Raw genomic sequence first — 57,671 nt, forward strand, 5'->3', positions numbered from 1 at the left:
GATCCGCGGGATCCGCGGAATCCGATCGCCCCGATGACGTGGCGGACCGTTTCGGCAGTGCGCTGTACGGACTTGCCGAACTCGCCCGCGAGGAGGGCGGACTGGTCGGCGCCCTGCGCTCCGACACCGCCGTACGCGCCCTGGAACGGGCCTGCCGCACTCCCGGCGCGCTGCGCACGGCGCGCGAGGCGCGCGTGCCGGATCTGCTCGCCGTCGCCGCACACCTCGAACGCGCCCTGCGCCCCCTGTCCCTCGACTGGTACGGCGACGAGGGCCTCGGCGCCGCCGACCTCTGCCACGCCGCGGCCGGCGGCCCCGCCGCCCTGCCCGGGCTGCTCGCCCGCCACTTCTCCGGCGTGCCGCTGCTGGTCACCGAATACGGCGTACAGCTCCGCTCGCACTACCTGAGACCGGGTTCCGGCGCCGCCGCCCCCGCCGTGCGCGCGCTGCTCGCGGCCTTCACCGGCCGGCTCGCCGCCGAGGTCTACCGCCGGGCCGAGATCCTCACCCCGGGCAACGCCCACGCCCGCCGCTGGCAGGAACGGTGCGGCGCCGACCGGAGCAGGATCCGCACGGTCCACCCCGGCATGGAGGCCGCGCGCTTCGCCGAGGCCGGCGAGTCCCCGGACCGCTCCGAACCGGGCACCCTGGTCTGGGTCGGGCGGATCGAGCCCGCCAAGGACCTGGTCTCCCTCCTGCACGCCTTCGCCGAGATCCGGAAGGAGGAGCCCGGGGCGCGCCTGCGGATCGTCGGCGCTCCCTCCGGCCCCGAGGGCGAGGCCTACTCGAGCCACTGCCGGGCGCTCGCCGCGCAGCTCTTCCCGGACGAGGCGGAGGGCGTGCACGCCGTCGGCGACAATCCGGTCACCTTCGCGGAGATCGGCGGTCCCGAGGCCCCGGTGCTGTCCGACGCCTACGCGGCCGGCGCGGTCGTCGTGCTGTCCAGCGTGGTCGAGGGCTTCCCGATCAGTCTCATCGAGGCCATGCTCTGCGGCCGGCCCACGGTGTCCACGGACGTCGGCGCGGTCGTGGAGGTCATCGGCGGCACGGGCCTCGTCGTGCCCCCGCGCAATCCACGGGCGCTCGCCGAGGCGTGCGTGGCGCTGCTGCGCGACCCCGAGCGCCGTGCGCGTCTCGGCGCCGCCGCGCGCGCCCGGGCGCTCGAACTGTTCACCGTCGAGCAGAACGTCGCGGCATTTCACGGCATTTACCTGGAGATCGTGTCGCACTGTCCGGTCCGCCGCGTCGTCCTCGACGAGGCGGGTGAACCCCTGCCGTTCGCCGCGCCCGCCGAGTCCCACGTACCCGGCCGCTGGACCGGACCCACGGCCCGCGTGCTGCCCCGCCGCATGCCCGGCTGGGCCACGGCCGCTCCGGTACGCGCGACGCCGATGGCGGCCGCGGAGGGGGCGTGATGAGCGCGTTCGAGAACGTACCGGGTGGGCCCGTCGCACCGGACCGGCCCGGGATGCCCAGCGGCGGCGATGCGTGGGACGCCCGCTCGGTGGAGTGGCTGCGAGGCGAGTTGCGCGGCGCGACGCCGACGACCGCCGACGCGGGGCCCCACGCCGACGCCGAGCCTCACGCCGCTGCCCGGCCTCACGTCGTCGCCACTGCCGAGCCTCACGCCGGCGCGGGGCCCCAAGCCGACGCGGGGCGCCAAGCCGACATCGGCATCGACGGCTCGCCTCCTTCGGCCCCTCCCACAAGTCCCGCTCCCACAAGTCCCGCTCCCACAAGTTCCGCTTCCGCAAGCGGTGTCAGCCCCTTGACGCCGACCCAGCGAAGGTCACCGGGGTCCGGCACCGTGGCGGCACCGGCATCCGGGTACGGCACCGAGGCGGGTGCGGCACCGGGGTCCGGCACCGTGGCGGCACCGGCATCCGGGTACGGCACCGAGGCGGGTGCGGCACCGGGGTCCGGCACCGAGGCGGGTGCGGCACCGGCATCCGGGTTCGGCAGCGAGGCGGGTGCGGCACCGGCATCCGGCACCGAGAGTGGTGTGGTACCGGTACCCGGGTACGGCGCCGAGGCGCGTACCGCGTCCGTCGTAGCGGATGCGCAGGGCGGTGAGAGACGGGCCTCCGCCCCCCGGCGCGGGGCCGGGGACCCGGTGAAGGCGCTGCTGCATCGGCACCGTGAGCTGTGCGAGCGCGCCGTCGACCCCTTGGAGATCGCGGCCGGGCTGGAGGCGCACGGGGTCACCGACCGGACCGCCGCCCGCTTCCGGCACCGGGACGTGTTCTCTCTCGCAGAGGAGCTGTACGCGCGCGTGCCGCGCAACGGCGATCCGCGCCCGGAACCCGAGCCCCTGCCCGTGCCCCGCGTTCGCGCCGGCTGGGTCCTGCTCACCCTCCTGCCCGGTGTGCTCGGCGCGATCACCGTGGCCGCGCTGCGATTCACTCACGGGCACCCCCGCCTGCTGGTGGCCCTCGGCGGCACGCTCGCCGTCGGTCTCGCCACGCGTGCGGCACTGCGCCGCGGCCCCCTGTCCGCGCCGCCCGGCACGCACGCCCGGCGCACCGCACTCGCCACGCACGCGTGGACGCTCTGGCTGCTGGGCTACGCCCTCTTCGGCGACGGTCTGCTCGACGCCCTCGTGAGGGGCGGCCCCGGCGCCCTCCCCACCGGAACCCCGCAAGGCCCGTGGCCCACCGCCACCGCGCCCGTCCTCGCCCTCGCGCTGGCCTGCGCCCCGGCGGCCTGGAGCGCCCACCTGCTCAGCGCCGGCGCGCGCCGCAGGCTGGCCGGCAGCCGGGGCCTGGCGGACTTCACGTCGGCCGTGAAACCCCTGCTGCTCGGCACCCTCACGCTGTTCTTCGGCACGCTCACGGTCCTGCTTGCGCTGTGCGGAGCCGTCCTGCACGAACCCGCGGCCTGCCCGCAGGCGCTCGCCCTGGGCGGCCTGCTGCTGCTCGCCCGCCTGCTCACCGTCCACCACCACCGGCACGCCCCCGCCCTCGCGCTCGGCGCCGCGGCGGCCACGGAGGCGGTGGTCCTGGCCCTGCCGCCGGCCGCCCGGCTGCCCGGGTGCGCCGTCCTCGCGGCCCCGGCGCAGACCCTCGTGAACGCCTGGGGAGCGGCCGCCGTCCCCACCCTCGCCTGCGGCGCCGCGGCCCTGGCACTGCTGCTGCACGCCGCCCGCACGCTCACCCGGGCCTCGGCCCACGCGCCCGCGGGAACACCCGAGTGAACCGTTTGCCGCCGGTCCGACCGGGGCCACCTCGCCGGCCGTCCGCCTGACTGCACCGGGCGACGGCCGGCGGCGCCCGGCTCACGGCCGGAGGCATCCGCACCACCCCTTTGAAGGAGACGACCAGATGACCACCTCCCGACCCGGAGCGTCCGGGGCCACCGGAACCGCCGGAGCGGCCGCAGAAGCCCTCGCACCGTCCGGTACAGCCGGCGAGCACACCCCGGGAGCCGCACGATGAGGGTCCTGCTGACCGGAGCCAACGGATACATCGGCCGCTTCGTCGCCGACCGTCTGCTGGCCGACCCGGCCGTGCAGCTCACCGCGCTCGGCCGGGGCGACGACGCCGACGTCCGCTTCGACCTGGCCACCGGCAGCCCGGGCGCGCTGACCCGCTTCCTCGACGCGGTGCACCCCGGGGTCGTCGTCAACTGCGCGGGCGCCACCCGGGGCGGCGCCCGGGACCTCACCCGGCACAACACCGTCGCCGTCGCCACCATCTGCGAGGCCCTGCGGCGCAGCGGCTGCGGCGCCCGTCTCGTGCAGATCGGGTGTGGTTCCGAGTACGGCCCCAGCCAGGCGGGCTCCTCTACGGCCGAGGACGCCGTACCGCGCCCCGGCGGCCCCTACGGCGTCAGCAAGCTCGCCGCGACGGAACTGGTCCTCGGATCCGGTCTCGACGCCGTCGTCCTGCGCGTCTTCTCGCCGGCGGGCCCGGGCACCCCGGCCGGCTCCCCGCTGGGCAGGCTCGCCGAGGCCATGCGCCGTGCCATGCAGTCCGGCGACGGCGAACTCAAGCTCGGCGGGCTCGGTGTCCAGCGCGACTTCGTGGACGTACGCGACGTCGCGCGCGCCGTGCACGCCGCCTCACTCTCCGCCGCACAGGGCGTCATCAACATCGGTTCCGGGCGTGCCGTCCGGCTGCGCGACGCCGCCGCGGTCCTCGCGCGCGTCGCCGGGTACGGCGGCGCGCTGCACGAGCTCGACGCCCCGCCCGGCCCCCTGCGCGCCGCCATCGGCCACCCGCGCCCCGAATCCGACCACGCGGGCCCGATGGCGTACCCGTACCCCGACGGCTGCGGCAGCTGGCAGCAGGCCGACGTGCGCACCGCCCGCGACCGGCTCGGCTGGCGGCCCCGGATCAACCTCGAAGAATCCTTGGCGGACATCTGGATGGAGGCGGCATGTCGCATCTGACCAGCACCACCGCGAGCGCTTCGCGCACCGGCGTACGCACCGCCCTCGGCATCCCCGGTTACGCCCACCCGCTCGTCGCCCCCGCCCAGTGGGCCGAGCTCGCCCGCCCGGGCACCCCGCTGGACTGGGTGGTCCTCGATGTGGCCTCAGGCCCCGGCACCCGCCCCGACCCGCACTGCCTGGAGTCCGCGGGCCGGCTGCGTGCCCTGGGCGTCCGCGTCCTCGGCCGGCTGGACCTCACCTACGGCGCCCGCACCATCCCCGACCTGCTCACCGACGCACACCGCTACCTCGACTGGTACCGGGTCGGCGGCTTCCTGCTGGACCGCTGCCCCACGGGGCGCACCGCGCTCCCCGAGGTCCGGCGCGCGATCACCACGCTCCGCGGGATCGGCGACTCCGTCCACATCGTCCTCGGCCACGGCAGCCACCCGCACCCGGGCTACGCGGAGCACGCCGACCAGCTGGTGTCCTTCAGCGGCCCCTGGTCCGACTACCGCTGGTCGCAGGTCGCCGAGTGGACCGCGGACTACCCGCCCGACCGCTTCTGCCACTTCGTGCACGGCGTGCCCCTCGGCCATCTGGACGAGGCCCTGCGCATAGCCCGCTGGCAAGGGGCGGCGACGATCTACTTCACGGACCGCACCGACGGGGGCGGCCGCGCGGACCCCTGGGAGACGATGCCCGGCTACTGGGACGAAATCGTCTCGCGGGTCGGAACGGGTGTCTCGGAATGAAGAAGGCCGTGGCAGTGTTACGGGGAGAACAACTGTAGTGATCGACCGATCAACGGAGTCCCCGTGTCGCTGCCACCCCTGGTCGAGCCAGCTCCTGAGCTCACCGTAGACGAGGTCCGCCGGTACTCCCGCCACCTGATCATCCCGGACGTCGGGATGGACGGGCAGAAGCGGCTGAAGAACGCCAAGGTGCTCTGCGTGGGCGCCGGCGGCCTGGGCTCGCCGGCGCTGATGTACCTGGCCGCCGCGGGCGTAGGCACGCTCGGCATCGTGGAGTTCGACGAGGTCGACGAGTCCAACCTGCAGCGCCAGATCATCCACAGCCAGGCCGACATCGGCCGTTCCAAGGCCGAGTCCGCGCGCGACAGCGTCAAGGGCATCAACCCTTACGTGAACGTGGTCCTTCACGAGGAGCGGCTGGAAGCCGACAACGTGATGGACATCTTCAGCCAGTACGACCTCATCGTCGACGGCACGGACAACTTCGCGACCCGTTACCTCGTCAACGACGCGTGCGTGCTGCTGAACAAGCCGTACGTGTGGGGTTCGATCTACCGCTTCGACGGCCAGGCCTCCGTCTTCTGGTCCGAGCACGGCCCCTGCTACCGCTGCCTGTACCCGGAGCCCCCGCCCCCCGGCATGGTCCCCTCCTGCGCCGAGGGCGGCGTCCTCGGCGTGCTGTGCGCGTCCATCGGCTCCATCCAGGTCAACGAGGCCATCAAGCTCCTCGCGGGCATCGGTGAGCCGCTGGTCGGCCGGCTGATGATCTACGACGCCCTGGAGATGCAGTACCGCCAGGTCAAGGTCCGCAAGGACCCCGACTGCGCGGTGTGCGGCGACAACCCGACCGTCACCGAGCTCATCGACTACGAGGCCTTCTGCGGCGTGGTCTCCGAGGAGGCCCAGGAGGCCGCCGCCGGCTCGACGATCACTCCGAAGCAGCTCAAGGAGTGGATCGACGACGGCGAGAGCATCGAGATCATCGACGTCCGCGAGCCGAACGAGTACGAGATCGTCTCCATCCCGGGCGCCAAGCTGATCCCGAAGAACGAGTTCCTCATGGGCACCGCCCTGGAGGGCCTCCCGCAGGACAAGAAGATCGTCCTGCACTGCAAGACGGGTGTCCGCAGTGCGGAAGTCCTCGCGGTCCTGAAGTCCGCGGGCTTCTCCGACGCCGTCCACGTGGGCGGCGGCGTCATCGGCTGGGTCAACCAGATCGAACCGGACAAGCCGGTCTACTGACCGCCCTCCCGCCGGCCGGCGGGCCAGGAAGCCCGTGGCACCGACCACCTCGGTGCCACGGGCTTCTGCCGTGACCGCCGTCGTGAACGTCTGCTGTGGCTGTGGCTCCTGCCATGTCTGCGGGGTTCGCTCCTGCCGGGCCCATGACGCCATCGCCGGCACGGCAGGCGCCCGGCCCCCGTCCGCTCCGCGTCGGGAGCAGCCGCGTCAGGAGCAGACAGTGCCGTCCTTCGGTACCGTCCCCTTCAGCAGATAGGCGTTCACCGCCGAGTCGACGCAGTCGCTGCCGCTGCCGTACGCCCCGTGTCCCTCGCCCTTCCAGGTCAGTTCGACACCGACCCCCCTGCCCAGTTCGTCGGCCATCCGGCGGGCGCCCTCGTACGGGGTCGCCGGGTCGCCGGTGTTGCCGACGAGCAGGACCGGCGCCGCGCCCTGAGCGCTGACCTCCGGGGTGTCGAACTGGCCGGGCACCGGCCAGCCGTGGCACCAGCCGGCCGTGTCCCAGGCCAGGAAGTCCCCGAACACCGGCGAGATCCGCTCGAACCCGGCCAGCCGTCGCTCGGTCTCGGCACCCGTCGGCCGTTGCCTGTCGTCCAGGCACGATATGGCCCGCTGGGAGTGGGACGTCGTGCCGTAGCGGCCCGCGGAGTCCCGCTCGTTGTAGTCGTCGGCGAGCTTCAGCAGCCGCGAACCGTCGCCCTTCCGAGCCGCCCGGAGCGCGGCGGTAAGCTCCGGCCAGCTGGTCTCCCTGTACAGCGGCAGGACGATCCCGGTGACCGCGAGTGTCTGGGTCAGCTTCCGCCCGGACGACGTCGGCAGGGGTTCGGCGTCGATCCGCTCGAGCAGGTCCGCGATGTCCCGTGACCCCCGCTCGGGGTCCTGGCCCGTGGACTTCAGGTAGTCGTCGAGCGCCCGCTGGAAACCGCGCGCCTGGTTCTCGGCATGGCCCACCGTGTCCGCGGCCGGGTCCACCACCGCGTCGAGGATCAGCCGTCCCACCCGCTTCGGGAACAAGTGGGCGTACACCCCGCCCAGTTCGGTGCCGTAGGAGATGCCGAAGTAGTGCATCCGGGTGTCGCCGAGGACTTGGCGCATCAGGTCCATGTCCCGTGCGGTGTCGGTGGTGGACACGTGGGCCAGCAGCCGGCCGGCGGTCTTCCGGCAGCCCTTGCCGAAGTCGGCGGCGTCCTGGAAGAACGCCTGCTGCTCGGCCGGGGTGTCCGGGGTGGCGTCCACGTCCTCGGCGGCCTCGATCTCCCGGTCGGCCCGGCATCGGATGCCCTCGCTCCCGCCCACCCCGCGCGGATCCCAGCTCACCAGGTCATAGCGCTCCCGGAGAGAGGCGGCCGTCGTCGCGTAGTACGGCATCGTCGAAACGCCCGAGCCGCCCGGGCCACCGAAGTTGAAGAGCAGGGAGCCGATGCGGTCACCACCGGCCGCCTGTGCGCGGATGAGGGCGAGGCCGATCGTCGCACCGTCCGGCTTCGACCAGTCCAGCGGCACCTGGAGCGTCGCGCACCGCCAGTCGCCGCCCGGCGCAGGGGAGTCCCGGGTGGCCTTGCAGCGCTGCCAGTCGAGGTGCTGGGCGGTGAGGGACGCCGGAAGGCCGCCCGAGGGCTTGGGGCCCGATGCCGACGGGGGAGCCGTGTCCGCCTCTTTGCCCTCGCTCCCACCCCCGGTTCCGCCGCCGCCCGACGAGCCACCGCCGCAACCGGCCACCAGCAGCGCCGCGGTCACGGCGGCCGTCCAGCGCAGGAATCGCCACATGAGCACCCCCTCACAGGCCCTTCGCGTCGTGCCGCGCCGGGCGTTCACGCCATCGTAGGCGCAGCGCCCTCATCCCGTTGCGGCCTGTGGATAACCCTCTGACCTGCTACTACTGCGACTTGCGCCGTTTCCGGCCGGCCGCGCCCAGTGTCGGTCACCCTCGTGCCGGTCGTCCCAGCGTCGGTCGTCCCAGCGTCGGTCGTCCTCGTGCCGGCCGCGACCCAGCGTCGGTCACCCTCGTGCCGGTCTTCCCAGCGTCGGTCGTGCCAGCGTCGATCGTCCTCGTGCCGGCCGCGACCCAGCGTCGGTCACCCTCGTGCCGGTCGTCCCAGCGTCGGTCGTGCCAGCGTCGGTCGTCCTCGTGCCGGCCGCCCTCGTGTCAGGAGCAGACCTTGCCGGCCTTCGGCACCTTCCCGTCCAGCAGGTAGCCGTTCACCGCGCCCTGCACGCACTTGTTCTTGCTGTCGTACGCCCCGTGCCCCTGCCCCTTGTACGTCAGCTGTACGGCGACGTCCTTGCCGAGCGCGTCCACCATCTTCTTCGCGCCCTCGTACGGCGTCGCCGGATCACCGGTGTTGCCGACGACGAGGATGGGCGCCGATCCGGAGGCGCTGACGTCGGGATGGTCCGCGGCGCCCGGCACGGCCCAGTCGGTGCAGCTGACCATGCCCCAGGCGAGGTAGTCCCCGAACAGCGGTGAGGCGGTGCGGAAGTCGGGCAGTTTCTTCTGCACGTAGTCCGCCGTGTAGCGGGGCTTCTCGTCGGCGCAGTTGATCGCGATGTTCGCCGCGGTGAGATTGCTGTACTCCCCGTTCTCCGAGCGGCCGTTCATCGAGTCGGACAGCAGCATGAGGACCTTGCCGTCACCGTCGTACGCCTGCTCCAGACCCTCGGTCAGGTACTCCCAGAAGTCCTTCGAGTACAGGGACTGCGCGATGCCGTTGGTGGCGGCGGTCTGGGTGAGCTGGCGCGGGAAGATGCCGGGGATCGGCTTCTTCTCCAGGTCCTTCAGCAGCTTGGCGATACGGTTCTTCACATCCTGCGGGGTGTCCCCGATCGGGCACTCCGTGGTCTTCGACGTGCAGTCCTCGGCGAAGTTGTCGAGGGCGAGCTGGAAGCCCTTGGCCTGTCCGAGCGCGCTCTGCTCCGGGTCCTGCGTGGGATCGACCACACCGTCGAGGACGGCCCGGCCGACGTGCCGGGGGAACAGGTGGGCGTAGACGCCGCCCAGCTCGGTGCCGTAGGAGATGCCGAAGTAGTAGAGCTTGTCGTCGCCGAGGACCTTGCGCATCAGGTCCATGTCGCGTGCCACGTCCGTGGTGCGCACGTGCGGCAGGACCGGCTTGGAGTTCTTCTCGCAGGCCGCGTTGAACTGCTTGGTGCGCTTCAGCAGTTCGGCCCGCTCCGCGCTGTCGTCGGGCGTCGCGTCCTGCTGGAAGTACGCGTCCAGCTGGGAGTCGTTCTCGCACTCCACCGGCGCGCTGCGACCGACCCCGCGCGGATCGAAGCTGACCAGGTCGTAGCGGGTGCGCAGGGTGCCGTAGTCCGCGGCGAACGCCGGGAGTGTGCTGACGCCGCTGCCGCCGGGGCCGCCGAAGTTGAACACGAGCGAGCCGATGCGCTTGTTCGCCGGGCCGCTGGCCTTGGCCCGGATCAGAGCGATGTCGATGGTGTCGCCCTTGGGGTGCGCCCAGTCCAGGGGTGCCTTCATGGTGGCGCACTGCCACTTGGTCCCGTTCGGCAGCGGGGACGGGGCACTGCCGCCGCCCTCCGCCTCGGACGGCGCCGGACAGTCCTTCCAGTCCAGCTTCTGCGTCGTGACGTCCCCGTCCCTCGGGCTGTCTCCGCAGCCGGCCAGCAGGGCGGACAGCAGCACGGCTGTGGTCGTCAGGGCAGCGGCGCGCAGCCGGGAGGGGTTCGCCATGTCTCCATCCTGGGGGCGCGCGGGCCGAGGCGCGCGCGGGGCGCGGGCCGTACGAGGTACGCCCCGCGCAGGCCACGTCGGGCCCGGTGGTGCTCCCACGAGGCCTCGCCGGCCGGACCGCGGCTAGAGGGCGCCCTTGCGGGTCAGGTGGTTGAAGGCCAGCCAGCCCGGCAGCACCGGCAGCCACAGGGTCAGCAGCCGGAACAGCAGGACGGCCGGGGCCGCGACCTCCTTCGGAAGGCCGAAGGCGATCAGACCGAGCGTGAGGCTGGCCTCCACCGCGCCCACGCCGCCCGGGGTGGGGGCCGCGGAGCCGAGCGCGTTGCCGGCGAGGAAGACCACCGCGACGCTGGCGATGCTCAGCGAGGTCGTGCCGTCGCCGAACGCCCGGACGGAGGCGTCCAGGCACATCACGAAGCACGCGGTCAGCAGGAGCATGCCGCCGATGCCGGTGACGAGTTTCTGCGGCCGCTGGAGCACGTCGAGCATGCGCGGTACGACACCGGCGAACAGCGACCGCACGCGCGTGACGACGAACTTGCGCAGGAACGGCACCGAGGTCACCACGAGGACCAGTACCGCCACGGTCAGCAGGCCCGCGATGACGGTGCGGGACGGCGACAGGGACGGCGTCTTCTCGGTACCCGTCAGATAGCCGAAGGACAGCAGCATCAGGATGTGACAGCCGAGCCCGAACAGCTGTGACGCCCCGACGCTGGCCACCGCGAGTCCCGGACGTACGCCGGTGCGCTGCAGGAAGCGGGTGTTGAGCGCCACACCGCCGACGGCGGCCGGTGCCACGATCTTCACGAACGAGCCGGCGACCTGCGCCGCCACCGTCCTCAGGAACGGAACGCGTTCCGGCACGAAGCCCAGGAGGGCCATCGCCGCGGCCACGTAGCTGAGCGCGGAGAACAGCACCGCCGCGGCCACCCAGCCCCATTGGGCCTGCGCGAACAGCGTGCCGAACTCGATGTGCGTGAGCTGCGTCAGCAGGTAGTACGCGCCGATCGCACCGGCGATGAAGCTTATGAGCGTGCGCGGCCGCACCCGCTCCAGCCGGGCCGGCTCCACGGGCGCCTGCGGCCGGATCCGCAGCACCTGGTGCCTGATCTGGGTGAGCAGATCCTCCTCGCGGGCCTCGTCGAGGGCTTCGTCGATGGCCCGCTGCTCCGCGCGCTGCTCGGCGCGGACCGCCTTCTTGTCCGGCTTCTCGATGACGGGCGAGGCCGTCTGTGACGCCTCCTCCAGGCGGGCCTGCTTGGCCTGCCGGGAGGCCTCCAGCACGGCCTCGCGTTCGCGCTGGGCCCGCTCCCGGGCCAGTCGGCGCAGTGTCGCGCGCGTGGAGCGCGTCAGCGCGATCGGCTGGAGCATCGGCAGACAGTCGGCGACCGCGTCCGGCCCGAGCACGTCGACCGCCGAGGCCACCGCCCGTTCGGCGCCGGCCCGCAGGGCGAGCGTGGTGACCAACTGGGCGACGTCCATGCGCAGCAGCAGGTCGCCCGCCGCGATCTCGCCACCGCGCAGCTCGGTGAGGATCACCCTGCCGGAACGATCCACCAGAATCGCGTCTCCGGCCAGCCTGCGGTGCGCGATGCGCCGCGACTGCAGCGCCTGCACCTGCTGCCAGGTATTGCGCAGCAGCTCGTCGGTGATGTCCTCGTCGGCCAGCGAGTCCAGCGTGCGCCCGCCGGTGTGCTCGTAGACGAGCATGACCGCGTCGGGTCCCAGTTCGGAGGTGGCGATCAGTTTGGGCGCGTTGGCGCCGGCCGCGATCGCCGCATACGCCAGCAGGGCCTCCTGCTCCAGGGCCTGCCGCAGCGACTGGAGGCTGGAGCGGGTGGCGAAGCCCCGCAGCGTCAGATTGCGCCAGGCGCGGTAGAAGAAGCCCTGTGCCTGCTGTTCCCGGTCGACGACCGTGACGTCCAGCGGCGGGCCGTCCTCCAGGGTGACGAAGTAGCGCCGGCCGCGGTCCCCGTTCTCCGACTCGGCGGCCTCCTCGCGAGACGTGCTGACGGGGTGGAAGCCGACGTGCCGCAGGCCCGCCATCAGCGTCTGCCCGGTGGGGCGGACGTTGGGGGAACCGACCGCGTACAGGGTGCCGTAGGCGACGGTCCAGCCGATCAGCACCGTCAGGATGATCGAGAAGGGTGTCGTGTAGCCGGTGACGAGCATCGAGAACGCGTCGAGCAGCAGCACGATCCACAGCACCGCACGCCATCTGGGGCGGCGGGACATGCCGACGGCCGTCATGTAGGCGATGACGGGCGCCAGATAGCCGTGCACCGGGTCGGTCAGGGCGTGGATGTCGCCCGGCGAGGGCTGGGTGAGCGCCTCCTGGATCGAGCCGGGCGCCGCCTGCGCGACCCACAGATCGGTGGTGAGCGTCACTCCGTGGGCGAGGACGGCCGCCAGGACGCCGTCGGCGATGCGCAGCCCGTCCCGTTTGATCAGCCGTTCGATCGCGAAGGCGACCGGGACCAGGAGGATCGCGATGCTGGACGCCAGCCCCGCGATCTTGATGAGGAGGTCGGGGGCCTGCCCGGTGCCCTTGTTGATGTCCTGCTCGAGGCCGGAGGTGGTGCCGTGCGCGAACGCGGCGATCGCGAGCAGCACGGCGATGGCGAGCACGCCCACCAGGAGCCGCATGAGGTCGGAGGGGCGGTGCACGCGCGCAGGGAGCAGCGGCTCGTCTCCCTCGACCTCCTCGGCGTGGGGGTCGTCGCCGGCACCGGGGCCGTCGGCGGGACCGGGGCCGTCGCCGGGACTGCGGCCGTCGGCGGGACCGGGGCCGTCGCCGGGGCCGCGGCCGTCGTCGGGAGCGCGGCCGGGGGGCGGGTTCTTCGTCACGTGCGCCCCCTTGCCTGCGTCGTCGCCGCCCGAGTCCGCGCGCGCGGACTCGGAGTGTGCGGTGCCCTCAGGGGTGCCCGCCGCGCTTTCGGGGTGCACGCCCTGCTGCTTCATCTTCTCTTCTTGGTCTCGTATCACCGGTCACCGCCCGCACGATGGTGGCATGCTCCACCGACACACGCGGCCATCAGGGTGTGTGTGCGCGGGCGCACAGTCTGCCGGAATCGCCGCCCGGGGGCGAGAGGAGCGGTGTGCGCGGCCGGCGTCCGGATGTCGGTGCGGTGCGGCAGGATGGGACGGATGAGCGAGCAGAGGCCGGCCGGGGAGACCCGCGAGGAGTACGCGGACGCACTGCCCGAGTACGCCGAGCGGGTCCTCGAGGTCGCCGAGCGGATTCCGCCGGGAAGGGTCATGTCGTACGGCGATGTCGCCGAATGGCTGGCCGAAGGGGGGCCGCGTCAGGTCGGCCGGGTGATGGCCCTCTACGGCGGCGCCGTCCCCTGGTGGCGCGTGGTGCGCGCCGACGGTGTGCTGCTGGCCGGCCACGAGCTGCGCGCGCTCGCGCACTACCGCGCGGAGGGCACACCGCTGAAGGAGGCGGGCAGGAGCACCGCGGGCCACCTGCCGCGGCTCGACATGCGACGGGCCCGGTGGGACGGCGGTGCGGGCGCGGACGGTCACACCTGACAGCTTCCGCCACCGGAGGCCGCCCGGGACGGCCTGTGATCCGTACGGGTGACAGAGGGGACGTCCGTGGCATGACGTACGTTCGTGAGGTGTGGGACACGCGTGGCGTGAGCGCCGCGAGGGAAGAACCGGAAGCCGCGCTTCCGTCCGGAGCGGCGGCGTAGCGTCGACGGCGCGCGTCACCCTCACCCCGCGGCCACCGCCTCGCGCGCCCGACCGCCCGACCGCCCGCCAGCACGACCACCAGGACCGGCCAACCACGTGAGCTCCTCTTCCTCCACCAGGCGCCCGCCGCACTCCCAGGTGCGGCAGGGGAGCCGTGGCGCTTACCGTCTGGTCCGTACCCCTTCGGCCACGGTGGATCCCCCCCGACTGGACGCCGCGCAGCGCGCCGCGGTTGACCACCGCTCCGGACCGCTGCTCGTCCTCGCGGGCCCGGGCACCGGCAAGACCACCACCCTGGTCGAGTCCGTGGCCGCGCGGATCGCCCGGGGCGGCGACCCGGACCGCATCCTGGTGCTGACCTTCAGCCGCAAGGCCGCCGTCGACCTGCGCGATCGCATGGCCCTGCGGATAGGCGCGGCCCGCGCCCCCAGGGCGACCACGTTCCACTCGTACTGCTACGCACTGGTGCGCGCCCACCAGGACAGCGACCTGTTCGCCGAGCCGCTGCGCCTGCTCTCCGGACCCGAACAGGACGTCACCGTCCGCGAGCTGCTCGCCGGCCAGCCGGGACTGGAGCGGCTCGGGCTGAGCCACGTGCGCTGGCCGGACGAGCTGCGCGCCTGCCTGACCACGCGTGGCTTCGCCGACGAGGTCCGCGCGGTGCTGGCCCGCAGCCGCGAGCTGGGCCTCGCCCCCGGCGCCCTGGACGCCTTCGCCCGCCGTATCGGCCGCCCCGACTGGCGGGCTGCCGCCGCGTTCCTCGCCGAGTACCTCGACGTACTCGACATGCAGGGCGTGATCGACTACGCCGAGCTCGTCCACCGCGCGGTCCTGCTCGCCCGCCGCCCCGAGGCGGCCGCCCGGCTCACCGCCCGGTACGACGCCGTGTACGTCGACGAGTACCAGGACACCGACCCGGCCCAGGTAAGGCTGCTGCACGCGCTGGCCGGCGGCGGACGCACCCTGATCGCCTTCGGCGACCCCGACCAGTCGATCTACGCCTTCCGCGGCGCCGACGTCAACGGCATCCTCGACTTCCCCGGAGCGTTCCCGCGCGCGGACGGCCGCCCGGCCCCCGTCGAGGTGCTGCGAACCGCCCGCCGGTCCGGCGCCGGCCTGCTGGCCGCGACCCGCCTGATCACCCAGCGCATGCCGCTGCCCAGGCTGCCCGCCGACAAGGTGCGCGCCCACCGCGAGCCGTCCGCCGTACGCGACGGCGGCCGCGTCGAGGTCTACACGTACCCGACGCCCGGCACGGAAGTGGACAACATCGCGGACATCCTGCGCCGCGCGCACCTGGAGGACGGCGTCCCGTGGAGCGACATGGCCGTACTGGTGCGTGCCGGAGCCCGCGCCCTGCCGACCCTGCGCCGCGCCCTCACCGCGGCCGGCGTCCCGGTGGACATCGACGGCGACGACCTGCCCCTGCGGCACGAGCCTGCGGTGGCACCGCTGCTGGCGGCCCTGCGGGCGGTGGCCACGGCCGAGGCACGGACCACGGCAGAGGCCCGACGCCGTGAGCACGAACCCACGGTGCCCTCCGCGGACGACGAGCCCGTGGTGCCTTCCGCACACGACGAGTCCGTGGCGTCCTCCGCACACGACGAGCCCGGGACGGTTCCCGCACACGACGAGCGCGGGACGGCTCCCGAGGACGAGCCCATGACGGCTCCCGGGGACGAGTCCGTTGCGGTCTCCGGGGAAGGGGAGCCCCCCGTAGGGGAAGCCGCGGCCGACGGCCTCGGGGAACGGGCCCCGGACACCTACTGGCTCGACACCGAGACCGCTCTCGCCCTGCTCGCCTCCCCCCTCGCCGGCATGGACACCGCCGACCTGCGCCGCCTCGGGCGAGCCCTGCGCGAGGAGGAGCGGACCGCGGGGAACCCGCTGCCGCCCCCGTCCGGCGAACTGCTCGCGCGGGCGCTCGCCGAACCCGAGCGCCTGGCCGTGCACGACCCGGCCTACGCACGCGGGGCGCAGCGCCTCGGCGCACTGCTCTGCAAGGCCCGCGAGCGCCTCGCCGGCGGCGGCACGGCCGAGGAGGCGCTGTGGGACCTGTGGGACGGCACCCCGTGGCCCACGCGGCTGGAGCGGACCGCCCGGCGCGGCGGCGCGGCCGGCCGCAACGCCGACCGGGACCTGGACGCCGTGTGCGCCCTGTTCGCCACCGCCGCGCGCGCGGAGGAAAGGACCGGCGGCCGCGGCGCCCTGAACTTCCTGGCGGAGATCGAGGCCGAGGACATCGCCGCCGACACGCTCGCGGGCCGCGCGGTACGCCCGGACGCCGTACGCCTGATGACCGCGCACCGCTCCAAGGGGCTGCAGTGGCGGCTGGTCGTCGTCGCCGGGGTCCAGGAGGGGCTCTGGCCCGACCTGCGCCGCAGGGGCTCACTGCTGGAGGCCGACCGCATCGGCCGCGACGGACTCGCCGAACCGCTCACCCCCGGCGCCCTGCTCGCCGAGGAGCGCCGCCTTTTCTATGTGGCCGCCACGCGCGCGCGGGAGCGCCTCGTCGTCACCGCCGTGAAGGCTCCCGCCGACGACGGCGACCAGCCCTCCCGCTTCCTGAGGGAACTGGGCGTCGAGGCGAGGGACGTCACCGGACGCCCCCGCCGGCCGCTGTCGGTCGCCGCGCTCGTCGCCGAGCTGCGCGCCACCACCGTCGACCCGCGCGCGTCAGCCGCCCTGCGCGAGGCCGCCGCCCGCCGGCTGGCCCGGCTCGCCGCGCTCACCGACGAGGACGGCCGCCCTCTGGTGTCGTCCGCGCACCCCTACCGCTGGTGGGGCATGTTCGAGCCGACCGAGAGCAAGGTGCCGCTGCGCCACCGCGACCAGCCCGTCGTGCTCTCGGGCAGCGCCCTGGACCAACTCGCCAACACCTGCGCCCTGCAGTGGTTCCTGGGCCGCGAGGTGAAGGCGGACGCGCCCGCCACCACGGCGCAGGGCTTCGGCAACGTCGTCCACGTCCTCGCCGACGAGGTCGCCTCCGGCCGCACCCCGGCCGACCTCGACGTCCTGATGGAACGCCTGGACTCGGTGTGGAACGCGCTCGCCTTCGACGCCCCCTGGAAGTCGCGGCAGGAGAAGGACAACGCGCGCGTGGCGCTCGAACGGTTCCTGAACTGGCATGTACTGAACCGCACCGGCCGCACCCCCGTGGCCAGCGAGCAGGACTTCGACGTCACCCTGGAGGCGGGCGACTACGAGATCCGCATCCGCGGCCAGATGGACCGCGTGGAGACGGACGGGGACGGCCGGGCCTACGTGGTCGACTTCAAGACCGGCAAGCAGGCACCGAGCGCCGCCGAGGTGTCCCGCCATCCCCAGCTCGCCGTCTACCAGCTCGCCGTCCGCGAAGGCGCCGTCGACGCGGCCTTCGACGGCCGCCGCCCCGAACCGGGCGGCGCCGAACTGGTGCACCTGCGGCAGGGCGCCGCGGGACGCGACGGCGGCGAGAGCCTGCCCAAGGTGCAGACCCAGGAGCCGCCGGCGGGGGAGTGGGTCGGTGAACTGCTGGCCGGCGCCGCCGGGAAGGTCCTCGACGAACGGTTCACGCCGAGCACCGGCCAGCACTGCACGCACTGCGCGTTCCGTGCCTCGTGCAGCGCCCGTCCGGAGGGCCGTCACGTGGTCGAGTGAGCTGCGGACAGGAGGGGGTGACGTACGGCACCCCACGCGCTGACCTGCGTCTCTTCCGCTCCGGAGGGTCGATCCGTCCTCGGCTGTCAGTCCTCGCCGCTAGCCTCTTTCGACATGCCCGCCCGAATCACCGACCCCGAGCAGCTCAAAGAGCTCCTCGGCATCCCGTTCACCCCGGAGCAGACGGCCTGCATCACCGCGCCGCCCGCCCCGCAGGTGATCGTGGCGGGAGCCGGGTCCGGCAAGACCACCGTGATGGCCGCCCGCGTGCTCTGGCTGGTGGGCACCGGTCAGGTCTCCCCCGAACAGGTCCTCGGGCTGACCTTCACCAACAAGGCCGCCGGCGAGCTGGCCGAACGCGTCCGCAAGGCGCTGGTCAAGGCCGGCGTCACCGACCCCGACGCGCTCCCGTCACCCGACCGCGGTTCCCCGACGGCAGCGCCGCACCCCGACCCCTCCGCGTGGGACCCGGACAACCCGCCCGGCGAGCCGGTCATCTCGACGTACCACTCCTTCGCCGGCCGGCTGCTCACCGACCACGGGCTGCGCCTGGGCCTGGAGCCCACCTCCCGCCTGCTGGCCGACGCCACCCGATACCAGCTCGCCGCGCGCGTGCTGCGCGAGGCCCCCGGCCCCTACCCGGCGCTCACCCGCTCCTTCGCCGACCTCGTCAGCGACCTGCTCACCCTCGACTCCGAGCTCGCCGAGCACCTCGTCGGCCCCGCGGAACTGCGCGCCTGGGACGCCGGCCTGCTGCACACCCTGCAGGGCGCCAAGCTCACCAACGCCGACCTGCGCAAGGTCCCCGAGGCGGCCGCGGCACGCCGGGAGCTCACCGAACTCGTCGAGCGCTACCGGGCCGCCAAACGCGAGCGGGACCTGCTCGACTTCGGCGACCAGATCGCCCTGTCCGCCCGCCTCGCCCGCGTCCCCGAGGTGGGCCGCCTGCTGCGCGAGGAGTTCCGCGTGGTGCTCCTGGACGAGTACCAGGACACCTCCGTCGCCCAGCGCGTCCTGCTCGCGGGACTGTTCGGCGACGGCACCGGCCACCCGGTGACCGCCGTCGGCGACCCCTGTCAGGCCATCTACGGCTGGCGCGGTGCCTCCGTCGCCAACCTGGACGACTTCCCCGCGCACTTCGCCCACGCCGACGGCCGGCCCGCCACCCGGCAGGCGCTCAGCGAGAACCGGCGCAGCGGCGGCCGCCTCCTCGACCTCGCCAACGGCCTCGCCGAGCCCCTGCGCGCCATGCACGCGGGCGTGGAGGCACTCCGCCCGGCCCCCGGCGCCGAACACGACGGCACGGTCCGCTGCGCCCTGCTGCGCACACATGCCGAGGAGATCGACTGGATCGCCGACTCCCTCGCCCACCTCGTGCGCACCGGCACGGCCCCCGGCGAGATCGCCGTCCTGTGCCGTACCGCGGGCGACTTCGCCGAGATCCAGGGCGCCCTCGTGGCCCGCGACATCCCCGTCGAGGTGGTCGGCCTGTCCGGGCTGCTGCACCTGCCCGAGATCGCCGACCTCGTCGCCGTCTGCGAGGTCCTGCAGGACCCCGGGGCCAACGCCTCCCTGGTACGGCTGCTGACCGGACCGCGCTGGCGCATCGGCCCCCGGGACCTCGCGCTCCTCGGCCGCCGCGCCCGTCTGATGGTGGCCCACGCGCGCGTGGACGACACCGACGACCCGGACCGGCGGCTCGCCGCGGCCGTCGAAGGGGTCGACCCGTCCGAGGTGACCTCGCTCGCGGACGCCCTGGACACCTTCCTGGAATCGCCGACGGCGCGGGACTTCGAGGGAGGTGCCGACGACGGGCTGCCGTTCTCCCCGGACGCACGCGTGCGCTTCGCCCGCCTGGCCGCGGAGCTGAGGGACCTGCGCCGCTCCCTGGCCGACCCGCTGATGGACGTCCTGCACCGCGTCCTCGCGGTCACCGGTCTGGAGGTGGAACTGTCGGCGTCGCCGCACGCCCTGGCCGCCCGCCGCCGGGAGACCCTGTCCAACTTCCTCGACGTCGCCGCGTCCTTCGCGGCGAGCGACGGCGAGGCCACCCTGCTCGCCTTCCTCGGCTTCCTGCGCACCGCCGCCCAGTACGAGAAAGGCCTCGACAACGCCCTGCCGGGCGGCGAGAACACCGTCAAGGTGCTCACCGCCCACAAGTCCAAGGGCCTGGAGTGGGACGTCGTGGCCGTCCCGGGACTCGTCCGCGGCACCTTCCCCAGCGCCCAGGGCCGCGAGAAGTGGACCGCGCAGGCCAAGGTGCTGCCGCACGCCCTGCGCGGTGACACCGACACCCTCCCGGACGTCGGCTCCTGGGACGCGCGCGGGATGAAGGCCTTCCACGAGGCCATGAAGGACCACCAGCACACCGAGGAACTACGCCTCGGCTACGTCACCTTCACCCGCCCCCGCTCCCTGCTGCTCGGCTCCGGCCACTGGTGGGGCCCCAGCCAGAAGAAGCCGCGCGGCCCCTCCGACTTCCTCCAGGCCCTGTACGACCACTGCGCCGCCGGGCACGGCGAGATCGAGGCCTGGGCCGACGAACCCGCCGAGGACGAGGAGAACCCGGCCCTGCACACGGCCTCCGCCGACCAGGTGTGGCCGCTTCCGCTGGACGACGACGCCCTCGCCCGCCGCCGCGAGGCCGCCGACACCGTTCTCGCCCACCTGGACGCCCTCGCAGCCATGGACGGCCACCCCCTGGTCGCCCACACCCCCGCCGCCCACGACGACCCGGAGTGGCCCGCCGCACCGGACGACGACCCCCTGGGCGAGGATCCGTACGCGGAGGACTTCCCCGAGGACGAGGACCCCTTCGGCGCCGAGCGCCCGTACGAGGACCCTCTCGGCGCCGAGAGCCTGTACGAGGACCCTCTCGGCGCCGAGAGCCTGTACGAGGAGCCTTTCGGTACGGAGCACCCGTACGAGGAGCCTTTCGGCGCAGAGCACACGTACGAGGAGCCTTTCGTCGGGGAGCGCCCTGTGGAGCCTTCGGGCGAAGAGCGCCCGCCCCGACGGGGGGCGACGCGGGACGGACGGCCGAAGGTCCCCCACCAGGCATCCGCGCCGCAGGGCCGCCCCCGGCCGGCCGGACCGCCGACTCGTCCCGCCCTGCCGCCCGAGGAAGCCCGCGTCGTCGCCTCCTGGGACCGCGACCTCGACGCCCTCACCGGGGAGCTGCTGCGCGCCCGGCGGACCGTCACGGACGTCCCCCTGCCCACCACCCTCACCGCGTCCCAGCTGCTGCGGCTGGCCGAGGACCCGGACGGGCTCGCACAGGAACTCGCGCGCCCCATGCCGCGCCCTCCACAACCGGCCGCGCGCCGGGGCACCCGGTTCCACGCCTGGGTCGAGGCCCGCTTCGAGGAGTTGACGCTGCCCCTGCTCGAACCGGAGGAGCTGCCCGGCGGCGACGCCGAGATCGCCGACGAAGAGGACCTGGCAGCCCTGAAGGAGGCCTTCGAAAGCACCGAGTACGCCCGCCGCACGCCGTACCGGGTCGAGGCACCCTTCCAGATCACGCTCGCCGGCCGTGTCGTACGCGGCCGCATCGACGCCGTCTACAAGGTGGGCGACGGCGACGAGGCGACGTACGAGATCGTCGACTGGAAGACCGGCCGCACCCGCACCGCGGACCCGCTCCAGCTCGCCGTGTACCGGCTGGGCTGGGCCGAGCAGCAGGGCGTGCCGCCCGAATCCGTCACGGTCGCCTTCCTGTACGTGCGCAGCGGCGAGGTCGTGCGCCCCCGGGGACTGCCGGACCGGGAGGCCCTGGAGCGGCTGCTCACGGGCGGGACGGAGGCGGCGCGGGGGACGGCCTCGGAGTGACGGGGGAGACAGCGCCGGTGTGACGAACCGCCCGCCGAGGATGTCGGTGCGGGCGGATAGGCTCGTGAGCATGAGCCAGACCCCGGACAGCGCTGTCCGCATGTACATCGAGCAGCATCGCGCCGCCTTCCTCGACGACCTCACCGCATGGCTGCGCATCCCCTCCGTGTCGGCCCAGCCCGAGCACGCGCCCGATGTACGGCACAGCGCCGACTGGCTCGCCGCCCGGCTCAAGGGGACGGGCTTCCCCACGGCCGAGGTCTGGCAGACCCCGGGCGCACCGGCCGTCTTCGCCGAGTGGCCCTCGGACGACCCCGACGCACCCACCGTGCTCGTCTACGGCCACCACGACGTACAGCCCGCCGCCCCCGAGGACGGCTGGGACAGCGACCCCTTCGAGCCGGTCGTCCGGGAGAACCGCCTCTACGCGCGCGGGGCGGCCGACGACAAGGGCCAGGTGTTCTTCCACACACTCGGCGTCCGTGCCCACCTCGCCGCCACCGGCCGCACCACCCCCGCGGTCAACCTGAAGCTGCTGATCGAGGGCGAGGAGGAGTCCGGCTCCCCGCACTTCCGGGCCCTCGTGGAGGAGCATGCGGGACGGCTCGCCGCGGACGCGGTGATCGTCTCCGACACCGGCATGTGGTCCGAGGACACCCCGACCGTGTGCACCGGCATGCGCGGCCTCGCCGAGTGCGAGGTCCGTCTGTACGGCCCCGGCCAGGACATCCACTCCGGCTCCTTCGGCGGTGCCGTGCCCAACCCGGCCACCGCCGCCGCCCGCCTGGTCGCCGCCCTCCACGACGAGGACGCGCGCGTGGCGATCCCCGGCTTCTACGACGGCATCGTCGAGCTGACCGACCGCGAACGCGAGCTGTTCGCCGAGCTGCCCTTCGACGAGGAGCGCTGGCTGCGCACCGCCAAGTCCCGTGCCACCCACGGCGAGGCCGGCCACACCACCCTGGAGCGCATCTGGGCCCGTCCGACCGCCGAGGTCAACGGCATCGGCGGCGGCTACCAGGGCCCCGGCAGCAAGACGATCATCCCGTCCTCGGCGCTGGTGAAGCTGTCGTTCCGGCTGGTCGCCGGCCAGGACCCGGACCACATCGAGAAGGCCGTCCGCGCCTGGGCCGCCGAGCAGGTGCCCGCCGGGATCCGGCACGAGATCGACTTCGGTTCGGCCACGCGCCCGTGCCTGACCCCGCTCGACCACCCGGCCCTGCAGTCCGTGGCCCGCGCCATGGGCCGCGCCTTCGAGGGACCCGTCCGCTTCACCCGCGAGGGTGGCTCAGGACCCGCGGCGGACCTCCAGGAAGTCCTCGGGGCCCCCGTGCTCTTCCTCGGCATCTCCGTCCCCTCCGACGGCTGGCACGCCCCCAACGAGAAGGTCGAGCTGGACCTGCTGCTCAAGGGCGTCGAGACCAGTGCCTACCTGTGGGGGGACCTGGCCGACACCTGGCGGCCCGCGCCCTGACCGGCCGGCGCCGTACGGAAGGGCACGGTGCGCGGGGCACACTGGAGGAACCGCCCCGCACACCCCGCCCGGCCCGGTGCCCTCCCGTCCCATGCCCTGCCGAACCGTCCGCCGATACGAACCGCTGCACTGGGGGAGTTGGAAGCACCCGTGACCACCTGGACCGACGACACAGCAGACCGACCCATCTCGCTGACCGCCCCGAGCGGCATCGACCGCGCCGCCCACCACCGGCTGGACGAGGCCTGGCTCGCGGCGGCGTGGAGCCACCCCACGACCCGCTGCTTCGTCGTCTCCGGCGGCCAGGTGCTCATCGACGAGGCCCCGGACGGCCGGACCGAACTCGTCATGACGCCGTCCTTCGAGGCCCCGCTCACCGAGGCGCACCGCTACTTCCTGGGCATCGACGAGGAAGGCGTCAGCTACTTCGCGCTCCAGAAGGACGCGCTTCCCGGCCGTATAGACCAGTCCGCCCGCCCGGCGGGCCTGCGCGAGGCCGGGCTGCTGCTGTCACCGCGCGACACCGGGCTCATGGTCCACGCGGTGGGCCTGGAGAACTGGCAGCGCACGCACCGCTTCTGCTCCCGCTGCGGTGAGCGCACGGTCATCGCCGCCGCCGGCCACATCCGCCGCTGCCAGGCCTGCGGCGCGGAGCACTACCCGCGCACCGACCCGGCCGTGATCATGGCTGTGACCGACGAGGACGACCGCATTCTGCTCGGCCGCCAGGTCCACTGGCCGGAGGGCCGCTTCTCCACGCTCGCCGGCTTCGTCGAGCCCGGCGAGTCCATCGAGCAGACGGTGCGCCGGGAGGTGTTCGAGGAGGTCGGTGTCAGCGTCGGTACCGTGGAGTACGTGGCCAGCCAGCCCTGGCCCTTCCCGTCCAGCCTGATGCTCGGCTTCATGGCCCGCGCCACGTCCACCGAGATCGAGGTCGACGGCGACGAGATCCACGAGGCCCGCTGGTTCTCCCGCGAGGATTTGCACGAGGCCTTCGAGTCCGGCGAGGTGCTGCCGCCCTACGGCATCTCCATCGCGGCCCGCCTGATCGAGATGTGGTACGGCAAGCCCCTGCCGACCCGCAGCTTCGTCTGACAGCCCTGCCCCGGCGGCCGGCGCCGGGGTCAGGCGCACGGCCCGGCCGGTGCCCGGGCCGAGAAACGGCAGGGCGGTCCCTGACAAACAGGGACCGCCCTGCCGTGCGGTCACCGCGGCGAACCCGCGGAGTCTCACGCGGCGATCTTCTGCTTCACCTGCGCGAGGGAGGGGTTCGTCAGCGTGCTGCCGTCGGCGAAGAGCACGGTCGGGACCGTCTGGTTTCCGCCGTTCGCCTTCTCCACGAACGCGGCCGAGTCCGGGTCCTGCTCGATGTTGATCTCGGTGTAGGCGATGCCCTCCCGCTCCATCTGGCTCTTCAGCCGACGGCAGTAGCCACACCAAGTCGTGCTGTACATCGTCACGGTGCCCTGCATGTCTTCGCGCTCCTCAGGCAGCTCGGAAAAGTCGTCCGGGGTTAGAACGTAGGGGATCGGCCGGTCATTCCCCGCCGGGGTACCCCCGCGCGGCCGGGGCACGGGCGCCGACTGTGACACCTGCCGCATTAGTACGACTGCGGGTGCGCGCCTGTGGACAACCGGCACAGCAGTCTCCGGCGACCTGGCAGCATGGCGGTGTGACAGCAGCAACGCACTCCACCCTCTTCCCGCAGGCACCGGACACGGCCGACGCGGTGCTCGAAGGGCTCGACCCCGAGCAGCGCGAGGTGGCCACCGCCCTGCACGGGCCGGTGTGCGTCCTGGCCGGCGCGGGCACGGGCAAGACGCGGGCGATCACCCACCGCATCGCCTTCGGGGTGCGCGCCGGGATCCTGCAGCCGTCCAGCGTGCTCGCCGTCACCTTCACCAACCGCGCCGCCGGAGAGATGCGCGGCCGGCTCCGCCAGCTCGGCGCGCACGGCGTCCAGGCGCGCACGTTCCACTCCGCGGCCCTGCGTCAGCTGCAGTACTTCTGGCCGAAAGCGATCGGTGGCGGCATGCCCCGGCTCATCGACCGCAAGATCCAGCTCGTCGCCGACGCGGCCGCCGCCTGCCGCACCAGGCTCGACCGGGGCGAGCTGCGGGACGTCACCGCCGAGATCGAGTGGTCCAAGGTCACCCAGACGGTCCCCGCCGATTATCCGTACGCGGCTGCGAAGGCCGGCCGCGTCAGCCCGCGCGACCCCGCCGAGATCGCCCACCTCTACGCGGCCTACGAGGACCTCAAGCGCGACCGCTCGGTGATCGACTTCGAGGACGTCCTGCTGCTGACCGTCGCCGTCCTCCAGGACCGGACCGACATCGCCGAACAGATCCGCGCGCAGTACCAGCACTTCGTCGTCGACGAGTACCAGGACGTCAGCCCGCTGCAGCAGCGGCTGCTGGAGCTGTGGCTCGGCGACCGCGAGAGCCTGTGCGTCGTCGGCGACGCCAGCCAGACCATCTACTCGTTCACGGGAGCAACGCCCGACCATCTCCTCGACTTCCGCGCCAAGCACCCCGGCGCCACCGTCGTGAAGCTGGTCCGTGACTACCGCTCCACCCCCCAGGTCGTCCGTCTGGCCAACGGGCTGCTCGCCCAGGCCCGCGGCCGGGCCGCCGACCACCGGCTGGAACTGGTCTCCCAGCGCGGCCCGGGCCCCGAGCCCGGCTACACGGAGTACACCGACGAGCCCGCCGAGGCCGAGGGCGCCGCCCGCCGCATCCGGGAGCTGATCGACGCGGGCGTCCCGCCCGCCGAGATCGCCGTCCTGTTCCGTACGAACGCCCAGTCGGAGACCTACGAGCAGGCCTTCGCCGACGCAGGGGTCCCCTACCAGCTGCGCGGCGCCGAGCGGTTCTTCGACCGGCCCGAGGTCCGCAAGGCCTGGGCCGCCCTGCGCGCCGCGGCCCGCTTCGGTGCCAACGACTCCCTGCTGGACGACGTCGTCGACCTGCCCTCGCAGGTCCGTGCGGTGCTGTCCGGCGAGGGCTGGACCACTGAACCCCCGGCCGGCTCCGGTGCGGTCAGGGAGCGCTGGGAATCGCTCGCCGCGCTGGCCGGCCTCGCCCACGCCCTGGCCGCCGCCAAGCCCGGCGCCACCCTCGGCGACTTCGCGGCCGAGCTGGACGAGCGGGCGAACGCCCAGCACGCCCCGACCGTCCAGGGCGTCACCCTCGCCTCCCTGCACGCCGCCAAGGGCCTCGAATGGGACGCCGTCTTCCTGGTCGGGGTCGCCGAGGGCATGCTGCCCATCAGTTATGCCAAGACCGACGAGCAGATCGAGGAGGAACGCCGGCTCCTCTACGTCGGCGTGACCCGAGCCCGGGAGCGACTCCATGTCTCCTGGGCGCTGTCCCGCTCACCCGGTGGCCGCCCCAACCGCCGGCCCAGCCGCTTCCTCGACGGCCTGCGCCCCGGCACCACCGCCACCGTCGGCCGCACGGGCCCCGGCTCCGCCGCCCATGGAGGCGTCGAGCGCGGGATCACCGGGAGCACCGTCGCCGCCCCCCGGCGCGCCCAGCGCGTCCCGGCCCGCTGCAGGGTCTGCGGCCGCACGCTGACCGAGGCGGGCGAGATGAAGCTGATGCGCTGCGAGGACTGCCCGTCGGACATGGACGAAGGACTCTACGAGCGGCTCAGGCAGTGGCGGGCGGTCCAGGCCGAGCGCAGCGGACAGCCGGACTTCTGCGTCTTCACAGACCGGACCTTGATGGCCATCGCCGAGGCACGGCCGGAGAGTCCTGCCGAACTCTCCCGCATCCCAGGTGTCCTCAGCCGCAAGCTGCGCAGCCACGGGGCCGACGTACTGGCCATCTGCGCAGGCCAGGAACCCGGCGGGGACGGCGAGAGCGACTGATGCGAACTCGTCGAAAAAATAGTTTGCGCATGCCCAGGCAATCCCCATAGGTTCTAGGCACGGAAGCAGCGGCCTTCTCGAAGACCGCAGCTTCGTGTTGTACTTGCATACCCGAGTGGGCTGGTTCATCCCAGCCCCTGAGACGCCGAGAGGAGGCGAGTCCAGTGATCAGCATCAACTTCAGCACCATCAGCGCGGCCAAACTGACCGATCGCTCGGCCGTCTCCACGTGCATGCTCGGCGCCTCGAACAAGGGCACCGGTCTGTCCGGCATTCGTGCCGTCCGTCCGGCGTCCTCCGCGTCCCTTGCGGGCCTTCCCGTCCGCGAGCGCAATGAGCGACCGACCAAGGCACTGGAAGCGGTAGCGGCACAGGCTCATGCCTATGCCTTTGCGGCGGCCGGTGCCGGATTCCGGAAGCAGACGACGCAGCACCACCTGATGTGGGCCTTCCGTGGGCCAGAACCCTGGAGTGATCCAGCCTGATCGCCGATCAGGCCGGCGCCTTCAGGGCCGCGGAACCCCACCCGGGATCCGCGGCCCTTCTGTTTGCCCCGAACGGGGCAGCGGAGCGAAGGGGCCTCGGGACAGGAAACGAACCCGGTACTAAGCCGCCACCGGTCAACCGGCCGGACCGACCAGACGAGGAAACCGAACCGTGCAACTCGAAGCGCACGCCCCGTCCGTACCGCCTTCACAAACGCTCCCCCCGCCCGGTCTCACGGAGGACTCCACCTTGACCCCCCTCACCGCGCTCACCGCGCTCGACGACGCCATCGAGAACCTCGGCGTACCCGTCCCGTGCCGCTCCTACGACCCGGAGGTCTTCTTCGCCGAGTCGCCCGCGGACGTGGAGTACGCCAAGTCCCTCTGCCGCACCTGCCCGCTGATGGAGGCCTGCCTCGCCGGCGCCAAGGAGCGACGTGAGCCCTGGGGCGTCTGGGGAGGCGAGCTCTTCGTCCAGGGTGTCGTCGTCGCCCGGAAGCGGCCGCGTGGTCGCCCGCGGAAGAACCCGGTCACCGCATGAACACCGCAGGAACGATCGATCGCCCCGTCACGCACGACCCCCAGAAGCAGGCCCCGATGAAGCCGTCCACCAGCGAGCCCGCAGGCTCCGCGATCCCGGAATTCACCACCACCGGCGCGACCGAAGCGCGCCAGGACAGGAACCGAGAAATGCAACTCATGCAAGAAGCCCTGGCTCGTGCGCATATGCACGAGCAACTCCGTGACGCCGCGGACGAGCGCCGGGCCATGCGCCTGGCGGTCGCCCAGCGGATGCAGCGCCGGGCCGAGCGCGCCTCGATGCGCGCCCGCCGCGCGCTCGCCATGGCCGTCATGCAGTAACCCTCACACCACAGAAGCGGTGGCCTCCCGGTCCAGGGAGGCGAAGACTTCCTCGCGGGGGCCGGTCCGGCCGAACGGACCGGCCCCCGCGGTGCGTTGCGTACGGCGATCCAACGGCCGCGGGGTTATCGTCGCGGCGTGACGAGTCTTCCCGGGGGCAGTGATCAGGGCGGCTCCACCGCGGAGCCCCGTCGTGTTTTCTGCGCCCGCTGCGGCACCCCCGCCGACGACCCCCAGCCGGTCACCTGGACCTGCTCCGTGGAGGACGGCGTCCGGCGCTACTTCTGCGAGAACTGCTCCAGGGAGAACCTGCGGGCGATCGAGGGCCGGCTGGACCCTTCCTGGTGGTGAGCACCCGCCTGCCAAACGACGGCCACGCCGGCGACGGCGAGACGGGACTGCCGCCCGGCCCCGAATCCCGCCGACATCGGGGCGCCCGCCGCTCACGCGCCGCCGACATCGGGGCGCCCGCCTCACGCGCCGCCGCAGCGGGGCGCCGCCGCTCACGTCACGCGCCCGCCGCCTCCTCCTCCGCCGGATCGGCTTCGGAGCGGAAGCCGGGCAGCCACTCCTGGAGTTCGTCGCGCATCCGCACCGTGGCGCCCAGCTGGCACAGCACCCCGATCGTACTGAGCGTGACCCGGTGGATCAGCAGATAGGCCGGCGGCAGGTTGAGCCGCTTGCCCAGCTGATAGGCGGGGGAGCGCGGGTCGGCGATACGGGCGGCCTGGCCGCGCATCCACGATCGGGTGAAGGTGAACGCCTCGACCCGGGCCGGCTCGATGATCGGCAGCAGGTAGTCCAGGACGGCGTCCGGATGCAGCTCTATGGACTCCTTCACGAACCCCTCCTCGCAGAGGAGTTCGTAGACCGACTCGGCGTCGCCGTCCAGCGTCAGCCGCAGCGAGACACCGATCGGCCGGGGCAGACCTCCGGGGAGCCGGTCGACCGTGCCGAAGTCGAGGACGCCCAGACGCCAGTCCTCCTCGCCGGCCGGGCCGCCGGGCAGCAGACGGAAGTTACCCGGATGCGGGTCGGCGTGCAGCAGTCCGGTGCGGGCCGGGCCCGAGAACAGGAACCGGGCGAGCAGCTGGCCGGCCCGGTCGCGCTGCTCCTGGGTGCCGTCGTTGATGATCTCCGACAGCGGGATGCCGTCGATCCACTCGGTGACCAGGACCTGCTCGCACTGGTGCACCACCGCCGGGACGACCACGTCCGGGTCGTCCGCGAACTCCTCCGCGTGCGCGCTCTGGGCCTGGGCCTCCAGCCCGTAGTCCAGCTCCTCGGAGACGCGGTCCCGCAGCTCCGCGATGAGCGGCTTGATGTCCATGCCCGGGATCAGCGGACCGAGCAGCCGCGCGAAGCGGCTCAGCTGACCGAGGTCGGACAGCAGGGCCTCACCGGCACCCGGGTACTGCACCTTGACGGCCACCTCCCGGCCGTCGTGCCACACCGCCCGGTGCACCTGGCCGATGGAGGCCGCGGCCGCCGGCTTGTCCTCGAACTCCTCGAAGAGGTCGCGCCAGTCCGGCCCCAGCCGCTCCGCGAGGACCGCGTGCACCGTCCGGGTCGGCATCGGCGGTGCCGCCTCCTGGAGCTTGGTCAGTGCCGCCCGGTAGGGGCCGGCGACCTCCTCGGGCAGCGCCGACTCGAAGACGGACAGGGCCTGCCCGAACTTCATCGCGCCGCCCTTCAGCTCTCCGAGCACCTTGAACAGTTGCTCCGCCGTGCGCTGTTGCAGCTCCCGGCCGACGATCTCCGCCGACTCACCCACGATCCGCTTGCCCAGCCCCCACGTGGCCCGGCCGGCGAAGCCGAGCGGGAGCGCGGCGAGCTTGGCGGTACGGGTGACCGCCTTCCGGGGAAGATCAGACATGCGCCCTCCAGGTCCCAGTCGGCCGCGCCGCTCCTGCCTCGCGTCGTCGGTGCGCCGACGGCCGTTGCACCGCCATTGTCGCGCGCCGGTGGCCGCCGATTGCGGAGTGCCTCCCCTTACCTCTCTCCGCAGCGCCGCATCCGCATGCCGGATGTGGCCGGACCGGTCGGGAAGCCCAGTTCAGGCCGGGTAGGGACAGCTCCCAGCGGACCCCGGCACCTGTTGGCGACTCGCCGTCGAGGAATGCCAGGGCGTGCGCCGCGGCGAGTCCGGCGACCGCCGTGGCCAGTGTCAGATCGCAGGCCCCGACCGGGCGGGCGCGACCGGACCGCCACTGGGAGAGCAGCCGGGGCCAGGCCGGGTCCCGGTCCGTGCGGTCCTCGTGCAGACAGCGGGCGCAGCCCGTCTCGCCGGGCAGGACGAGCGGGCCGACCACGCCGGTGGCCTCCACGACCCCGGCGAACAGGTGGGGTGTGCCGGACGTCATGAGCGGCTCGGCGGGGAGTGGATCCGGTGCGTGCACGGCCACGTCGTCCCGGGGCGCGAGAATCACCAAGGAGAAGCCGGGGTCCGGGGTGCCGGAGCCGGGGGAGCGCCGGCGGCGCGGCGCGCTGTCCGGGGCCGCGCGGCGGACGGCGGCCCGCGCCGCCGTCTCCCGGCGATCGCCGAGGGACTCGGCGGGCAGCCCGCCCGGCGCCACGTCCCAGGGCTCCACACGGCCCTCGTCCGTCACGTCGACCTCGCCGACACCGGCAGCCGACAGCACCGACGCCAGCACGGCGCCGACCCGCCCGGCGCCGCGCACCTGCACCCGCAGGGCTCGGCGGGCGGCGAGCCGGGCGAGCGCGCCGCCCGGTTCGCCGGTGGTCAGGCTCAGTGACGCGAGGTCGGGGCGCAGCCGCCGAAGGACGTCCTCCTTCTCCCGCAGGACGGTCGCGGCCGGTCCGCCGCCTCGTGCGTCGTCGAGGAGGCCCGCGCGGCCCAGCCGTCCCACCAGCGCGTCGGCATGGCCGTCCGGCAGGGCCATGCGGCGGGCCTCCTCGCGCAGCAGCGGAAGCCCGCGGGTGCCGTTGAGCAGGTCCAGGAAGCCGCCCGTCGCCGCGTCCACCGGTCCGAGTGTCAGCGCGTGCGCCGGCGTCATACCGAACTGCACGGTGTCGAGATCACGCCAGCCGCGCCGCAGCGCCGGCTTCACCATCGGATGCATGACTGGCCCCTGTATCCGTTGAAACATCCCAGAACGTCCGTGAACACCATCGACCGACGGAACCGGTCACGCTCCGCCCACGACCGCCAGCATGCCCGCCCCGGGCGTCGAGTGCGGAAGGTTATCCACAGGCTGGGGGTGTTCGTCGTATAAATCAATCGCCATCATGCGGACAAGTGACCGGATGAAAATCGGCAAAGCGGGCATTGTGATCGGTCGTACGAATCAAACGCATGGTGGGGGATCGGCATCGAAGCGTCCCGCAGCCGGGACTTGCCGGTGCCCAGCGGGTAACGTCGGGGCGTGCCCGCCGACCCACTGCACCGCGCCGGAAAGCCACAGCGCAGCACGACGAGCCAGCCGCCCGGCGGCTCCAGGGCGAGCGCGATCGAGGTCCGCAGGAGTGCCCGGCGCCGCCGGACGGTCTCCGCGTACCGCGAGGGCGATCGCACCGTCGTGCTCATCCCCGCCCGGATGTCGAAGGCGGAGGAGCAGCGCTGGGTGACCGTCATGCTCGACAAACTCGCCGCCCAGGAGAGCAAGCGGCTGCTGGGCGACGCCGAGCTGGCCGAGCGCGCCGAGCGGTTGTCGGCCCAGTACTTCGGCGGCCGGGCCCGGCCCGTCTCGGTGCGTTGGGTCACCAACCAGAACACCCGCTGGGGATCGTGCACGCCGGCCGAGGGCAGCATCCGGCTCTCGCACCGTCTGCAGGGCATGCCGGAGTACGTGGTCGACTACGTGCTCTGCCACGAGCTGGCGCATCTGCTCGTCCCCGGGCACGGTCCCGACTTCTGGCGGCTGCTGGAGTCCTACCCACGCACGGAGCGCGCCCGCGGCTACCTCGAGGGCGTGGTCGCGGCCGAACGGCTGCCGCACGCGCCGGGCGCGCGTGGCGAGTGAGCACCCCGGCCGGCACCCGCGCCTGAACCATGCGCCGACCGCGCCACGGTTGTCGGCCGCCCGTGTCCGAGCCACTGGCCGGCGTCCGCGCGTGAGCAGTCGGCCGCCCGTGCCCGAGCCACTAGCCGGCGTCCGCGCGTGAGCCGTCGGCCCGCGCCCGCGCCCGCGCATAAGCTTCCACGCGGGCGCCCGCGTGTGCGCGGGTGGGTGCGGTTGTGTACCGGGTCTGTACCGACCGGGCCCGATCGGGGCCGATGTCGGCCGTTGCCGTTAGCCTGGCGCGACGCACTCACATTCGGGATGGGGGACGGTCGTAACGCATGGCCAGGGAATTCCAACGCGGCCACAAGGCCAGGATCAGTGACCTCACGGCGGGCACGGATCTGTACGTAGGCGTGCAGATCGCCGGCCCCGGACTGACCTTCGACATCAGCTGCTTCGGTCTGGACGCGGACGAGCGCCTGTCGGACGACCGGTACTTCGTCTTCTTCAACCAGCCGAAGTCCCCGGAGGAGTCCATCCAGCTGCTGGGTGCCCAGGCGGGCGACACGGAGTCCTTCCGGATCACGCTCGACCGGATCCCGCCGCAGATCCGCAAGCTCTCCTTCACGGCGACCATCGACGGCGCCGGCCAGATGTCCCAGGTCGCCCCCGGCCATCTGCGCATCGTGGCGGGTGGCGAGGAGGTCGCCCGGTACTCGTTCAACGGCTCGGAGTTCTCCACCGAGCGGGCCGTGATGCTCGGTGACTTCTACTTCAAGGACGGCTGGCGGTTCGCCGCGGTCGGGCAGGGCTTCGACGGCGGTCTGGACGCGCTGCTGAAGAACTTCGGCGGCGAGGTGCTGGAGGAGGAGGCGCCCGCCGCTCCGCAGCAGCCGCAGTCCGGCGCCGCACCCGGTTTCGCACCGCCCGCCCAGGCCGCCGCTGCGCCCGCGTTCGGCGCCCCCGCCGCTCCGGCCCCGGCGCCGCAGCCCGCTCCGGCACCCGCACCGCAGCCCGCCCCGCAGGGTTTCGCGCCGCCGCCCGGCCACACACCGCCCCCGGCTCCCGCGCCGAACGTGCACGCCGCACCGACGATCATCGCCCCCCTCACCCCGTCCGGCGGCAACGTCCCGCCCCCGCCCCCGGCGCCCTACGGTCAGCCGCCCCAGCAGCCGTCGTACGGCGGCGGGGCGAGCGCGCCGATGCCTCCGGGGTACGGTCAGCAGCCGCCCGGCTACGGCGGGCCGCCCACCGCGCCCATGCCCCCGGGCTACGGCCAGGTACCCGGTCAGCAGGCCGCCCCCTACGGTGTGCCGCAGGGCGCGCCGCAGGGCGGTGCCGGAGTGACGGCCGCGCTCCAGGCGTTCAAGGAGACGCCGACCGGGCAGCGCTGGACCCAGCAGAACAAGAAGCTCGTCCGCGTCGACCTCGGCATCGGCGGGCAGCCCGTGCTGGCCCGGCAGGGCAGCATGGTGCTCTACCAGGGCAAGGTGGACTTCGGCTACAAGGGCGCCGGGTTCGCCGGGCGGATCGTCGGCAACGCCACCGGCCAGGAGATGCAGCTGATGCGCTGCACGGGCCAGGGCCAGGTGTTCCTCGCCGAGAACTCCGCCCACCTGCACCCGGTCGAGCTGCAGGGCGACGCCATCTGCGTCTCCGCCGAGAGCGTCCTCGCCTTCGACGAGAGCCTGCAGTACGAGGTCCGCCGCGTCGAGGGCCACGGCATTCCCGGCGGTGCGCTGTTCACCATGCAGTTCCAGGGCACCGGCACGATCGTCGTCAAGACGCACGGCACGCCCGTGGTCCTGCCGGTCACGCCGACCACCTTCGCCGACTGCAACGCGGTCGTGGCCTGGTCGGCGGCCTCCCAGGTGATCGTCTCCAGCCAGGTCCGCATGCGCCGCAACGCCTATCCGGGCGACACCGGGGAGAGCGTCAACCTCCAGTTCCGGGGCGCACCCGGCAACTTCATCGTCGTCCAGCCGTACGAGGTCTGAGGGAGCCCGTCATGAACCAGCCGCTCGCGGGCTACGCCCCCGCACCCGTCACCGCGCGCATGGAGAACCACGGCAACCACATGCTGAAGGTCGCCATGCAGACCGGGAGCGACCTCCTCGCACGCGTGGGGTCGATGGTCGCCTACGAGGGCTTCGTCCAGTACGAGCCCAACCCGCCGGCCGTCCGCCAGATCGCCCGCGACTGGATCACCGGCGAGGGCGCGCCCCTGATGAAGTGCTCCGGCGACGGCCTGCTCTACCTCGCCGACTACGGCGCCGACGTCGTCGTGATCAACCTCAACGGCGACGGCATCTCCGTCAACGCCACCAACCTGCTCGCCTTCGACGCCCACCTCAGCTGGGGTGTGGAGCGGGTCAAGGGCCTGGCGAAGTTCGCCGGGCAGGGCCTGTGGAACACGAAGATCTCCGGCCAGGGCTGGGTCGCGCTGACCTCCCGGGGCAAGCCGATCGTCGTGGACTGCGGTGGCGGCGAGGACGAGACCTACGTCGACCCGGACGCGCTCGTCGCCTGGTCCCCGAACCTGAAGGTGAAGGGCAAGCGCAGCTTCAAGGCACAGTCGCTGATCGGCCGGGGCAGCGGCGAGGCCTACCAGATGGCCTTCTCCGGCCAGGGCATCGTCGTCGTCCAGCCCAGTGAGGACAGCACCGACCGCCTCCGGGTCCGGGGCTGAGGGGGAGCCAGAACACCATGCAGAGCCCGCTTTTCGCGCACAACGACCTGCAGACCCAGGAGCGCTGGAGCCTGCAGAACAAGCAGATGCTCCGCGTGACCCTCGAGGGTCACGACGACATCCTCGCCCGCAAGGGCACCATGGTCGCCTACCAGGGCCTGGTCGAGTTCGACGCCGAGTACCGCAGCAACAACCAGTCACGCGCGCGTGCGTACACCGGCGAGGGCCTGGACCTGATGCGCTGCCACGGCCAGGGCACGGTCTACCTCGCCAACCTCGCGCAGCACGTGCACGTCATGGACGTCGAGCAGGACGGGCTGACCGTCGACAGCTCCTACGTCCTCGCCATGGACTCCTCGCTGCACCACGAGGTCGTCGCCGTCGACAGCCTCTACGGCATCTCCGGCTCCGGGAAGTACCAGCTGAACATCACCGGACGCGGCAAGGTCGCCCTGATGACCTCGGGCGCGCCGCTGCTGATGCCGGTCACACCCGACAAGTACGTCAACTGCGACGCGGACGCGATCGTCGCCTGGTCCACCGGGCTGCGCGTGCAGATGCAGGCCCAGACGCACTCCTCCGGTGTCTGGCGCAGGCGCGGCAACACGGGTGAGGGCTGGGAGCTGAGCTTCATGGGCTCGGGTTTCGCGCTCGTCCAGCCCAGCGAACTGCTGCCGCCGCAGAACGCGCAGGTCGGGCAGGGCCTCGCCGCCCAGTTCGGCATGGGGCAGCAGGGCGCGCGCGGACAGAACCAGGGCAACGTCTGGAGCTGACCGTCCGCACAGCAGACGTGAGGGGCGACCGCCGAGGCGTTCGCCCCTCACGCGTTCGCCCCTCAGACGGCCGCCCCTCAGCCGGCCGCCCCCTGCGCCCGGTGGCTTCCGTGCCTGCCCCGGGGGCCTGCAGGCCGTTCAGAGCCGGGCGCGGGTCGCTTCCAGCAGACGTACGACCGACTCGTCCGCCACGTCCGCCACCTCGTCGTAGGCGAACCAGCGCAGGTCGAGGGACTCGTCGCTGATCGCCTCGACGGCACCGGCCGGGGCGAGCGCCGCGTACTGGACGTCGAGGTGCCAGGCGCACGGCGTGCGATGGCGGTCCAGGCGCACCGGCCCACCGGGCAGCAGGGTCAGCCCCACGACGCCCGACTCCTCCGTCGCCTCGCGCAGCGCGGCCGCCGCCAGCGTGGCGTCGGCCGGCTCGCAGTGGCCGCCCATCTGCAGCCACATCCGCAGCTTCCTGTGCAGGGTGAGCAGCACTCGGCCCCGCGCCGGATCGATCACCAGGGCACTCGCCGTTACGTGACCGTCCGCGCAGGCCTTCCACATGCCGTCCGGGTGTGCCTCCAGATGGCTCAGGTAGGCCTGGCGCAGCTCCTCCTGGCCCTCGTACTCCTTCAGGACGAGGGCCGCGTCGTCGTGCAGGCTCACTCGGCGTCGTCGCCCTCTGTCTCGCCGTCGTCCCTCTTGCGCAGGTCGGGCCTGCCCTCGGAACCGGCACCGGAATCCGTGCCGGTGCCGGAGCCGGACCCTGATCCGCCCGCGGCCTCGCCGAGCATCCTGTCCAGCTCGGAGAAGTCCAGCTGCTCGCGGTGCACGAAGCCGTCCGGGTCGTCCAGGTCGCTCGCGGTCGGCAGCATGTCCGGGTGGTGCCACAGCGCGTCCCGGCCGTCGACCCCGCGCGCGTCCGTGAGCGAGGCCCACAGGCGGGAGGCGTCGCGCAGCCGGCGGGGACGCAGCTCCAGCCCGATCAGCGTGGCGAACGTCTGCTCCGCCGGGCCGCCGGTCGCGCGGCGACGGCGCAGGGTCTCGCGCAGGGCGTCGGCGGACGACAGACGCGGCTTCGCGGCCGCGTGGACCACCGCGTCCACCCAGCCCTCGACGAGCGCCAGGGCGGTCTCGAGCCGGGCCAGCGCGGCCTTCTGCTCGGGCGTGTCCTCGGGCTGGAACATGCCCTGCTGGAGGGCGTCCTGCAACTGCTCGGGGTTCTGCGGGTCGAACTGGCCGACCACGTCCTCCAGCTTGGCCGTGTCGACCTTGATCCCGCGCGCGTAACCCTCGACCGCGCCGAACAGGTGCGAGCGCAGCCACGGCACGTGCGCGAAGAGGCGCTGGTGCGCGGCCTCGCGCAGGGCCAGATAGAGCCGCACCTCCTCCTGCGGGACACCGAGGTCCTTGCCGAAGGCCTCGGCGTTGGCCGGGAGCAGCGCGGCCTTGCCCGCCGGGCCCAGCGGCAGGCCGACGTCCGTGGAGCCGACGACCTCGCCCGCGAGCACCCCGACGGCCTGCCCGATCTGCGTGCCGAACATGGCACCGCCCATCGAGCGCATCATGCCGATCAGCGGGCCCGCCATGGCCTGCATCTCCTCCGGCAGGACATCGCCCATGGCCGCGCCGACCCGCTCGGCGACCGGGTCGACCAGCTCCTGCCACGCGGGCAGGGTCGCCTCGACCCACTCCGCGCGGGACCAGGCCACCGCGGACGCGGAGCCCGACGGCAGGGACGTGGCGTCGTCCAGCCACAGGTCGGCCAGGCGGACGGCCTCCTCGACCGCCCTGCGTTCGGCCGGGCCGACGCTCGCGTCCTTCGTGCCGTCCGGCGCGCCCTGGGCGACCGTCTGGCGGGCGATCTGCTTGGCCATGTCCCAGTTCACCGGGCCGCCCTCGTAGGAGAGCATCTGGCCCAGCTGCTGGAACGCGGCGCCCAGGTCCGTTGGGTTCAGGGAACCGAACATGGCTGCGAACGGATTGTCGGCGCCGGGGCCGCCAAAGCCTCCGGCTCCGGGCATGCCGCCGAAACCGAAAGGATTGGCCGGTCCCTGCTCACCGCCGCTCTGCTGGTCCTTCTTCTTGCCCTCGTCGCCGTCTTCCGGCTCCTCCGGCGGAAGGCCGAATCCGAATGGGGTGTCACTCACGGGATTCCTCGGCTGGTAAGGCCACCGGTTCTCTCCGGCGGCGCGGCTGCCCGACGTCACCACCCAGCGTAGACACCCGGACCCGATCGGGGCTCGGTGCTTCGCCCACGGAAGGCCTGCGGCAGGATGGATACACCTGGTACGCACGCGTCACACGCGCTCGTACTGAAGACAACCGCTGGAGACGCCCGGTGAGTTCCCCAGATCCACAGGTTCGCGCAGCGCGAAACCCCTCAACCCCTCCCGCCCTGCGCGGGCCCGTCGTCGCGGTCACCGGCGCCGCCGGCGGTATCGGCGCCCTGCTCACCGGGCGGCTCGCCGCTTCCGAGGAGATCAAGCAGGTCATCGCCATCGACGAGCGGCGCGGGGAGTGCGCCGACGCCCAGTGGCACATCCTCGACGTGCGCGACCCGGCGATCGCGGACAAGCTGCGGGGCGCGGACGTGGTCGTGCACCTCGCGCTCGATCTCGATCTCGAGAGCGATGCGGCGGCCCGCACGGCGTACAACGTCCGGGGAACCCAGACCGTGCTGACGGCAGCGGCGGCGGCCGGCGTGCACCGGGTGGTGCTGTGCACCTCGGCGATGGTCTACGGGGCCCTGCCGGACAACGAGCTGCCCCTGTCGGAGGACGCCGAGCTGCGGGCGACGGCCGAGGCCACGGGCGTCGGGGACCTGCTGGAGATCGAGCGGCTGGCCCGGCGGGCGCCGCGGGCCCACCCGGGACTGAACGTCACCGTCGTGCGGCCGGCCGTCCTGGTCGGGGGCACGGACACGGCACTGACCCGGTACTTCGAGTCGCCCCGGCTGCTGGTGGTGGCCGGGTCGCGGCCCGCGTGGCAGTTCTGCCACGTCGAGGATCTCTGCAGCGCTCTGGAGTACGCCGTCCTCGAGAAGGTCGACGGGGAGCTGGCCGTCGGCTGCGACGGGTGGCTGGAGCAGGAGGAGGTCGAGGAGCTGAGCGGGACCCGGCGGATGGAGCTGCCGTCCGCGGTGGCGCTCGGCGCGGCGGCGCGGCTGCACCGGATCGGGCTCACTCCGTCCCCGGCGGGGGATCTCGCCTACACGATGTACCCCTGGGTGGTCAGCGGGAGCCGGCTGCACGACGCCGGGTGGCGTCCGAAGTGGACCAACGAGGAGGTGCTCGCGGAGCTGCTGGAGGAGGTCTCCGGGCGGCACACGGTGGCCGGCCGGCGGCTCGGGCGCAAGGACGCGACCGCCGCGGGGGCGGCGGGGGCGACGGTGGCACTGCTGGGCGCGGCGGCTGTCGTACGGCGGGCCCGGAAGGCTCGCCGGCGCGTGTGACGCAGGGCTTCGCCCCTGGGATCCCGCCGAGCCGCACCCCGAGCCGCACCCCGTGGACCCCTGCCAGGGGCTCCGCCGTGCGGGCCCGGCGGCGGACCGGCCGGCCGGGGGGTGCTGTAGGAGGCTCCAAGCGCGCCCGCGCGCGTGCCTGGTGAATCTCGTATTCCCCGGCGTCGCAGGCGTGCGGCACGATGGGGGTATGGCACACGCGAACGAGCACCCCGGTGAGCAGGCGGCTCAGGATCCCATCAAGCTGATCGGCATCCGGGAGACCGCGCTCTCCGTGGACGAGGTGTTCCAGGCGGTCGGGGACGCGGCGGCCGGGGGCATCGCGCTGTTCGTGGGCACCGTGCGGAACCACGACGGGGGCGCCGACGTGGACGGGCTCGGCTATTCCTGCCATCCCAGCGCCGAGGCCGAGATCCGCCGGATCGCCGAGAAGGTCGTCGCGGATCACCCGGTGCGCGCGCTGGCCGCCGTCCACCGGATCGGGGACCTGCGGGTCGGGGATCTCGCCGTGGTGGTCGCCGTCGCCTGTCCGCACCGGGCCGAGGCCTTCGCGGCCTGCCGGAAGCTGATCGACGACCTCAAGCACGAGGTGCCCATCTGGAAGCACCAGAAGTTCTCCGACGGCACGGAGGAGTGGGTCGGCGCCTGTTGACCCACGGCGGGGAGAGCTGGCCCCGAGCAGAGCTGACCCGAGTAATGCCGGCCCCGAGTAGTGCCGGCCCCGAGCAGACCTGGCCCCCGGCGAGCAGAGCTGAGCCCGGCGAGCGGGGCCGTCGAGCAAATTCGGGCAAAAGGGTCACATAGTGCACACCGGCCCCTCCGGTTGCGTAACCGGACCCCTCGCGTGAGCGTTGTCAGTGCGGCTGGTTAATCTGCTGATCAGTCAGTTGCGGACGCTCATGGGGTTGGGAGGTCGGCATGGCGGCGCTCGCCTGGTTGCTGATTCCGCTGGTGGCCGCGATAGCGGCCGGGCTGTGGGGCGGTTGGGCCAACCGGACCCGCAGGGTGCGCGGTGACGGCCCGGAGCTGGACGGGTACGCCCGCTTCCGTGCGGCCATGGAGAAGACCGACTCCGGTGCGCGCGGCGCGTGATCCCGGCGCCCTGACGGTGCGCTGACAGAGGCGTCCCGTACTGTCTTGGCATGCCACGCCGCACCGCGACGATGCTCGCCTCCACCCTGATGCTGATCGCGCTCCTGTGCGCCGGGGTACTCATCCCCGTGCCGTATTCGGAGATGTCTCCGGGCCCCACCGTGAACACGCTGGCGGAGCACGACGGCGAGCCGGTGCTGCAGATCTCCGGGCACAAGACCTACCCGGCGGACGGCCACCTGAACATGACGACCGTCCGGGTGACCAGCGCGGACTTCCGGATGAACCTGGTGGAGGCGGTCTACGGCTGGCTGGCGCACGACAGCAAGATCGTGCCGCACGACACGCTCTACCCGGACGGCAAGACGGAGCAGCAGTCCACTCAGGAGAACGCCGAGGAGTTCAGCCAGTCCCAGGAGAGCGCCAAGGTCGCCGCCCTGAAGGAGCTGGGCGTCCCGGTGAAGTCGTGGGTGATCGTCTCCACCGTCGTCAAGGATTCCCCGGCGGAGGGCAAGCTGCACGCCGGTGACGTGATCAAGGCCGTGGACGGCACGGCGGTCAAGCAGCCGACCGACGTGGCCAAGCTGGTGACCAAGCACGAGGCGGGGCAGGACGTCGTCTTCACCGTCGTCCCCGCCAAGGAGCAGGCGGCCGCCGAGAAGGCGAACAGGACGGCCACCGGTACCCGGGACGTGAAGATCACGACCGTCACGTCGGCCGACAGCGGCGCCAAGCGGGCCATCGTCGGGATCTCCGCCGGGACCGACCACACCTTTCCGTTCACCATCGACATCAAGCTCGCCGACGTCGGCGGGCCCAGCGCCGGTCTGATGTTCGCCCTCGGCATCTACGACAAGCTCACCCCGGGCGACCTCACCGGCGGCAAGTTCGTCGCGGGCACGGGGACCATCGACGACGAGGGCACCGTCGGGCCGATCGGCGGCATCGAGATGAAGACGGTCGGCGCGCGCGACAAGGGCGCCCAGTACTTCCTCACGCCGGCCGCGAACTGCGCGGCGGCGGCCAAGGACACCCCCAGCGGGCTCACCCTGGTCAAGGTCAAGACGATCCGCGACGCGCTGGACGCCCTGAAGGACATCCGCAGCGGGAACACCGCGGCCCTGCCCGAGTGCGCCGCCAAGGGCTGAGCGGTCCGAGACACGGCTGGGGGCGCCCGTGGATCCCGGGCGCCCCCATCGCCGTACCCGCAGAGGCCTCAGTCCGCGAACGTGGCGGCCAGTGCCTCCGCGAGGCCCGGCACCAGGGCGGGCCCGGTCAGGACCTCCGTGGAGGAGTCCTTCTCGCGCAGCCGCAGCGCCGACTCGCGGCCGCCGTCACGCAGCACCGCGACCGTCATGCGGACCTCCTGACGCTCGGGGTGCTCGGCCACCCACTTGGTCAGCTTCGCCTCGCTCAGGCCCTGCGGGACCTGCGCCTCGGCCGACGGCGGCAGCATCATGCGCTCCACGGTGAGCGCGCACCCGACCACGGCGTCGGGCCAGGCGATGGTGCCGAGGAACTCGTCCAGCGGCTTGCCGGACGGGATCTCGTCCTGCTCGATCGGGGTGAGACCGGCGGTCTCGGACTCTTCCCCGAGGCCCAGCTGGGCCGCGAGCGAGGGTTCCTGAACCCGCAGCCGTGCGGTGTCGACAAGGGCGAAGAGGCGGGCGGGCTGGTCCCAGCCGAGGCCGGAGGCGTACTCGTCGATCTCGAGTACGGCCCGGGTGAGCGGGCTCGCTGCCATGGGAGTGTTGGACATGGTCACAATCCTGCCTCGTTCCCGGCCGGAATCGGGAACCGAGTAAACCGTGAGTAAGTTGCATAGGTGTGGGCCCGCGATCACGGCGGGCCACGGGGGGCCCGCGAACACGAGGGCCTGACGGATCGACAGCGACATCGAGGTGCGCACCTTGGCTTTCCAGATGCCGGACCGCGGCGGAGGCTCGACGGGACCGCGGATCAGAGCGGGCCGCCCGTCCCGGCGCGTCCGGACCCTGCTCGTGACACTGGGCGTCCTGGCCGTCCTCGGCATGGCGTTCACCATGTTCGCGGGCTTCTGGACGGACTGGCTGTGGTACCGGTCGGTGCACTACTCGTCCGTGTTCACCACCACACTGTGGACCAAGATCGGGCTGTTCTGCGTCTTCGGTCTGCTCATGGCGGTCGCCGTCGGCGTCAACATCTGGCTCGCGCACCGGCTGCGGCCCCCGCTGAGCGCCATGTCCATGGAGCAGCAGAGCCTCGACCGGTACCGGATGGGTATCGCGCCGTACAAGAAGTGGCTGCTGCTCGCCGTGACCGCCCTCGTGGGGCTGATCGCCGGCGCCTCGGCGTCCGGCCAGTGGCGGACCTGGCTGATGTGGGTCAACGGCGTGCCCTTCCACCAGAAGGACCCGCAGTTCCACCTCGACGTCTCCTTCTACGCCTTCGATCTGCCCTGGTACCGCTTCCTGCTGGGCTTCGGCTTCGCCGCGGCCATCCTGAGCCTGATCGCCGCAGCGCTCACGCACTACCTGTACGGCGGGCTGCGGGTCACCAGCCCGGGCGCGCGCGCCACGGCCGCCGCGACCGGGCATCTGTCGGTGCTCCTCGGCATCTTCGTGGCGCTGAAGGCGGTCGCCTACTGGCTCGACCGGTACGGCCTGGCCGTCAAGTCGAGCGACTTCAAGGCGACCGACAACTGGACGGGCCTGCGGTACGTCGACGCCAACGCCTACCTGCCGGCGAAGACCATCCTGTTCTGCATCGCCGTCATCTGCGCGCTGCTGTTCTTCGCCACGCTGTGGCGGCGCACCTGGCAGCTGCCGGTCATCGGCTTCGGCCTGATGGTCCTCTCGGCGATCCTGATCGGCGGCCTGTACCCGGCGATCGTGCAGAAGTTCCAGGTCCAGCCCAACGAGCAGGCCAAGGAAGCGCCGTACGTCCAGAAGAACCTCACGGCGACCCGCGAGGCCTACGGCATCGACGACACCAAGGTCACCGAGTACCCGGGCAAGTCCACCGCCACGGACAAGACCAAGCTCCGCGACGACGTGAACGACGCGGCCGGCATCCGCATCATGGACCCGAACATCGTCTCGCCGACGTTCCAGCAGCTTCAGCAGATGAAGAACTACTACGGGTTCCCGACCAACCTCGACGTCGACCGGTACCCGACCAAGGACGGCAAGGACCAGGACACCGTCCTCGGCCTGCGCGAGCTGAACCTGGACGGCGTCCCGAAGAACAACTGGATCAACGACCACTTCCGCTACACGCACGGCTACGGCGCGGTCGCCGCCAAGGGCACCGAGGCCAACGCCAACGGTGAGCCGGTCTTCACCGAGTACGACCTGCCGTCCAAGGGCGACCTCGGCTCGTACCAGCAGCGGATCTACTACGGCGAGAAGACCACCACCTACTCCATCGTCGGCGGTCCGCAGAAGGAGATCGACTACTCCGACGACAACGGTGACAAGACCACCAGCTACCAGGGCAGGAGCGGGGTCAACCTCGACAACCCGGTCAACCGGGCCGCGTACGCGGTGGCGTTCAACGAGCCGCAGATCCTGTACTCGGGCGCGATCGGCAAGGGATCGCGGATCCTGTACAACCGCACGCCCAAGGAGCGCGTGGAGGCGGTCGCCCCCTGGCTGACCATCGACGGTGACGCCTACCCGGCTGTGGTGAACCACCGTATCCAGTGGATCGTCGACGCGTACACGACCACCAACGGCTACCCGTACGCCTCCCGCACGACCCTCGGTGACACGACGGCCGACTCGCTGACCGCGACGAACAACTCCCGTGCGGTGGTGGCCCAGCAGAACCAGGTGAACTACATCCGCAACTCGGTGAAGGCGACCGTCGACGCGTACAGCGGCGACGTCAAGCTCTTCGAGTGGGACACCAAGGACCCGGTGCTGAAGACCTGGATGAAGGCCTTCCCCGGCACGGTGCAGCCGAAGAGTTCCATCTCCCCGGACCTGATGGACCATCTGCGTTACCCGCAGGATCTGTTCAAGGTCCAGCGCGAGCTGCTCACCCGCTACCACGTGACGGACGCGCAGACGTTCCTCACCGGCAGCGGGGTGTGGCAGGTGCCGGACGACCCGACCAACAAGTCGGGCAACGCGGTGCCGCCGTACTACCTGAGCATGAAGATGCCCGACCAGGCCGAGCAGGCGTTCTCGCTCTCGACGACGTTCACGCCCAACGGACGTTACAACCTGGCCGCGTTCATGTCGGTGGACGCGGAGGCGGGCAGCAGTGACTACGGCAAGATCAGAATCCTGAAACTGCCGACCAGTACGACCGTAGACGGACCGAAACAGATCCAGAGCCAGTTCAACTCCGAACAGGACATCGCCGCCGCGATCAAGCTCCTCAAGGGCGGTGATTCGGAGGTCGAGTACGGCAACCTGCTGACGGTGCCACTGGACGGCGGACTGCTCTATGTGGAGCCGGTCTACGTACGCGGTGGCGGACTCAAGTACCCGTTGCTGCGCAAGGTGTTGGTCACCTACGAGGGCAGGACCGCGTTCGAGAACACGCTCGGCGAGGCGCTCGACAAGGTCTTCGGCGAGCAGGGGCCGGCCACCACACCCCCTGACACGGGCACCACCAACCCGCCGCCGTCATCGGTCAATCCGACGGTCCGGCAGGCGCTGGACGACGCCCAGAAGGCCTTCGAGGCCGGTCAGAAGGCATTGCAGCAGCTGGACGGCCCGGACTGGTCCGCCTACGCCGAGGCGCAGAAGGACCTCCGGGACGCGCTCGAGCGGGCCCGGGACGCGCAGAGCAAGACCGGCGGCGACAAGAACGCCGACAAGAGCACCGACAAGAAGGCCGACGAGAACGCCGGCAATGCCGCCGACAAGGCGGCGTCCGGCGGTGGCAGCGACAGTTGATCAAGCGCCCCCCGAACCGTGGTACGGTTACAGCACAACGGCGCGGGGTGGAGCAGCTCGGTAGCTCGCTGGGCTCATAACCCAGAGGTCGCAGGTTCAAATCCTGTCCCCGCTACTGAAGTCGAAGGCCCGGATCCAACAAGGATCCGGGCCTTCGTGGTGTGCGAACTCATGTGCTGCGGGAGATGGACGGCCGCGCCGCCGTGGGGAGTTGGCCGTCCTGTGTTTGACTTGTCTCCCTGTGGGCATGTCGACAAAACGCTGAAGTGACCTCACGGGCTGCGGTATACCGGGTGTACCCAGGTTGCAGGTGGTGCGACGATGGACGTTATGGGGGACAAGGCAGCTCTGTTCGGGTCAAGGCGATTTGTGCAGCCTTCCGGTACGGAGCCGGCCCGCGACGAAATGGTGGACATGGGGGAAACCGCCGAGGAGACGCGCCTCGCGCTCGCCGCCCAGAGCGGCGACGCCGAGGCGTCCAGCGTCCTCGGTGCCATGCTGCTGCGCCGCGGCGACCTCGACGGGGCCGAGCCCCATTTGCGCGCCGCCACCGCGGAGGGTGACCGGGCCGCGGCCAACAACCTGGGCGTCCTGCTGCACCAGCGCGGCTACCCCGAGGAGGCGGCCGGCTGGTGGCGGATCGCCGCCGTCGCCGGCTCCGCCGCCGCGGCGCACGCGCTGGGCCGCCACCACCGCGAGCGAGGGGACGAGCCGGCCGCCGAGTACTGGCTGCGCCAGTCCGCCGAGCAGGGCCACGCCCTCGGCGCCTACGCGCTGGCCGACCTGCTGGAGCACCGCGCGGACGCCGGCGCCGAGCACTGGATGCGGGCCGCGGCCGAGCGCGGGCACCGGGAGGCCGCCTACCGGCTGGCGCGCGCGCTCGACCACGGCCCCGGCCCCGAGGGCGAGAGCGGCACCGACAACGCTGTCGAAGAGGCCGAGCAGTGGTACCGGCAGGCCGCCGCCCGGGGGCACCGGCGGGCCGCCCTGCAGCTCGGGGCGATCCTGGAGAAGCGCGGCGAACTGAAGGAGGCCGGGCGCTGGTACCTGACCTCGGCCAAGGACGGCGAGGCGCGCGCCGCCTGCGCCCTCGGCTTCCTGCTGCGGGACGCCGGGGACACCGAGAGCGCGGCCGTGTGGTGGCTGCGCGCGGCCCAGGACGGCGACGGCAACGCGGCCAACGCGCTCGGCGCGCTGCACGCAGAGCGCGGCGAGACGCAGACGGCCGAGCGCTGGTACCGGGCCGCGCTGGACGCCGGTGACGACAACGGCGCCTACAACCTCGGGCTGCTCTGCGCCGAGCAGGGGCGGACCACGCAGGCCGAGCAGTGGTACCGGCGGGCCGCCTACGCGGGGCACCGGGAGGCGGCCAACGCGCTGGCCATCCTGCTGCTCCAGGGCGGCGACACGTCCGGGGCCGAGCCGTGGTTCTCCAAGGCGGCCGAGGCCGGCAGCGTGGACGCCGCGTTCAACCTCGGCATCCTGTACGCGGGCCGCGGCGAGGAGGAGGCGCTGCGGTGGTACGAGCGGGCGGCCGCCGCCGGGCACACCGAGGCCGCGCTTCAGGTCGGCATCGCGCGGCTGCGCGAGGGCGACGAACGGGACGCCGAACGGCACCTGCGGTGTGCCGCCGGCGGCGGAAGCGCGGAGGCGGCATACCGGCTGGCCACCCTGCTCGACGCGCGCCGGCCGCCGCAGCCCGAGCACGAGCTGGGTGAGGTCGTCCACGAGAAGACCGAGTGCGAGGAGTGGTACGAGCGGGCGGCGACCCAGGGGCACCGGCGGGCGCAGGTGCGGGTGGGCATGCTGGCCGCCGCCCGGGGCGACGTCGTGGAGGCCGCGCGGTGGTACCGAACGGCCGCCGAGGCAGGTTCGCGCAACGGCGCCTTCAACCTCGGCCTGCTACTGGCGCGCGAGGGAAGCGAGCCGGAGGCCGCCGTGTGGTGGACGCGGGCCGCTGACGCCGGGCACGGCCGGGCGGCGCTGCGGCTGGCCCTGGTCTACGCGCGTCGCGGTGAGCTGGCCGAAGGGCAGAAGTGGGCCGACAGGGCGGTCGCCCTGGGCCCGGCCGAGGTGACCGAACGAGCCGGGCGGCTCCGGGACGCGCTGCGCGAGGAGCTGTCGGCGTGACCTGCGCCGACGGCCGGACGTGACCCCGGCCACCTCGGCCCCCATGGATTTGCTTCTGCGCGATCCCCTCGCGTAATGTCGTATTCACCGACGCGGGGTGGAGCAGCTCGGTAGCTCGCTGGGCTCATAACCCAGAGGTCGCAGGTTCAAATCCTGTCCCCGCTACTGAAGCCCGAGGGCCGGAATCCGGAAACGGATTCCGGCCCTCGGTTTTTTTCGTGCCCTCGGTTTTTTTCGTGCCCTCGGGTTTTCGTGCTTCGGCCTTTCACGCCCTCCGTGTTCGCGCGCGTCGGTCGTTGCGCGCGCACATGACCGGCCCGCCACCCCTCCGGTCCCGCGCGGACACACGAAGAGCCCCGGCGGACGCCGGGGCTCCAGGGAAGCGGGTAGGGGTTACGCGCTCGCGCAGTTCGGGCAGAGCCCGCGGTACGTCACCTCGACGTCCGACACCGTGAAGCCGAAGCGCTCGGTGTCGGGAAGGTCGGCGAGCGGATTGCCCGTCGGGTGGACGTCACGGATCGAGCCGCACCCGGCGCAGACCAGGTGATGGTGCGGCTGGTGCGCGTTCGGGTCGTACCGCTTGGCGCGCTTGTCCGTCGTGACTTCCAGCACCTCGCCGAGGGAGACCAGCTCGCCCAGCGTGTTGTAGACGGTCGCCCGGGAGATCTCCGGCAGCTTCACGACGGCCCGTGCGTGGACCTCGTCGGCCGTCAGATGGACGTGCTCGCCGTTCAGGACCTCGGCCACCACGCGTCGCTGCGCGGTCATCCGCCATCCGCGTCCACGCAGCCGTTCCAGAAGGTCGCTCATGACCACCAGCCTAACAGCAGGCAAGACCAGGTTGGGAACTGGTGTGAGATTAGATCGATATTGGACTTAGACAAAGTCTATTGTAGGATCGAGCATGGCTTTGGCCATGGGACAGGACCAGTCGGCATTGACGCAGGAGGAGCACGTGACGCAGGGACCGCTCACCACGGAGGCCGGTGCCCCGGTCGCCGACAATCAGAACAGCGAGACCGCAGGCGTCGGTGGCCCCGTTCTCGTCCAGGACCAGCTGCTCCTGGAGAAGCTGGCCCACTTCAACCGGGAGCGCATCCCGGAGCGCGTGGTGCACGCCCGGGGCGCGGGCGCCTACGGCACCTTCACGGTGACGGCCGACGTCACGAGGTACACGCGCGCCGCGTTCCTCTCCGGGATCGGCAAGGAGACCGAGGTCTTCCTGCGCTTCTCGACCGTGGCGGGCAACCTCGGTGCGGCCGACGCCGTCCGTGACCCGCGCGGCTTCTCGCTGAAGTTCTACACCGAGGAGGGCAACTACGACCTCGTCGGAAACAACACCCCGGTCTTCTTCGTCCGGGACGCGATCAAGTTCCCGGACTTCATCCACACCCAGAAGCGTGACCCGTACACGGGTAGCCAGGAAGCGGACAACGTCTGGGACTTCTGGGGTCTGTCGCCCGAGTCCACGCATCAGGTGACCTGGCTCTTCGGTGACCGGGGCATCCCGGCGTCGTACCGGCACATGGACGGTTTCGGCTCGCACACCTTCCAGTGGAACAACGCGGACGGCGAGGTCTTCTGGGTCAAGTACCACTTCAAGACCGACCAGGGGATCAAGAACCTCACCGCGCAGGAGGCCGAGCTGCTCGCGGGCCGGGATCCCGATTCCCACCAGCGCGACCTGCGCCAGGCGATCGAGCGCGGCGAGTTCCCGAGCTGGACCGTGGGCGTGCAGATCATGCCGGCCGTGGACGCGGCGGCATACCGCTTCAACCCGTTCGACCTGACCAAGGTGTGGCCGCACGCGGACTACCCGGTCGTCGAGATCGGAAAGCTGGAGCTGAACCGCAACCCGCGCAACGTCTTCGCCGAGGTCGAGCAGTCGATCTTCTCCCCGGCGCACTTCGTGCCCGGCATCGGCCCGTCACCCGACAAGATGCTGCAGGGCCGGCTCTTCGCCTACGGCGACGCCCACCGCTACCGCGTCGGCGTCAACGCCGACCACCTGCCGGTGAACCGCCCGCACGCCACCGAGGCGCGTACGAACTCGCGCGACGGTCACCTCTACGACGGCCGCCACGGCGCCGCGAAGAACTACGAGCCGAACAGCTTCGGCGGGCCGCAGCAGACCGGCCGCCCGCTGTGGCAGCCGTTCGACGGCTTCACCGCCGGGACCGGCGACCACCCGGCGCCCGCGCACGCCGAGGACGACGACTTCGTGCAGGCGGGCGACCTCTACCGGCTGATGTCGCAGGAGGAGCGGGAGCGCCTGATCGGCAACCTCGCCGGCGCGATCTCGCAGGTCTCGCGCGAGGACATCGCGGAGCGCGCGATCGCCAACTTCCGCAACGCCGACGCCGACTTCGGCAAGCGGCTGGAGGAGGCGGTGCGGGCGCTGCGCGGCTGAGCCGGCCGCCTCCGCGGCCGGGCGGGCCGGACCCCACGGTGCTCCGGGGTCCGGCCCGCTCCGTGCGTCGAGGGCGCGTGCGGGCTCGGCCGGCGGGGTCCGCACCCGTGTGCTCAGGGCACCGGTGCGGGCTCGGACGCCGCGATCCGGCGCCTTGGTGTTCAGGGCACGGGTGCGGGTTCGGGTGCCGGGGCCCAGCAGCGGATGATGTCGCGGACCGAGACGATGCCGGCCACCTCGCCGCCGTCGAGGACGATCAGATGCCTGAAGCCGCCGTGGGTCATGGCGCGGGCGGCCTCGCGCAGGGTCCAGTTCGGCGAGGCGAAGACGACCTCGGTGGTGGTGTGGGCCTGGGTGCGTTCCGTGTCCGGGTTCTGGCCCAGCCCGACGGAATCGAGGATGTCACGCTCGGTGAGGATGCCGATGCCGCCGGCATCCGGATCGAGGACCACCGCGGCGCCGATGCGGCGCGCTGACATCAGGGCTGCTGCCTGGCGGAGGGTGTGGGCGGGGCCGACGGTGAGGACCACCGTGCTCATGGCGTCACGGACCAGCATGGGTGGGGCCACCTCCTGGGAGTCTCGGAAGCTGTGCAGCCCGGCGCCGGAGGCGCCTGTGCGGCCGTTCACAAGTTCACAAGTGGGGGTAGGTCCCAGAGTGCCAGGTAAAGGACGAGTCAACAAGAGGGCGCGCGACGTCAGTTCAGGGCGTGCGGGGTCGCTCCTGCGGCTCAGTCGCGCCGGCCGAGATACCCCAGCATCTCCTCGTGGAGCAGGCCGTTCGACGCGGCGGCGTTGCCGCTGTGCGGACCCGGGCGGCCGTCCAGGCCGGTGAAGGTGCCGCCCGCCTCGCTGACGATGATCGCGTTGGCGGCCATGTCCCACAGGGACAGCTCCGGCTCGGCGCAGAAGTCGACGGAGCCCTCGGCGACCATCATGTACGGCCAGAAGTCGCCGTACGCGCGCGTGCGCCACACCCGGCGGGTCAGGTCCAGGAAGCCGTCGAGCTGGCCACGCTCCTCCCAGCCGGACAGGGAGGAGTACGCGAAGGAGGCGTCCGCGATCTCGCCGACGCGGGAGACGTGGATGCGGCTCGCGGAGGTGAGGCTGCGGCCGCTGAAGGCGCCGTGGTCCTTCACGGCCCACCAGCGGCGGCCGAGGGCGGGGGCGGAGACCAGGCCGACGACAGGCTGGTACCCGCCCTCACCTGCCTCCGTCAGGGCGATGAGGGTGGCCCAGACCGGGACGCCGCGTACGTAGTTCTTCGTGCCGTCGATGGGGTCGACCACCCAGCGGCGGGGGCCGGTGCCCTCGACTCCGTACTCCTCGCCGAGGATCGCGTCCCTCGGCCGGGCCCGCTGGAGGTGGCCGCGGATCAGTTCTTCCGCCGCCTTGTCCGCTTCGCTCACCGGCGTCATGTCCGGCTTCGTCTCCACCTTCAGGTCGAGAGCCTTGAAGCGTTCCATGGTGGTGGCGTCGGCGGCGTCCGCGAGGACGTGGGCGAGGCGCAGGTCGTCGAGGTAGTCCGGCATGTCACGAACGGTATCGGTCTCCGTCGGTACGGGACCACAGGGGGCAGGTGGGGCGGGCGTGGCGAGGTGCCCGGGGGCCGCACGGCCCCGGGTACCTCGACGCGCGGGGGACCGCGTCCCGCCCCGGCGTGTCCGGGCCACGGCGCGCCGGAACCGCGACCTGAACGCGGCGGGTCCGGGTCGCGGCGTGCGGGGACCGCGACCTGAACGGGCGGGGCCCGGCCGCGGCGCGCGGGCACCGCGGCCCGGGCGCGGCCGGTCCGACGGCGCAGCCCCCTGGCACGGCGAGAAGCGGACCCCGTATCACCGCGAACCCTTGACAGTGCATACAAGCGCGTCAAATCTGGGCGCAGAGTTGCTCCGCCCCCAGGGAGGCGACGATGCCTGCGGCCCGGGAATCGCTACTGGACGCCGCCTGTACGGCCCTTGCGCGCCGGCCGTGGTCCGCGGTGCGGATGGTCGACGTGGCCGCGGCGGCAGGGGTGTCCCGGCAGACTCTGTACAACGAGTTCGGCGGCAAGGACGGGCTGGCCCGCGCCCTGGTCCGGCGGGAGGCCGACGGCTATCTCGCCGGGGTGGAACGGGCGCTCGGCAGTTCCACCGAGGCCGCCCAGCGGCTCACCGCCACGGCCGAGTGGACGGCCGCCGCGGCCCGGGACAACGCGCTGGTCCGGGCCCTGCTCACCGGCTGCTGGAGCGAACGGCTGCCGGCGCCGCCGCTCGCCGGCGTACCGTCCTCCTCCGCCGTGCCCGCGCAGCGCCGGGCCGACGGGCCGCTGCCGGCGCCCCCCGACATCGTGCGGGCCGTACGGGACCGCGCGGTGACCGCGCTGACCGGCCCCGGTGCGGGCGCCCCCGCGGTCGGCCCCGGGGTCTCCGCGGCTGTCGGCGACGAGCTGACCCGCTCGTGCGAACTGGTGGTCCGACTCGCCCTGTCCTTCGTGGCGGCGCCACCGGGGGAGGGCGGCATGGCGGAGCTGGTGCGCGCGGTGCTCCCGCGGCAGACGGTGTAGCCGAACACCCCGCTGCGGCGCCTCGCGACTCTGCGGCGGGCTCGGCGGCCCGGGTTGCCGCGGCTCTGTTGCGGCCCCGACGGCCTGCTGCGGCCCCGGCGGCCCGGGCTGCTGCGGCTCTGCGGCAGCCCGGGTTGCTGCGGCCCGGGCTGCTCGTTCCAGAGCCCCGGTCCCGCCGTCCCTAGTGAGTGGAGCCCGACAGCTGCAGGCCGATCACGCCGACGATGACCAGGCTGATAGAGATGATCTTCAGGGTGGAGACCAGGTCGCCGAGGAAGACCATGCCGTAGATCGCGGTGCCGGCCGCGCCGATCCCCGTCCACACCGCGTAGGCGGGGCCGACGTCGAGCTTGCGCAGCGAGAGGGTCAGCAGGCCGAAGCTGCCGAGCGCGAACGAGGCGAACGCGATCGTCGGCCACAGGCGGGTGAACCCGTGCGAGAGCTTCAGGCACACGGCGAAACCGGTCTCCAGAACTCCGGCCACTATGACCAGCAGCCACGCCATGTGCTGTCCTCCCGTTGGTCCGGATCTCCGGCTCGGTGCGATTATGCACTTGCCGGACTCCGGCCCCCGCAAACAACGCGGCGCTCAGTCGCCTTCCTTGCGCTCTCGCGTGGACAGCAGCCGGCGCAGTGAATACAGCCGCGCCGGGTCCGCGTGGCCCTCCTCGACCCACGCGTCCAGCGCGCAGTCCGGCTCGTCGTGACTGCACGCACGCGGACAGCCCTCCGTACCCGGCTCCAGGTCGGGGAAGGCGAGGATGACCCGGGACGGGTCGATGTGCGCGAGTCCGAAGGAACGCACGCCCGGGGTGTCGACGACCCACCCCCGGGCACCGGTCAGCGGCAGGGCGAGAGCCGAGGTGGTGGTGTGGCGGCCCCGGCCGGTCACCGCGTTCACATGGCCCGTCGTACGGCGGCGCTCCTCCGGGACCAGGGCGTTGACCAGGGTCGTCTTGCCCACGCCCGAGTGGCCCACGAAGGCGGTGATCCGGCCGTCCAGGAAGGAGCGCACCCGGTCCGCCGCGTCCCCGTTCTCCAGCTCCTGCCGGCTGGTGACGACGTACGGGATGTCGAGGTCGCCGTACAGCTCCAGCAGTTTGTCCGGGGAGGCCAGGTCCGACTTGGTCAGCACCAGCAGCGGTTCCAGTCCGGCGTCGTAGGCCGCGACGAGACAGCGGTCGATCAGGCGGGGGCGCGGCTCGGGGTCGGCCAGGGCCGTGACGACCGCCAGCTGGTCGGCGTTGGCGACGACCACCCGCTCGAACGGATCGTCGTCGTCGGCCGTGCGCCGCAGGACGGAGGCGCGCTCCCCGATGCGCACGATCCGCGCGAGTGTGTCCTTCTGCCCGGACAGATCGCCCACCAGGGCCACCCGGTCGCCGACGACGGCCGCCTTGCGGCCCAGCTCGCGCGCCTTCATCGCCATCACGATCCGGTCCTCGACCAGGCAGGTCAGCCGTCCCCGGTCGACGGTGAGGACCATGCCCTCGGCGGCGTCCTCGTGCTTGGGCCGGATGTGCGTACGCGGCCGGTTGCCCTTGCGGTTGGGGCGGCTGCGGATGTCGTCCTCGTCGGTGTGCTTGCCGTAGCGGCGCATGGCGTATGTCCCTACTGCCCGAGCATCCCGGTCCACAGCTCCGGGAAGTCCGGCAGGGTCTTGGCCGTCGTCGCCACGTTCTCGATCCGCACGCCCTCGACCGCCAGGCCGATGACCGCGCCGGCGGTCGCCATGCGGTGGTCCTCGTAGGTGTGGAAGGTTCCGCCGTGCAGCGGGCGCGGGCGGATGTGCAGGCCGTCGGCGGTCTCGGTGACGTCACCGCCGAGTTCGTTGATCTCCTTGGTGAGCGCGGCCAGCCGGTCCGTCTCGTGCAGCCGCAGATGGGCCACGCCCCGCAGGGTCGAGGGGGAGTCCGCGAGCGCGGCGACCGCCGCGATGCCGGGGGTCAGCTCGCCGACGTCACCCAGGTCGACGTCGATGCCGTGGATGGCGCCCGAGCCGGTGAACACCAGGCCGTACTCGGTCAGTTCGCAGGAGCCACCCATCTCGGTGAAGATCTCCCGCAGCCGGTCACCCGGCTGGGTGGTGCGGGCCGGCCAGTCCGGGATCAGCACCTTGCCCCCGGTCACCAGGGCCGCCGCCAGGAAGGGCTGTGCGTTGGACAGGTCCGGCTCGACCGTCAGGTCCCGGCCGAGCAGCGCGCCCGGTGTCACCCGCCACACGTTCGGCTCGCCGCCCGACTCCGGGGTGTCCACCTGGGCGCCGACCGCGCGCAGCATGTCCACCGTCATCCGGATGTGGGGCAGGGACGGCAGGGTCGCGCCCGTGTGCCGGACCTCGACGCCCTGGTTGAAGCGGGGGCCCGACAGCAGCAGCGCCGAGACGAACTGGGAGGACGAGGAGGCGTCGACCGACACCGGGCCGCCGTCCAGGGCGCCGCCGCCGTGCACGGTCAGCGGCAGCGCGCCCCGGCCGTCGTCGTCGATCCGGGCGCCGAGCACGCGCAGCGCGTCGATCACGCCGTTCAGCGGGCGCTCGTAGGAGCGCGGGTCCCCGTCGAAACGGATCGGGCCGTCGGCGAGCGCGGCCACCGGGGGCAGGAAGCGCATGACGGTGCCGGCGTTGCCGACGTCGACCGTGGCCGGGCCGTGCAGGCCCGTGGGCAGCACCCGCCAGGCCTCGCCGGTGCCGTCGGGGCCGACCCCTTCCTCGATCTCCACGCCCATGGCCCGGAGCGCACCGGCCATCAGCAGCGTGTCGCGGGAGCGCAGCGGGCGGCGCAGCCAGCCGGGCTCGGAGGCGAGGGCGGCGAGGACCAGGGCACGGTTGGTGACCGACTTGGACCCCGGCACGTGGACCGTCGCGTCGACGGCTCCGCTCGCGTGCGGGGCGGGCCAGAGGGCGGTAGGGGCGGTGTTCGGGGCCATGGAGCCACTTTATAAGGAGGGCCGGGGGTCAACCCTCCGGCAGCCGCCGCCCGCCGCCCGCCGCCCGCCGCCCGCCGACCCGCCGACCCGCCGCCCTCCGCCGGTCAGGGAGCGCAGCTGCCGGAGGGTGGGCCTTCCGGCGGTCGGTGCCGCCATGCGCGGTTTCCGGGGGTGGGCCTTCCGGCGGCCGGTGCCGCCGTGCGCGGTTTCCGGGGGTGCGCCTGCCGCCAGCCGGTGCCCGTGCGCAGTTGCCGGGGGTCAGCGTTCCAGCAGCCAGCGCCCGCCGCCGATCAGCGAGCACAGCGACACCGCGTGGAACAGGAACAGCCACAGGCCCGCCGGCACATGGGCCAGCCGGGCCAGCTGGTCCGCGTCCGAGTCCCCGGCCCCGCCCCGCGACCGCTTGGCCTGCAGCTCGAACGGCGGCCGCACCCCGCCGAACAGCAGGAACCACACCACCGCGTACGCGAACGCCGCCTGCACCTGCGGTCCCGCCAGCCAGGACACCAGCAGGAAGGCACCGCCGGTGAGGACGACCGTCAGTACGCCGTAGGCGTTGCGGATCATCACCAGCATCGCCACCAGCAGCGCGGTGGCCGCCCACAGCAGCAGCGTGATGCGCCCGGCGGCCAGCAGGGCGGCCCCGCCCAGGCCCAGCAGCGAGGGCGCCGTGTACCCGGCGGCGGCCGTGAGGATCATGCCCAGGCCGTGCGGCTTGCCCCGGCTGAGGGTGAGCCCGCTGGTGTCGGAGTGCAGGCGGATGCCGGTGAGCCGGCGGCCGGTGACGAGGGCCACCAGACCGTGGCCGCCCTCGTGCGCGATGGTGATCGCGTTGCGGGATATCCGCCACAGCGGGTGCGGGAGAACCACGGCGAGCGCGGCGGTCAGCGTGGCCAGCACCACCCACAGGTCGGGATCGGGCTGGGTACCGGTGACCCGGTCCCAGAGGCCGGGCAGCGCGAGGGCGGCGAGGCTGTCCATGTGTCCGAGTGGCTCCCTGTCCTGGAGATGGGTGGGGGTCGGCGCGGGGCGCCGTCGTCGAAGGGTGGTGGCCGGGCGACGGGTGGGCCTGGCAGTGTGGCACGTATGTGCGGACGGTATGCATCGAGTCGTAGGCCCGAGGATCTCGCGGGCGTCTTCGAGATCGAGAAGTGGGAGCCCGAGGAGTCCCTGGAGCCGGACTACAACGTGGCGCCGACCAAGGAGGTCTACGCCGTCCTGGACCGCCCACTGAAAGACGCGGACTCTCCGCGTCCGGTTCGCCAGCTGCGGAAGCTGAGGTGGGGTCTGGTGCCCTCCTGGGCCAAGACGCCCGAGGGCGGCGCCCGGATGATCAACGCCCGCGCCGAGACCGTCCACGAGAAGCCCTCCTTCCGCCGGGCCTTCGCCACCCGCCGCTGCATCCTGCCCGCCGACGGCTACTTCGAGTGGGTCACCGGCAGGCAGGAGCGGGAGCTGGAGACCGAGGGCAAGAAGAAGCGCCCCCGCAAGCAGCCGTACTTCGTGCTGCCCGCGGACGGCTCGGTGTTCGCGATGGCCGGGCTGTACGAGTTCTGGCGCGACGGCACGCTGCCCGAGGACCACCCGGGGGCCTGGTGGGTGACCTGCTCGGTGATCACCACGGAGGCGGAGACGACCCCCCTGGCCGTCGCTCCCGCCGAGGGGCCGCACTCCCTCGCCGAGATCCACCCCCGGATGCCTCTGATGCTGACCCCGGACCGCTGGGACGCCTGGCTGGACCCGGCCCGCACCGACCCGGACGGCCTGCGCGAGCTGCTGGCCCCGCCCCCGGCCGGCCTGATGCGCGCCTACCCGGTCTCCACGGCCGTGAGCAACGTCCGCAACAACGGCCCGGAGCTGCTGAAGGAGCTGGCGGCACCGGAAGAAGGCACACTCTTCTGACGTGACTACACAGACGGTCGGTACGGCCGCCGGGGACGCCCGGATCACCTGGCACAGGGCGGAGAGGGCGCGACTGGTGCTGGCCGTGAGCCATGGGGCGGGCGGCGGCATCGAGGCGCGCGACCTCCAGGCACTGGCGCGGGCCCTGCCGGCACACGGGGTGACCGTGGCCCTCGTCGAGCAGCCGTGGCGGGTGGCCGGCAAGAAGCTCGCGCCCGCGCCGAAGACCCTGGACGCCGGTTGGCGCGGGCTGTGGCCGGCGCTCGCGGAGCCCGGCCTGCCGGTGGTCTCCGGCGGGCGCAGCGCCGGCGCCCGGGTCGCCTGCCGCACGGCGCCCGAGCTGGGTGCGCACGCCGTGCTCGCGCTGAGCTTCCCGCTGCATCCGCCGGGCAGACCGGAGCGGTCACGGGCCGGGGAACTGCTCGGGGCCGGGGTGCCGACCCTGGTCGTGCAGGGCGGGAACGACCCCTTCGGCAGGCCGGAGGAGTTCCCCGAGGGCGACTTCGAACTGGCCGAGGTGCCCGGCGGCGATCACGGCTTCGCCGTGCCCAGGCGCGCGGATCTCACGCAGGAGGAGGCCCTGGAGATCATCTGCGACCGGGTCGCCGCGTGGACCGGGACACTCGGGTGACGCCGGGAATGTTGCGCAACGGACCACTGTTGTGACGGACAGGAGTGCTGAGGCCTCGGCACCGATGTCGTAGGAGAGGAAGTCCGCCGCATGGGTTCGACCATCTGCCCGAGCCGCCGCAGCGCCAGTGACCTGGACTGGACGGTGCTGCATGCGGCCAAGACCGCTCCTATTCGAGGGGCGGCAGGCACCGGTCGTGTTCTATCCTCCGAAACGAGTGGGATCGGTATCGGTCCTGCCCGTGATCTTGAGGAGGTGGGTCCGGTCACTGGGACCGACGCAGGGACCGACAACGGCCAGGCGGAGCTGCCCGAGGGCCGGGGCGTGAGCGCGGAGGCTTCCTC

At 72.7% G+C, this 57,671-nt stretch carries 46 protein-coding genes and 2 tRNA genes (1 of these 48 only partly in view); 32 read left to right on the plus strand and 16 right to left on the minus strand.

Going from position 1 to position 57,671, the window contains the following annotated elements; genetic code table 11:
• The 5 genes from ACGFT2_RS13290 to moeZ form a co-directional block, all read left to right on the plus strand.
• On the plus strand, positions 1–1,415 hold a 1,415-nt coding region (locus tag ACGFT2_RS13290; protein ID WP_393277140.1), incomplete at its 5' end, for a glycosyltransferase.
• 392 nt (positions 1,416–1,807) lie between these two features.
• Positions 1,808–3,193 (plus strand): hypothetical protein, encoded by a 1,386-nt coding sequence (locus ACGFT2_RS13295; RefSeq protein ID WP_393277143.1) that lies wholly within the window; start codon positions 1,808–1,810, stop codon positions 3,191–3,193.
• A 237-nt stretch (positions 3,194–3,430) separates the two neighbouring features.
• Positions 3,431–4,390 carry an NAD-dependent epimerase/dehydratase family protein gene (locus ACGFT2_RS13300; protein WP_393277146.1) on the plus strand — a complete coding sequence of 320 codons (960 nt, stop codon included), beginning with the start codon at positions 3,431–3,433 and terminating at the stop codon, positions 4,388–4,390.
• A complete protein-coding gene (locus ACGFT2_RS13305; RefSeq protein ID WP_393277149.1) occupies positions 4,378–5,127 on the plus strand; it encodes a spherulation-specific family 4 protein in 750 nt (249 codons plus the stop codon). Before ACGFT2_RS13300 ends, ACGFT2_RS13305 begins: the two co-directional genes overlap by 13 nt.
• Positions 5,128–5,190: 63 nt before the next feature.
• On the plus strand, positions 5,191–6,369 hold the full coding sequence (gene moeZ / locus ACGFT2_RS13310; protein ID WP_393277152.1) for an adenylyltransferase/sulfurtransferase MoeZ: 1,179 nt from the start codon (positions 5,191–5,193) through the stop codon (positions 6,367–6,369).
• A gap of 207 nt (positions 6,370–6,576) precedes the next feature.
• Here the strand turns inward: moeZ and ACGFT2_RS13315 are convergent, their stop codons facing one another.
• The 3 genes from ACGFT2_RS13315 to ACGFT2_RS13325 form a co-directional block, all read right to left on the minus strand.
• Positions 6,577–8,136 carry an alpha/beta hydrolase gene (locus ACGFT2_RS13315; protein WP_393277155.1) on the minus strand — a complete coding sequence of 520 codons (1,560 nt, stop codon included), beginning with the start codon at positions 8,134–8,136 and terminating at the stop codon, positions 6,577–6,579.
• Between the two features lie 379 nt (positions 8,137–8,515).
• Positions 8,516–10,060: an alpha/beta hydrolase gene (locus ACGFT2_RS13320; RefSeq protein WP_393277158.1), complete on the minus strand. Its 1,545-nt coding sequence runs from the start codon at positions 10,058–10,060 to the stop codon at positions 8,516–8,518.
• A gap of 123 nt (positions 10,061–10,183) precedes the next feature.
• Positions 10,184–13,024: a lysylphosphatidylglycerol synthase domain-containing protein gene (locus tag ACGFT2_RS13325; RefSeq protein ID WP_393277160.1), complete on the minus strand. Its 2,841-nt coding sequence runs from the start codon at positions 13,022–13,024 to the stop codon at positions 10,184–10,186.
• Between the two features lie 186 nt (positions 13,025–13,210).
• Here ACGFT2_RS13325 and ACGFT2_RS13330 point away from each other — a divergent pair, with 186 nt between their 5' ends.
• The 5 genes from ACGFT2_RS13330 to nudC all read left to right on the plus strand — a co-directional run bounded on the left by ACGFT2_RS13330 (position 13,211) and on the right by nudC (position 23,798).
• Complete coding sequence (locus ACGFT2_RS13330) at positions 13,211–13,597, plus strand: MGMT family protein (RefSeq protein ID WP_393277165.1); 387 nt, start codon at positions 13,211–13,213, stop codon at positions 13,595–13,597.
• Between the two features lie 261 nt (positions 13,598–13,858).
• Entirely contained in the window at positions 13,859–17,401 is a 3,543-nt protein-coding gene (locus ACGFT2_RS13335) for an ATP-dependent helicase (protein WP_393277168.1), read from the plus strand.
• A 114-nt stretch (positions 17,402–17,515) separates the two neighbouring features.
• The gene (locus ACGFT2_RS13340) at positions 17,516–21,229 is read left to right on the plus strand and encodes a UvrD-helicase domain-containing protein (protein WP_393277171.1); all 3,714 of its coding nucleotides are present in this window, start codon (positions 17,516–17,518) and stop codon (positions 21,227–21,229) included.
• Between the two features lie 70 nt (positions 21,230–21,299).
• Entirely contained in the window at positions 21,300–22,703 is a 1,404-nt protein-coding gene (locus tag ACGFT2_RS13345; RefSeq protein WP_393277174.1) for a dipeptidase, read from the plus strand.
• 150 nt (positions 22,704–22,853) lie between these two features.
• Positions 22,854–23,798, plus strand: coding sequence for an NAD(+) diphosphatase (gene nudC / locus ACGFT2_RS13350; RefSeq protein ID WP_393277177.1), 945 nt, complete (start codon positions 22,854–22,856; stop codon positions 23,796–23,798).
• 134 nt (positions 23,799–23,932) lie between these two features.
• On the opposite strand, the gene ACGFT2_RS13355 is transcribed toward nudC, so the two are convergent.
• Complete coding sequence (locus tag ACGFT2_RS13355) at positions 23,933–24,175, minus strand: mycoredoxin (protein WP_393277180.1); 243 nt, start codon at positions 24,173–24,175, stop codon at positions 23,933–23,935.
• A gap of 113 nt (positions 24,176–24,288) precedes the next feature.
• Here ACGFT2_RS13355 and ACGFT2_RS13360 point away from each other — a divergent pair, with 113 nt between their 5' ends.
• The 5 genes from ACGFT2_RS13360 to ACGFT2_RS13380 all read left to right on the plus strand — a co-directional run bounded on the left by ACGFT2_RS13360 (position 24,289) and on the right by ACGFT2_RS13380 (position 28,274).
• Positions 24,289–26,577 carry an ATP-dependent DNA helicase UvrD2 gene (locus tag ACGFT2_RS13360; RefSeq protein ID WP_393277183.1) on the plus strand — a complete coding sequence of 763 codons (2,289 nt, stop codon included), beginning with the start codon at positions 24,289–24,291 and terminating at the stop codon, positions 26,575–26,577.
• Between the two features lie 164 nt (positions 26,578–26,741).
• Complete coding sequence (locus tag ACGFT2_RS13365) at positions 26,742–27,062, plus strand: hypothetical protein (protein WP_393277186.1); 321 nt, start codon at positions 26,742–26,744, stop codon at positions 27,060–27,062.
• Positions 27,063–27,234: 172 nt separating this feature from the next.
• Entirely contained in the window at positions 27,235–27,603 is a 369-nt protein-coding gene (locus ACGFT2_RS13370) for a WhiB family transcriptional regulator (protein WP_381657754.1), read from the plus strand.
• Positions 27,600–27,923: a hypothetical protein gene (locus tag ACGFT2_RS13375; protein ID WP_393277188.1), complete on the plus strand. Its 324-nt coding sequence runs from the start codon at positions 27,600–27,602 to the stop codon at positions 27,921–27,923. The genes ACGFT2_RS13370 and ACGFT2_RS13375 overlap by 4 nt, the downstream gene beginning before the upstream one ends.
• A gap of 138 nt (positions 27,924–28,061) precedes the next feature.
• The gene (locus tag ACGFT2_RS13380) at positions 28,062–28,274 is read left to right on the plus strand and encodes a hypothetical protein (RefSeq protein WP_393277190.1); all 213 of its coding nucleotides are present in this window, start codon (positions 28,062–28,064) and stop codon (positions 28,272–28,274) included.
• A 157-nt stretch (positions 28,275–28,431) separates the two neighbouring features.
• Here the strand turns inward: ACGFT2_RS13380 and ACGFT2_RS13385 are convergent, their stop codons facing one another.
• Positions 28,432–29,799, minus strand: coding sequence for an ABC1 kinase family protein (locus ACGFT2_RS13385; RefSeq protein WP_393277192.1), 1,368 nt, complete (start codon positions 29,797–29,799; stop codon positions 28,432–28,434).
• A complete protein-coding gene (locus ACGFT2_RS13390) occupies positions 29,792–31,006 on the minus strand; it encodes a TOMM precursor leader peptide-binding protein (protein WP_393277195.1) in 1,215 nt (404 codons plus the stop codon). Before ACGFT2_RS13390 ends, ACGFT2_RS13385 begins: the two co-directional genes overlap by 8 nt.
• Before the next feature lie 303 nt (positions 31,007–31,309).
• Between ACGFT2_RS13390 and ACGFT2_RS13395 the strand changes: the two genes are divergently transcribed.
• From ACGFT2_RS13395 to ACGFT2_RS13410, 4 genes are all read left to right on the plus strand, one after another.
• On the plus strand, positions 31,310–31,906 hold the full coding sequence (locus ACGFT2_RS13395) for a M48 family metallopeptidase (protein WP_393277197.1): 597 nt from the start codon (positions 31,310–31,312) through the stop codon (positions 31,904–31,906).
• 320 nt (positions 31,907–32,226) lie between these two features.
• Positions 32,227–33,885 (plus strand): TerD family protein, encoded by a 1,659-nt coding sequence (locus ACGFT2_RS13400; protein ID WP_393277200.1) that lies wholly within the window; start codon positions 32,227–32,229, stop codon positions 33,883–33,885.
• A gap of 11 nt (positions 33,886–33,896) precedes the next feature.
• Complete coding sequence (locus ACGFT2_RS13405) at positions 33,897–34,577, plus strand: AIM24 family protein (protein WP_393277202.1); 681 nt, start codon at positions 33,897–33,899, stop codon at positions 34,575–34,577.
• 17 nt (positions 34,578–34,594) lie between these two features.
• Positions 34,595–35,350 (plus strand): AIM24 family protein, encoded by a 756-nt coding sequence (locus ACGFT2_RS13410; protein WP_393277205.1) that lies wholly within the window; start codon positions 34,595–34,597, stop codon positions 35,348–35,350.
• 138 nt (positions 35,351–35,488) lie between these two features.
• On the opposite strand, the gene ACGFT2_RS13415 is transcribed toward ACGFT2_RS13410, so the two are convergent.
• Complete coding sequence (locus tag ACGFT2_RS13415; protein WP_393277208.1) at positions 35,489–36,004, minus strand: NUDIX domain-containing protein; 516 nt, start codon at positions 36,002–36,004, stop codon at positions 35,489–35,491.
• Positions 36,001–37,488, minus strand: coding sequence for a zinc-dependent metalloprotease (locus tag ACGFT2_RS13420; protein WP_393277210.1), 1,488 nt, complete (start codon positions 37,486–37,488; stop codon positions 36,001–36,003). Before ACGFT2_RS13420 ends, ACGFT2_RS13415 begins: the two co-directional genes overlap by 4 nt.
• Positions 37,489–37,679: 191 nt before the next feature.
• Between ACGFT2_RS13420 and ACGFT2_RS13425 the strand changes: the two genes are divergently transcribed.
• The 4 genes from ACGFT2_RS13425 to ACGFT2_RS13440 all read left to right on the plus strand — a co-directional run bounded on the left by ACGFT2_RS13425 (position 37,680) and on the right by ACGFT2_RS13440 (position 41,041).
• On the plus strand, positions 37,680–38,792 hold the full coding sequence (locus tag ACGFT2_RS13425; RefSeq protein ID WP_393277213.1) for an SDR family oxidoreductase: 1,113 nt from the start codon (positions 37,680–37,682) through the stop codon (positions 38,790–38,792).
• A gap of 199 nt (positions 38,793–38,991) precedes the next feature.
• The gene (locus ACGFT2_RS13430; protein ID WP_393277216.1) at positions 38,992–39,453 is read left to right on the plus strand and encodes a molybdenum cofactor biosynthesis protein MoaE; all 462 of its coding nucleotides are present in this window, start codon (positions 38,992–38,994) and stop codon (positions 39,451–39,453) included.
• Between the two features lie 266 nt (positions 39,454–39,719).
• Positions 39,720–39,893, plus strand: a complete 174-nt coding sequence (locus ACGFT2_RS13435) for a hypothetical protein (RefSeq protein WP_393277219.1) — start codon at positions 39,720–39,722, stop codon at positions 39,891–39,893.
• A gap of 50 nt (positions 39,894–39,943) precedes the next feature.
• Positions 39,944–41,041: a PDZ domain-containing protein gene (locus ACGFT2_RS13440; protein WP_393277221.1), complete on the plus strand. Its 1,098-nt coding sequence runs from the start codon at positions 39,944–39,946 to the stop codon at positions 41,039–41,041.
• Between the two features lie 68 nt (positions 41,042–41,109).
• Here ACGFT2_RS13440 and ACGFT2_RS13445 read toward each other — a convergent pair whose 3' ends face one another.
• Complete coding sequence (locus ACGFT2_RS13445; RefSeq protein WP_393277224.1) at positions 41,110–41,652, minus strand: PPA1309 family protein; 543 nt, start codon at positions 41,650–41,652, stop codon at positions 41,110–41,112.
• Positions 41,653–41,815: 163 nt separating this feature from the next.
• Here ACGFT2_RS13445 and ACGFT2_RS13450 point away from each other — a divergent pair, with 163 nt between their 5' ends.
• The 4 genes from ACGFT2_RS13450 (at position 41,816) to ACGFT2_RS13465 (ending at position 47,077) form a co-directional block, all read left to right on the plus strand.
• Positions 41,816–44,782 (plus strand): UPF0182 family protein, encoded by a 2,967-nt coding sequence (locus ACGFT2_RS13450; protein ID WP_393277686.1) that lies wholly within the window; start codon positions 41,816–41,818, stop codon positions 44,780–44,782.
• Between the two features lie 41 nt (positions 44,783–44,823).
• Positions 44,824–44,897, plus strand: a tRNA-Met gene (locus ACGFT2_RS13455).
• 206 nt (positions 44,898–45,103) lie between these two features.
• Positions 45,104–46,912, plus strand: a complete 1,809-nt coding sequence (locus ACGFT2_RS13460) for a tetratricopeptide repeat protein (protein WP_393277227.1) — start codon at positions 45,104–45,106, stop codon at positions 46,910–46,912.
• A gap of 91 nt (positions 46,913–47,003) precedes the next feature.
• Positions 47,004–47,077 (plus strand) — tRNA-Met (locus ACGFT2_RS13465).
• Between the two features lie 228 nt (positions 47,078–47,305).
• On the opposite strand, the gene ACGFT2_RS13470 is transcribed toward ACGFT2_RS13465, so the two are convergent.
• Positions 47,306–47,722 carry a Fur family transcriptional regulator gene (locus ACGFT2_RS13470; RefSeq protein WP_393277229.1) on the minus strand — a complete coding sequence of 139 codons (417 nt, stop codon included), beginning with the start codon at positions 47,720–47,722 and terminating at the stop codon, positions 47,306–47,308.
• A gap of 145 nt (positions 47,723–47,867) precedes the next feature.
• On the opposite strand from ACGFT2_RS13470, the gene ACGFT2_RS13475 reads away from it, so the two are divergent.
• A complete protein-coding gene (locus tag ACGFT2_RS13475) occupies positions 47,868–49,322 on the plus strand; it encodes a catalase (protein ID WP_393277688.1) in 1,455 nt (484 codons plus the stop codon).
• Positions 49,323–49,483: 161 nt separating this feature from the next.
• On the opposite strand, the gene ACGFT2_RS13480 is transcribed toward ACGFT2_RS13475, so the two are convergent.
• Positions 49,484–49,879 carry a cyclic nucleotide-binding/CBS domain-containing protein gene (locus tag ACGFT2_RS13480; protein WP_393277232.1) on the minus strand — a complete coding sequence of 132 codons (396 nt, stop codon included), beginning with the start codon at positions 49,877–49,879 and terminating at the stop codon, positions 49,484–49,486.
• 173 nt (positions 49,880–50,052) lie between these two features.
• On the minus strand, positions 50,053–50,853 hold the full coding sequence (gene hisN, locus ACGFT2_RS13485; protein WP_393277236.1) for a histidinol-phosphatase: 801 nt from the start codon (positions 50,851–50,853) through the stop codon (positions 50,053–50,055).
• Positions 50,854–51,233: 380 nt separating this feature from the next.
• Here hisN and ACGFT2_RS13490 point away from each other — a divergent pair, with 380 nt between their 5' ends.
• Positions 51,234–51,866 (plus strand): TetR/AcrR family transcriptional regulator, encoded by a 633-nt coding sequence (locus tag ACGFT2_RS13490; RefSeq protein ID WP_393277238.1) that lies wholly within the window; start codon positions 51,234–51,236, stop codon positions 51,864–51,866.
• 181 nt (positions 51,867–52,047) lie between these two features.
• Here the strand turns inward: ACGFT2_RS13490 and ACGFT2_RS13495 are convergent, their stop codons facing one another.
• The 4 genes from ACGFT2_RS13495 to ACGFT2_RS13510 all read right to left on the minus strand — a co-directional run bounded on the left by ACGFT2_RS13495 (position 52,048) and on the right by ACGFT2_RS13510 (position 55,775).
• Positions 52,048–52,371 (minus strand): DMT family transporter, encoded by a 324-nt coding sequence (locus tag ACGFT2_RS13495; protein ID WP_393277241.1) that lies wholly within the window; start codon positions 52,369–52,371, stop codon positions 52,048–52,050.
• Positions 52,372–52,455: 84 nt separating this feature from the next.
• Complete coding sequence (gene rsgA, locus ACGFT2_RS13500) at positions 52,456–53,466, minus strand: ribosome small subunit-dependent GTPase A (protein ID WP_393277244.1); 1,011 nt, start codon at positions 53,464–53,466, stop codon at positions 52,456–52,458.
• Positions 53,467–53,477: 11 nt separating this feature from the next.
• On the minus strand, positions 53,478–54,794 hold the full coding sequence (gene aroA / locus ACGFT2_RS13505; protein ID WP_393277247.1) for a 3-phosphoshikimate 1-carboxyvinyltransferase: 1,317 nt from the start codon (positions 54,792–54,794) through the stop codon (positions 53,478–53,480).
• Between the two features lie 258 nt (positions 54,795–55,052).
• A complete protein-coding gene (locus ACGFT2_RS13510) occupies positions 55,053–55,775 on the minus strand; it encodes a M50 family metallopeptidase (protein ID WP_393277250.1) in 723 nt (240 codons plus the stop codon).
• A gap of 105 nt (positions 55,776–55,880) precedes the next feature.
• On the opposite strand from ACGFT2_RS13510, the gene ACGFT2_RS13515 reads away from it, so the two are divergent.
• From ACGFT2_RS13515 to ACGFT2_RS13525, 3 genes are all read left to right on the plus strand, one after another.
• Positions 55,881–56,696: an SOS response-associated peptidase gene (locus tag ACGFT2_RS13515; protein WP_393277252.1), complete on the plus strand. Its 816-nt coding sequence runs from the start codon at positions 55,881–55,883 to the stop codon at positions 56,694–56,696.
• 1 nt (position 56,697) lies between these two features.
• Entirely contained in the window at positions 56,698–57,327 is a 630-nt protein-coding gene (locus tag ACGFT2_RS13520; protein ID WP_393277255.1) for an alpha/beta family hydrolase, read from the plus strand.
• Positions 57,328–57,582: 255 nt separating this feature from the next.
• A protein-coding gene (locus ACGFT2_RS13525) for a sigma-70 family RNA polymerase sigma factor (RefSeq protein ID WP_393277257.1) crosses the window boundary here: on the plus strand, positions 57,583–57,671 show its 5' portion. The gene runs 607 nt beyond the window's last position; the window shows 89 of its 696 coding nt (coding positions 1–89); the start codon lies at positions 57,583–57,585; its stop codon lies beyond the right edge, outside the window.

The sequence above is a fragment of the Streptomyces sp. NPDC048514 genome, assembly GCF_043199955.1.
Classification (GTDB): Bacteria; Actinomycetota; Actinomycetes; order Streptomycetales; family Streptomycetaceae; genus Streptomyces.

Coding starts and splice junctions, on each gene's coding strand:
- ACGFT2_RS13440 (WP_393277221.1), top strand. CDS start 39,944: ATGCCACGCCGCACCGCGACGATGCTCGCCTCCACCCTGATGCTGATC.
- ACGFT2_RS13470 (WP_393277229.1), bottom strand. CDS start 47,722: ATGAGCGACCTTCTGGAACGGCTGCGTGGACGCGGATGGCGGATGACC.
- ACGFT2_RS13320 (WP_393277158.1), bottom strand. CDS start 10,060: ATGGCGAACCCCTCCCGGCTGCGCGCCGCTGCCCTGACGACCACAGCC.
- ACGFT2_RS13495 (WP_393277241.1), bottom strand. CDS start 52,371: ATGGCGTGGCTGCTGGTCATAGTGGCCGGAGTTCTGGAGACCGGTTTC.
- ACGFT2_RS13385 (WP_393277192.1), bottom strand. CDS start 29,799: ATGTCTGATCTTCCCCGGAAGGCGGTCACCCGTACCGCCAAGCTCGCC.
- ACGFT2_RS13355 (WP_393277180.1), bottom strand. CDS start 24,175: ATGCAGGGCACCGTGACGATGTACAGCACGACTTGGTGTGGCTACTGC.
- ACGFT2_RS13330 (WP_393277165.1), top strand. CDS start 13,211: ATGAGCGAGCAGAGGCCGGCCGGGGAGACCCGCGAGGAGTACGCGGAC.
- ACGFT2_RS13325 (WP_393277160.1), bottom strand. CDS start 13,024: ATGAAGCAGCAGGGCGTGCACCCCGAAAGCGCGGCGGGCACCCCTGAG.
- ACGFT2_RS13305 (WP_393277149.1), top strand. CDS start 4,378: ATGTCGCATCTGACCAGCACCACCGCGAGCGCTTCGCGCACCGGCGTA.
- hisN (WP_393277236.1), bottom strand. CDS start 50,853: ATGCCGGACTACCTCGACGACCTGCGCCTCGCCCACGTCCTCGCGGAC.
- ACGFT2_RS13400 (WP_393277200.1), top strand. CDS start 32,227: ATGGCCAGGGAATTCCAACGCGGCCACAAGGCCAGGATCAGTGACCTC.
- ACGFT2_RS13490 (WP_393277238.1), top strand. CDS start 51,234: ATGCCTGCGGCCCGGGAATCGCTACTGGACGCCGCCTGTACGGCCCTT.
- ACGFT2_RS13430 (WP_393277216.1), top strand. CDS start 38,992: ATGGCACACGCGAACGAGCACCCCGGTGAGCAGGCGGCTCAGGATCCC.
- ACGFT2_RS13405 (WP_393277202.1), top strand. CDS start 33,897: ATGAACCAGCCGCTCGCGGGCTACGCCCCCGCACCCGTCACCGCGCGC.
- ACGFT2_RS13340 (WP_393277171.1), top strand. CDS start 17,516: ATGCCCGCCCGAATCACCGACCCCGAGCAGCTCAAAGAGCTCCTCGGC.
- ACGFT2_RS13480 (WP_393277232.1), bottom strand. CDS start 49,879: ATGCTGGTCCGTGACGCCATGAGCACGGTGGTCCTCACCGTCGGCCCC.
- ACGFT2_RS13390 (WP_393277195.1), bottom strand. CDS start 31,006: ATGCATCCGATGGTGAAGCCGGCGCTGCGGCGCGGCTGGCGTGATCTC.
- ACGFT2_RS13345 (WP_393277174.1), top strand. CDS start 21,300: ATGAGCCAGACCCCGGACAGCGCTGTCCGCATGTACATCGAGCAGCAT.
- ACGFT2_RS13410 (WP_393277205.1), top strand. CDS start 34,595: ATGCAGAGCCCGCTTTTCGCGCACAACGACCTGCAGACCCAGGAGCGC.
- ACGFT2_RS13445 (WP_393277224.1), bottom strand. CDS start 41,652: ATGTCCAACACTCCCATGGCAGCGAGCCCGCTCACCCGGGCCGTACTC.
- ACGFT2_RS13300 (WP_393277146.1), top strand. CDS start 3,431: ATGAGGGTCCTGCTGACCGGAGCCAACGGATACATCGGCCGCTTCGTC.
- ACGFT2_RS13435 (WP_393277219.1), top strand. CDS start 39,720: ATGGCGGCGCTCGCCTGGTTGCTGATTCCGCTGGTGGCCGCGATAGCG.
- ACGFT2_RS13315 (WP_393277155.1), bottom strand. CDS start 8,136: ATGTGGCGATTCCTGCGCTGGACGGCCGCCGTGACCGCGGCGCTGCTG.
- ACGFT2_RS13510 (WP_393277250.1), bottom strand. CDS start 55,775: ATGGACAGCCTCGCCGCCCTCGCGCTGCCCGGCCTCTGGGACCGGGTC.
- ACGFT2_RS13460 (WP_393277227.1), top strand. CDS start 45,104: ATGGACGTTATGGGGGACAAGGCAGCTCTGTTCGGGTCAAGGCGATTT.
- rsgA (WP_393277244.1), bottom strand. CDS start 53,466: ATGCGCCGCTACGGCAAGCACACCGACGAGGACGACATCCGCAGCCGC.
- ACGFT2_RS13450 (WP_393277686.1), top strand. CDS start 41,816: ATGCCGGACCGCGGCGGAGGCTCGACGGGACCGCGGATCAGAGCGGGC.
- ACGFT2_RS13375 (WP_393277188.1), top strand. CDS start 27,600: ATGAACACCGCAGGAACGATCGATCGCCCCGTCACGCACGACCCCCAG.
- aroA (WP_393277247.1), bottom strand. CDS start 54,794: ATGGCCCCGAACACCGCCCCTACCGCCCTCTGGCCCGCCCCGCACGCG.
- ACGFT2_RS13515 (WP_393277252.1), top strand. CDS start 55,881: ATGTGCGGACGGTATGCATCGAGTCGTAGGCCCGAGGATCTCGCGGGC.